50 protein-coding genes (2 of these 50 running past the window's edge) are annotated in these 57,671 nt (G+C 62.1%); 30 read left to right on the forward strand and 20 right to left on the reverse strand.

Going from position 1 to position 57,671, the window contains the following annotated elements:
• Positions 1-489: the 3' portion of a polyprenyl synthetase family protein gene (locus ACL0K2_RS09795; protein WP_413044319.1), read on the forward strand. Its footprint begins 480 nt before the window's first position; the window shows 489 of its 969 coding nt (coding positions 481-969); its start codon lies off the left edge, out of view; its stop codon occupies positions 487-489.
• A gap of 159 nt (positions 490-648) precedes the next feature.
• Positions 649-876: a hypothetical protein gene (locus tag ACL0K2_RS09800; protein ID WP_045160683.1), complete on the forward strand. Its 228-nt coding sequence runs from the start codon at positions 649-651 to the stop codon at positions 874-876.
• 8 nt (positions 877-884) lie between these two features.
• Here the strand turns inward: ACL0K2_RS09800 and ACL0K2_RS09805 are convergent, their stop codons facing one another.
• The 5 genes from ACL0K2_RS09805 to mscL form a co-directional block, all read right to left on the reverse strand.
• Entirely contained in the window at positions 885-1,502 is a 618-nt protein-coding gene (locus tag ACL0K2_RS09805; RefSeq protein WP_045160682.1) for an FKBP-type peptidyl-prolyl cis-trans isomerase, read from the reverse strand.
• Positions 1,503-1,648: 146 nt separating this feature from the next.
• Positions 1,649-2,137 carry a TIGR00645 family protein gene (locus tag ACL0K2_RS09810; protein ID WP_019339708.1) on the reverse strand — a complete coding sequence of 163 codons (489 nt, stop codon included), beginning with the start codon at positions 2,135-2,137 and terminating at the stop codon, positions 1,649-1,651.
• A gap of 163 nt (positions 2,138-2,300) precedes the next feature.
• Entirely contained in the window at positions 2,301-2,636 is a 336-nt protein-coding gene (locus ACL0K2_RS09815) for a hypothetical protein (RefSeq protein WP_239611629.1), read from the reverse strand.
• Positions 2,637-2,809: 173 nt separating this feature from the next.
• A complete protein-coding gene (locus ACL0K2_RS09820) occupies positions 2,810-5,263 on the reverse strand; it encodes a Lon protease family protein (protein ID WP_045160678.1) in 2,454 nt (817 codons plus the stop codon).
• A 245-nt stretch (positions 5,264-5,508) separates the two neighbouring features.
• Positions 5,509-5,919, reverse strand: coding sequence for a large-conductance mechanosensitive channel protein MscL (gene mscL, locus ACL0K2_RS09825; RefSeq protein WP_045160677.1), 411 nt, complete (start codon positions 5,917-5,919; stop codon positions 5,509-5,511).
• Positions 5,920-6,130: 211 nt separating this feature from the next.
• Here mscL and ACL0K2_RS09830 point away from each other — a divergent pair, with 211 nt between their 5' ends.
• Positions 6,131-6,400, forward strand: a complete 270-nt coding sequence (locus ACL0K2_RS09830) for a YdcH family protein (protein ID WP_045160676.1) — start codon at positions 6,131-6,133, stop codon at positions 6,398-6,400.
• A 139-nt stretch (positions 6,401-6,539) separates the two neighbouring features.
• On the opposite strand, the gene ACL0K2_RS09835 is transcribed toward ACL0K2_RS09830, so the two are convergent.
• Positions 6,540-6,974 (reverse strand): CopD family protein, encoded by a 435-nt coding sequence (locus ACL0K2_RS09835; RefSeq protein ID WP_045160675.1) that lies wholly within the window; start codon positions 6,972-6,974, stop codon positions 6,540-6,542.
• Between the two features lie 116 nt (positions 6,975-7,090).
• Between ACL0K2_RS09835 and radA the strand changes: the two genes are divergently transcribed.
• Positions 7,091-8,452: a DNA repair protein RadA gene (gene radA, locus ACL0K2_RS09840; protein ID WP_045160674.1), complete on the forward strand. Its 1,362-nt coding sequence runs from the start codon at positions 7,091-7,093 to the stop codon at positions 8,450-8,452.
• A 10-nt stretch (positions 8,453-8,462) separates the two neighbouring features.
• Here radA and ACL0K2_RS09845 read toward each other — a convergent pair whose 3' ends face one another.
• The 6 genes from ACL0K2_RS09845 to ACL0K2_RS09870 form a co-directional block, all read right to left on the reverse strand.
• The gene (locus ACL0K2_RS09845; protein ID WP_413044320.1) at positions 8,463-8,831 is read right to left on the reverse strand and encodes a PilZ domain-containing protein; all 369 of its coding nucleotides are present in this window, start codon (positions 8,829-8,831) and stop codon (positions 8,463-8,465) included.
• 62 nt (positions 8,832-8,893) lie between these two features.
• Positions 8,894-9,355, reverse strand: a complete 462-nt coding sequence (locus ACL0K2_RS09850; RefSeq protein ID WP_413044321.1) for a methyltransferase family protein — start codon at positions 9,353-9,355, stop codon at positions 8,894-8,896.
• 123 nt (positions 9,356-9,478) lie between these two features.
• The gene (locus ACL0K2_RS09855) at positions 9,479-10,117 is read right to left on the reverse strand and encodes a response regulator (protein WP_045160671.1); all 639 of its coding nucleotides are present in this window, start codon (positions 10,115-10,117) and stop codon (positions 9,479-9,481) included.
• A gap of 35 nt (positions 10,118-10,152) precedes the next feature.
• Positions 10,153-11,505, reverse strand: coding sequence for a cache domain-containing protein (locus ACL0K2_RS09860; protein WP_413044322.1), 1,353 nt, complete (start codon positions 11,503-11,505; stop codon positions 10,153-10,155).
• Between the two features lie 166 nt (positions 11,506-11,671).
• Positions 11,672-12,925, reverse strand: a complete 1,254-nt coding sequence (gene glyA, locus ACL0K2_RS09865) for a serine hydroxymethyltransferase (protein WP_045160669.1) — start codon at positions 12,923-12,925, stop codon at positions 11,672-11,674.
• Positions 12,926-13,009: 84 nt separating this feature from the next.
• Positions 13,010-15,997, reverse strand: a complete 2,988-nt coding sequence (locus tag ACL0K2_RS09870; protein WP_413044323.1) for an EAL domain-containing protein — start codon at positions 15,995-15,997, stop codon at positions 13,010-13,012.
• Between the two features lie 212 nt (positions 15,998-16,209).
• Between ACL0K2_RS09870 and ettA the strand changes: the two genes are divergently transcribed.
• From ettA to siaD, 5 genes are all read left to right on the forward strand, one after another.
• The gene (gene ettA / locus ACL0K2_RS09875) at positions 16,210-17,877 is read left to right on the forward strand and encodes an energy-dependent translational throttle protein EttA (RefSeq protein WP_045160667.1); all 1,668 of its coding nucleotides are present in this window, start codon (positions 16,210-16,212) and stop codon (positions 17,875-17,877) included.
• Positions 17,878-18,035: 158 nt separating this feature from the next.
• Positions 18,036-20,027, forward strand: a complete 1,992-nt coding sequence (siaA, locus tag ACL0K2_RS09880; protein ID WP_413044324.1) for a biofilm regulation protein phosphatase SiaA — start codon at positions 18,036-18,038, stop codon at positions 20,025-20,027.
• A 28-nt stretch (positions 20,028-20,055) separates the two neighbouring features.
• Positions 20,056-20,601 carry a biofilm regulation protein kinase SiaB gene (gene siaB / locus ACL0K2_RS09885; protein WP_045160665.1) on the forward strand — a complete coding sequence of 182 codons (546 nt, stop codon included), beginning with the start codon at positions 20,056-20,058 and terminating at the stop codon, positions 20,599-20,601.
• A gap of 20 nt (positions 20,602-20,621) precedes the next feature.
• Positions 20,622-20,999 (forward strand): biofilm regulation phosphoprotein SiaC, encoded by a 378-nt coding sequence (siaC, locus tag ACL0K2_RS09890; RefSeq protein WP_045160664.1) that lies wholly within the window; start codon positions 20,622-20,624, stop codon positions 20,997-20,999.
• Positions 21,000-21,008: 9 nt separating this feature from the next.
• Complete coding sequence (gene siaD, locus ACL0K2_RS09895) at positions 21,009-21,797, forward strand: biofilm regulation diguanylate cyclase SiaD (protein ID WP_045160663.1); 789 nt, start codon at positions 21,009-21,011, stop codon at positions 21,795-21,797.
• Positions 21,798-21,808: 11 nt separating this feature from the next.
• On the opposite strand, the gene ACL0K2_RS09900 is transcribed toward siaD, so the two are convergent.
• Both ACL0K2_RS09900 and gbcA read right to left on the reverse strand, forming a co-directional pair.
• Complete coding sequence (locus ACL0K2_RS09900) at positions 21,809-22,315, reverse strand: gluconokinase (RefSeq protein WP_413044325.1); 507 nt, start codon at positions 22,313-22,315, stop codon at positions 21,809-21,811.
• A gap of 267 nt (positions 22,316-22,582) precedes the next feature.
• The gene (gbcA, locus tag ACL0K2_RS09905) at positions 22,583-23,872 is read right to left on the reverse strand and encodes a glycine-betaine demethylase subunit GbcA (protein ID WP_045160662.1); all 1,290 of its coding nucleotides are present in this window, start codon (positions 23,870-23,872) and stop codon (positions 22,583-22,585) included.
• Between the two features lie 401 nt (positions 23,873-24,273).
• Here gbcA and gbcB point away from each other — a divergent pair, with 401 nt between their 5' ends.
• From gbcB to fdhA, 8 genes are all read left to right on the forward strand, one after another.
• The gene (gene gbcB / locus ACL0K2_RS09910; RefSeq protein WP_239611620.1) at positions 24,274-25,374 is read left to right on the forward strand and encodes a glycine-betaine demethylase subunit GbcB; all 1,101 of its coding nucleotides are present in this window, start codon (positions 24,274-24,276) and stop codon (positions 25,372-25,374) included.
• Positions 25,375-25,868: 494 nt separating this feature from the next.
• Positions 25,869-27,122, forward strand: coding sequence for a serine hydroxymethyltransferase (glyA, locus tag ACL0K2_RS09915; protein ID WP_045160659.1), 1,254 nt, complete (start codon positions 25,869-25,871; stop codon positions 27,120-27,122).
• A 121-nt stretch (positions 27,123-27,243) separates the two neighbouring features.
• Positions 27,244-28,494 carry a sarcosine oxidase subunit beta family protein gene (locus ACL0K2_RS09920; RefSeq protein WP_045160658.1) on the forward strand — a complete coding sequence of 417 codons (1,251 nt, stop codon included), beginning with the start codon at positions 27,244-27,246 and terminating at the stop codon, positions 28,492-28,494.
• A gap of 56 nt (positions 28,495-28,550) precedes the next feature.
• Positions 28,551-28,877, forward strand: a complete 327-nt coding sequence (locus ACL0K2_RS09925; RefSeq protein WP_045160657.1) for a sarcosine oxidase subunit delta — start codon at positions 28,551-28,553, stop codon at positions 28,875-28,877.
• Positions 28,874-31,906 carry a sarcosine oxidase subunit alpha gene (locus ACL0K2_RS09930; RefSeq protein ID WP_239611619.1) on the forward strand — a complete coding sequence of 1,011 codons (3,033 nt, stop codon included), beginning with the start codon at positions 28,874-28,876 and terminating at the stop codon, positions 31,904-31,906. The genes ACL0K2_RS09925 and ACL0K2_RS09930 overlap by 4 nt, the downstream gene beginning before the upstream one ends.
• 72 nt (positions 31,907-31,978) lie before the next feature.
• The gene (locus tag ACL0K2_RS09935; protein WP_413044326.1) at positions 31,979-32,608 is read left to right on the forward strand and encodes a sarcosine oxidase subunit gamma; all 630 of its coding nucleotides are present in this window, start codon (positions 31,979-31,981) and stop codon (positions 32,606-32,608) included.
• 117 nt (positions 32,609-32,725) lie between these two features.
• On the forward strand, positions 32,726-33,583 hold the full coding sequence (gene purU, locus ACL0K2_RS09940) for a formyltetrahydrofolate deformylase (protein ID WP_413044327.1): 858 nt from the start codon (positions 32,726-32,728) through the stop codon (positions 33,581-33,583).
• A gap of 156 nt (positions 33,584-33,739) precedes the next feature.
• Positions 33,740-34,939 carry a formaldehyde dehydrogenase, glutathione-independent gene (fdhA, locus tag ACL0K2_RS09945; RefSeq protein ID WP_021209821.1) on the forward strand — a complete coding sequence of 400 codons (1,200 nt, stop codon included), beginning with the start codon at positions 33,740-33,742 and terminating at the stop codon, positions 34,937-34,939.
• A gap of 224 nt (positions 34,940-35,163) precedes the next feature.
• Here the strand turns inward: fdhA and ACL0K2_RS09950 are convergent, their stop codons facing one another.
• The 4 genes from ACL0K2_RS09950 to choX form a co-directional block, all read right to left on the reverse strand.
• Positions 35,164-35,631 carry a thioesterase family protein gene (locus ACL0K2_RS09950; RefSeq protein WP_045160653.1) on the reverse strand — a complete coding sequence of 156 codons (468 nt, stop codon included), beginning with the start codon at positions 35,629-35,631 and terminating at the stop codon, positions 35,164-35,166.
• A gap of 152 nt (positions 35,632-35,783) precedes the next feature.
• Complete coding sequence (locus ACL0K2_RS09955; protein ID WP_413044328.1) at positions 35,784-36,749, reverse strand: L-carnitine dehydrogenase; 966 nt, start codon at positions 36,747-36,749, stop codon at positions 35,784-35,786.
• A gap of 109 nt (positions 36,750-36,858) precedes the next feature.
• Complete coding sequence (locus ACL0K2_RS09960; protein ID WP_413044329.1) at positions 36,859-37,746, reverse strand: 3-keto-5-aminohexanoate cleavage protein; 888 nt, start codon at positions 37,744-37,746, stop codon at positions 36,859-36,861.
• Between the two features lie 83 nt (positions 37,747-37,829).
• The gene (choX, locus tag ACL0K2_RS09965) at positions 37,830-38,768 is read right to left on the reverse strand and encodes a choline ABC transporter substrate-binding protein (protein ID WP_413044330.1); all 939 of its coding nucleotides are present in this window, start codon (positions 38,766-38,768) and stop codon (positions 37,830-37,832) included.
• Between the two features lie 290 nt (positions 38,769-39,058).
• On the opposite strand from choX, the gene ACL0K2_RS09970 reads away from it, so the two are divergent.
• The 8 genes from ACL0K2_RS09970 to ACL0K2_RS10005 all read left to right on the forward strand — a co-directional run bounded on the left by ACL0K2_RS09970 (position 39,059) and on the right by ACL0K2_RS10005 (position 48,533).
• On the forward strand, positions 39,059-40,012 hold the full coding sequence (locus ACL0K2_RS09970; protein WP_045160649.1) for a GlxA family transcriptional regulator: 954 nt from the start codon (positions 39,059-39,061) through the stop codon (positions 40,010-40,012).
• A gap of 190 nt (positions 40,013-40,202) precedes the next feature.
• Complete coding sequence (locus ACL0K2_RS09975; RefSeq protein ID WP_045160647.1) at positions 40,203-41,180, forward strand: dipeptidase; 978 nt, start codon at positions 40,203-40,205, stop codon at positions 41,178-41,180.
• A 120-nt stretch (positions 41,181-41,300) separates the two neighbouring features.
• The gene (locus ACL0K2_RS09980) at positions 41,301-41,831 is read left to right on the forward strand and encodes a 4-vinyl reductase (RefSeq protein ID WP_045160646.1); all 531 of its coding nucleotides are present in this window, start codon (positions 41,301-41,303) and stop codon (positions 41,829-41,831) included.
• A gap of 155 nt (positions 41,832-41,986) precedes the next feature.
• On the forward strand, positions 41,987-44,047 hold the full coding sequence (gene dgcA, locus ACL0K2_RS09985; protein ID WP_413044331.1) for a dimethylglycine demethylation protein DgcA: 2,061 nt from the start codon (positions 41,987-41,989) through the stop codon (positions 44,045-44,047).
• A 103-nt stretch (positions 44,048-44,150) separates the two neighbouring features.
• Complete coding sequence (dgcB, locus tag ACL0K2_RS09990; protein ID WP_413044332.1) at positions 44,151-46,130, forward strand: dimethylglycine demethylation protein DgcB; 1,980 nt, start codon at positions 44,151-44,153, stop codon at positions 46,128-46,130.
• A complete protein-coding gene (locus ACL0K2_RS09995) occupies positions 46,130-47,353 on the forward strand; it encodes an electron transfer flavoprotein subunit alpha/FixB family protein (protein WP_413044333.1) in 1,224 nt (407 codons plus the stop codon). The genes dgcB and ACL0K2_RS09995 overlap by 1 nt, the downstream gene beginning before the upstream one ends.
• Before the next feature lie 113 nt (positions 47,354-47,466).
• Positions 47,467-48,240: an electron transfer flavoprotein subunit beta gene (locus ACL0K2_RS10000; protein WP_045160642.1), complete on the forward strand. Its 774-nt coding sequence runs from the start codon at positions 47,467-47,469 to the stop codon at positions 48,238-48,240.
• A 44-nt stretch (positions 48,241-48,284) separates the two neighbouring features.
• Entirely contained in the window at positions 48,285-48,533 is a 249-nt protein-coding gene (locus tag ACL0K2_RS10005) for a hypothetical protein (protein WP_045160641.1), read from the forward strand.
• A 150-nt stretch (positions 48,534-48,683) separates the two neighbouring features.
• Here the strand turns inward: ACL0K2_RS10005 and ACL0K2_RS10010 are convergent, their stop codons facing one another.
• Together ACL0K2_RS10010 and ACL0K2_RS10015 are read right to left on the reverse strand one after the other, a co-directional pair.
• Positions 48,684-49,781, reverse strand: a complete 1,098-nt coding sequence (locus ACL0K2_RS10010; protein ID WP_413044334.1) for a GlxA family transcriptional regulator — start codon at positions 49,779-49,781, stop codon at positions 48,684-48,686.
• Positions 49,782-50,174: 393 nt separating this feature from the next.
• Positions 50,175-51,551 (reverse strand): L-serine ammonia-lyase, encoded by a 1,377-nt coding sequence (locus ACL0K2_RS10015; protein ID WP_413044335.1) that lies wholly within the window; start codon positions 51,549-51,551, stop codon positions 50,175-50,177.
• 1,037 nt (positions 51,552-52,588) lie between these two features.
• Between ACL0K2_RS10015 and ACL0K2_RS10020 the strand changes: the two genes are divergently transcribed.
• The 5 genes from ACL0K2_RS10020 to ACL0K2_RS10040 all read left to right on the forward strand — a co-directional run.
• Complete coding sequence (locus ACL0K2_RS10020; protein WP_045160638.1) at positions 52,589-53,785, forward strand: quaternary amine ABC transporter ATP-binding protein; 1,197 nt, start codon at positions 52,589-52,591, stop codon at positions 53,783-53,785.
• Between the two features lie 2 nt (positions 53,786-53,787).
• Positions 53,788-54,675, forward strand: coding sequence for an ABC transporter permease (locus ACL0K2_RS10025; protein WP_045160637.1), 888 nt, complete (start codon positions 53,788-53,790; stop codon positions 54,673-54,675).
• 30 nt (positions 54,676-54,705) lie between these two features.
• Positions 54,706-55,653: a choline ABC transporter substrate-binding protein gene (locus ACL0K2_RS10030; RefSeq protein ID WP_239611613.1), complete on the forward strand. Its 948-nt coding sequence runs from the start codon at positions 54,706-54,708 to the stop codon at positions 55,651-55,653.
• Positions 55,654-55,915: 262 nt separating this feature from the next.
• Positions 55,916-56,770, forward strand: coding sequence for a glycine betaine ABC transporter substrate-binding protein (locus ACL0K2_RS10035; RefSeq protein ID WP_239611612.1), 855 nt, complete (start codon positions 55,916-55,918; stop codon positions 56,768-56,770).
• Positions 56,771-56,848: 78 nt separating this feature from the next.
• Positions 56,849-57,671 carry the 5' portion of an OprD family porin gene (locus tag ACL0K2_RS10040; protein ID WP_413044336.1) on the forward strand. 488 nt of this gene lie beyond the right edge of the window, so 823 of the gene's 1,311 nt are visible here — the first part of the coding sequence; its start codon is at positions 56,849-56,851; the stop codon falls past the right edge of the window.

Below are 57,671 nucleotides of genomic sequence, written 5' to 3' on the forward strand. Positions count from 1 at the left end.
GAGATTTACATGGAGGTCATCCGCGGCAAGACAGCCATGCTTTTCGAAGCCTCTGCGCATAGCGCCGCCACCCTGGCGGGCGCCAGTGACAAGCAGCGCGAGGCGCTCCGCACCTTCGGCGACTACCTGGGCATCGCCTTTCAGCTCGTCGACGATCTGCTGGATTACCAAGGGGACGCTGAAACCCTGGGCAAGAACGTCGGTGATGACCTGGCCGAAGGCAAACCGACCTTGCCGCTGATCTACACCATGCGCGAGGGCACCACAGAACAGGCCGCACTGGTGCGCAAGGCTATTCAGAAGGGCGGCATCGAAGATCTCGAAAGCATTCGTAACGCGGTGGAAACCTCGGGCGCCCTTGCGTACACCGCCCGCCTGGCGCGTGACTATGCTGATCGGGCCATTGCCTGCCTCGAACTTCTCCCCGCCAGCGACTATCGGGACGCCTTGGTGGAACTCAGCCGCTTCGCTGTCGCCCGCACCCACTGAATCAGCCCATCAGCGAGCGCGTCTGGGCACCCTTTTCAAACGCCCCGCCCCTCGATCTGCACGAATACCAGCCCACCATTGATCGACGCTGAGGATTTTTGCGCTTGCATGTTTGCAAATAGCAATTATTCTCATTAAGGAAATCAACTGGAGGTGAACATGACTTATCTGATCGATGCCTGGCTGGACCGACCACACCCCTACCTGAGGATTCTCGACCGCCACACCGGAGCGATATGCGTTTCACTGGAGGGAGACGCCCTGGAGGAGCTTCGTGACCAGGGCGATCTTGACCTGCAGGAGTTGAGCACCAGCGAACCCTGTGTGCTCAAGGAGCAGGTGCGCAACCTGTTCCTGTTCTCCTACGCCCGGGCGTTGCGCCCGTAGCCTTTGGTCTACAGAACGGCCAGCAACTCGACGTCAAATACCAGCACGCTGTGCGGAGGAATGCTGCCGACACCCTGGGCGCCGTAAGCCAGGTCGCTCGGCACATAGAGACGCCACTTGCTGCCCACGCCCATCAGTTGCAGCGCTTCGGTCCAACCGGCGATCACACCGCCAACCGGAAACTCGGCCGGCTGACCGCGTTGGTAGGAACTGTCGAATACGGTGCCGTCGATCAGGGTGCCATGGTAATGAGTACGCACCTGATCTGCAGCACTGGGTTTGGCGCCTTCGCCTGCAGTCAGCACTTCGTACTGCAGACCCGACGCCAGCGTGGTAACGCCGTCGCGCTTGGCATTCTCGGCCAGAAAAGCCTTTCCTTCACCCGCAGCAGCTTCTGCCTTGCGCTGCGCTTCGGCCTGCATGCGCTCGCGAATCACAGCAAAGCTGGCGTTCAGATCTTCCGGGCTGACCTGACTGGCGGCCCCGCCAAAGGCGTCACGAATGCCAGCGATCACCGCATCCAGACTGATGCCCGGCGGCGGGTTCTCGCGCAACTGGTCGCCCAGCTGACGACCGATGCCGTAGCTCACGCGCGTTTCGTCGGTGGTAAGGTTGAGATCGGTCATGCCTGGGCTCCGCAGAAAAAAGGGCCGACAGCCTAGCACAGCTCGCGGCCGGGCTTTGTCTTGGCAGCATTGGCGCGCTCACGGCGTCTGGCGCTTAAATCCGGGTGCGAAGCCAAAGCGCAGCGCTTCGCGGAGCCACATGGGCGTCAATGTTTGGTGAGCTTGTCCAGATAGCCCATGGCGAACGCCGAGAAGACGAATGTCAGGTGAATGATCACGTACCACATCAACTGCTCGCTCTCGAGCTGCTGGGCGTCCATGAACATACGCAACAGATGGATCGACGAAATCGCTACGATCGAGGCGGCGACTTTCATCTTCAGCGATCCGGAGTCCATCTTGCCCAGCCAATCGAGCTTCTCCTTGCCTTCGTCGACATTCAGCTGCGAGACGAAGTTTTCGTAGCCGGAAAGCATCACCATCACCAGCAAGCCGCCGACCAGTGCCATGTCGATCAACGAGAGCAGTTTGAGAATCAGATCGCCTTCGCTCAGCGATAGCACGGCCGGGAGGATGTGCCAGATTTCCTGAAAGAACTTGATCGCCAGCGCGAGCAGGGCGAACGCCAGGCCAAAGTAGATAGGCGCCAGCAACCAGCGGGCGGCGTACATGGTGTTCTCGATCAATCGTTCCATCTGTTCTCACTGCGGGCAGATACCGGCAAGCGAGTATACGCAGCGCGACAGAGTCTTCAAGAAGGCGCTGTGCCCAGGTATTTCTCTTGTGGATAGAAATCCAACAAAGTGGCGTTCTATCGAAAACGCCGCTTGCCAAGACACGGACTAGCCGGACCGAAAATCAGGTCCTGGATTCCCAACCGCCCAGATAGCGGGCCTGATTGGCGTTGATCTTGCGCAGCTCCGCGTGCATGTGCAGTTGCCAGATGGAGGGCGAAACGGATTCGCTATAACCCTGCCCATGGAGATTGCTCGCAATCGCCTTTAGCACCGATTCAGCCTCGCGAGGGCCATGGAATGGGCCTTGCGCCTTGATCGCGGTAGGTTGACCGGCATCGATGCCGGCCGCACAAAGCAACGTCCACAAGCCGTTGCCTCCAGCCAGTGGGCGGATAATGCATTCGATACGGGTAACCAGGCCCAGGCACTGGCGATTCAGACAGAGCGTGTGAGACATGACGGCGATCCTCGCGCTAGGTTGCGCGCCGCCATCCTGGACGAATGGGCGGCCAACCTGTTTATCCCCAAAAGTTGTGGATAACCATGTGGACAGAGAGTGGGAACTCTCCTCCACTGCAGACCCGTCGCCGCCCGTATCGTTCCGTCCAGTTATTAGCCAAATCGCGAGGCTTACTCGCTCCGCTCAGTTCCCTTCGCCTGTGCCGTCGCCAGAGCCGGCTCCGAGGCGGCCGCGTCGCCCTTGTTGTCGTCTTCCAACTCGATTTCGGCGATATCGCGCAGACGCTCCACCACCCGGGCGTTGACACTGCCTTTTGGAAACTGCCCGTCCTCGTCTGCGGCACCTACCGGCTCGCCCACCAGCAGCGATAGCGCCTCGTCCACATGACGGACCGCATAAATATGGAACCGCTCCTGGCGCACCGCCTCCAGCACGCGCTCATCGAGCATCAACGTGGTGACGTTGGCGAAGGGAATGATCGCGCCCTGCTCACCGGTCAATCCACGCGCCTCGCAAAGACGGAAGAACCCCTCGATCTTTTCGTTGACGCCGCCAACCGCCTGCACCTCGCCGAACTGGTTGATCGATCCGGTGATGGCGAAACACTGCTTGAGCGGCGTACGCGAGATGGCCGAGATCAGCGCGCAGCACTCGCCGAGCGAAGCGCTGTCGCCGTCGACATAGCCGTAGGATTGTTCCAGAGCGATGCTGGCGGAAATCTCCAAAGGGAATTCCTGCGCATAGCGACTGCCGAGAAAACCGGTCAGGATCATCACACCCTTGGAGTGAATCGGCTGGCCGAGATTGACCTCGCGCTCGATGTCGACGATACCCGAGCCACCCGGATAGACGGTGGCGGAAATGCGCGCCGGCATGCCGAACGCCGAATCGCCGACTTCCAGTACGGTCAGGCCGTTGCACTTGCCGATCGCCGCGCCTTCGCTGTCGATCAGAATGACGCCTGCAAGTATGTCTTCGAGGATGCGCGCCGATACGCGGCCAGTGCGGGTGGCCTTAGCCTTCAGAGCACGCTCGATGTGTCCGACATCGGTCACCTCATCTTTGGCCAGCTGGCGGATGAAATCGGCCTCGCTGACCAACTGGAACAAATCGCCGATGCGCGCCGACAAGCGCCCCTGATGTTCAGCCAGCCGCGCACTGTAAGTGGCCAGGCGCGCCACCGCAGCCGCCGTCAGCGGCGCCATGCCCTCTTCCGAAGTCCGCGTCTTCATCAACTGCGCGAACTGCTCGAGGCTGTCCTCGGCCAGGGGAATCTCCTCATCGAAGTCCACCAGCACGCGGAACATTTCCTGAAAGTCCGGATCGAGATCCTGCAGCGTGTAATACAGCTGCCTCGAACCGATGATCACCACCTTGACGTTGAGCGGGATGACCGCTGGATTCAATGTCACCGTAGCCAGACGCCCCAGCTCAGCCAGTGGCGATTCCATCTTCAGCTTGCGCGACTGCAAGGCACGCTTGAGCGCCTCCCAGACGAAGGGCTCGCTGAGCATTTTTTCCGCTTCAAGCATCAGGAACCCGCCATTGGCGCGGTGCAGTGCCCCGGGCCGCAGCTGGCGATAGCTGGTGTAGAGCGCGCCCTGATCAGTGCTGTACTCGATCCGGCCGAACAGATTGTCGTAGGTCGGATGTGGTTCGAATACTACCGGTGCACCGCCGTCCAGCGGATGTCCGACCACTAGGCTCGGACTGTATTGTTCCTCTAGCAACTGACGGGTCTGCGCGTCGGGACGATTCTCGTCGACCAGTTGCTCGACCACGGTCTTCAGCAGGTTGACCTGCACGGCCTGCAAATAGGACTCGATGCCGGCGTTTTCGCTGTACTTCTCCGACAGTGGTGCGAGCAGCGGCTGCAGGGCCTGACTGATAGTCTCGTCGTTGAGCTGACGCAGCTGATTGCTCGATTCACGTTTCCACTGCGGCAGGCTGGCAAGCCCTTCGTTCAGATGGACTTCCAGCGCGGAAATGTCTTCGTGGTAGCGTTCGCGCTCAGCTTCAGGCAGCTGGGCAAATTCCGCCTCGTCCATCGATTTGCCGTCTTTCATCGGCGTGAAGGCGATGTTGCTACTGTCGCGGTAGAGCGCGATTTCCTTTTCCAGCGCGAGCTTCTCGATGACGTCCAGCGCCTTGTCGTAGCGCTGATTGAACGCACGATCGATGGCGCTCTTCTTTTGCTGAAAGCTCGGGTGCTCGAACACCGCCGGAAACGTCGCCATCAGATTGTCGATCAACTGTCCGATGTCGGCGATGAACTCCGCGGCACCGCCCTGCGGCAGCTCCACCACGCGCGGCTCGCGTGGCTCATCGAAATTGTTCACATAGACCCAGTCCGAAGGCGTATCCAGACGCTTGCCCTCAGCCTTGAGATAGCGCCGCACGAATGAGAAGCGCCCCGTGCCCGGCTCGCCCATCACATAGACGTTGTAGCCAGGGCGCGGCATCGCCACCCCGAATTGCAGGGCCTCGACCGCACGCTCCTGGCCGAGCACGCCGAGAAAAGGCTCCAGCTCATCGGTAGTCTTGAAGTCGAATTGGCTGGGTTCGAAGGGACGGGTCAGCGCTTCGGGCGCCAGGCGCAGGCCGGCAGCGACAGTTTCGGGCATTGGGAATCCTTGCTGGAGGTGACCTGATGGCCACGATTGATGCCGCCATTCTGGCGATGCCTCCGGCTGGCCGCAAGGTTCAGCAGCGCTTGTTAGGTGATGTCTGCCTGCCGGCACATGCGCCGTATGTGCGCCTCAGTCCTGGGCAACCTTTTCACTCCGGCACAAGCGACACTCCGACCCTGCCAGCACTATCGGGCCGGCACACCGGAGCCCGGTGAGCGGCCGCGTACTGGCTTCCGTGCTCAGGTGCGGTTCTGCGCACGCAACGCATCGCGAATTTCGGTCAGCAAGATCTCTTCCTTGCTCGGTGCCGGCGGGGCAGAAGGCGCTTCCGCCTCCTTGCGCTTGAGATGATTGATTCCCTTGACCGCCAGGAAGATCGCGAAGGCCACGATCGTGAAGTCGAATACCGTCTGGATGAAACGCCCATAGCTCAGAGTGACCGCCGGCGTATCGCCTACGGCCTGCTTGAGCACGATTGCCAGATCGGAAAAATCCACACCGCCAATCAACATGCCCAATGGGGGTGTCACCACATCGGCGACGAACGACGAGACGATCTTGGTAAACGCCGCGCCGATGATGATGCCCACCGCCATGTCGATGACGTTGCCCCTGACTGCAAACGCTTTGAATTCGCTGATCATGCCCATCTGAATCTGTCCCGTTCGAGTGAGAATATGCCGTCGGTACGACCGCCGTAGCGCTTCGACCCTTTGCAGCATAGGTTGGGTTCAACCGCCGGGCCAGACAGTTTCACGACAAACGGAAACGAGGCATTGACCGCGTCTTGATCGCCGTCAAAAGCGATGCGAAGGGGCACAGCTAATGTACGAGCCCTCAGACACGACCCGGAGCGGCACCATGCACATCGAACATCACCCACTGATCAAGGATTTTCCCGAGAAGCGCGAGCAGCTGCACCAGCTGCGCCAGCAAGACCCTGCGTTCGCTCGCAAAGCAGACACCTACGAAGCTCTGGACAAGCAGATCTGCCGCGTCGAAGGCGGTGCGGAAACCCTGGATGACGAGGTGCTCAACGCACTCAAGCAGGAGCGTGTAGCACTCAAGGACGACATCGTCCGCGACCTGAAGCGTGCCAGCGGCAGCTGCTGTGGCGGCTGCTGCGGTTGATCGATGCGTCTCGCTACCGCACCCGTGCGCTCAGGCCCGCCTGACGCGACGGGTGCGGCCATGAACTACCGCGCCGCACGGCCTTGCCGGCAATCTCGCCCTCACCCTTCCCCCACCAACCGGCCGACCATTCGTTCGACTAGAACAGTCCACCAAATCTGAAGCCTGACCCGACCCACACGAACGCTACGGCTGTGAGCGTGATAAGGACGATATGCACGCCCAGCTGCGGCAGGCGCTGCGCGTCCAGTTTGGGTATCAGCGCCAGTCGCGCATGCACGCCCAGCACGGCAGTGAAGCCCAGTAGCACCAGCTTGGCCTGGACCAGATGAGCGATGGGCGAGTCACCCAGCCATTGGGAGTATGGCAACCATGATCCGGCCAACCAGATGCCGGTGACAATCTGCAACAGTAAGGCCGGAATGCCGACCCGCTCGTAGAGCTGCTCGAATGCGCGCACTGGCTGCACATCGCGACCACGCAGTGCGCCGGGCAATACGCTGCACAACAACACCAGATGGCCACCTACCCAGACGCTGGCACCCAGCAAATGCAGAAATAACAGATGGCGCATGGCGCTGACTCCTGTTCGATTTGTTTACAGTCTGGCGGCTATGACGGCACTTGTGGCTGATGGCGATCAAGTCAGTCGCTATCATGCGACTCCATTCATCCGACGCGGAGTTTCCCATGGCAAAGGCCAAGCGCATGTATGGCTGCACCGAATGTGGCTCGACCTTCCCCAAATGGGCCGGCCAGTGCGGTGACTGTGGCGCCTGGAATACCTTGGTGGAAACCGTCATCGACGGCGCCGCACCACCCTCGGGTCGCGCTGGCTGGGCGGGTGATCAGGCCAATATCAAGACGCTGGCCGAAGTCAGCGTCGAGGAAGTACCGCGCTTCTCCACGGCTTCCGGCGAGCTGGACCGCGTACTCGGCGGCGGCCTGGTCGACGGTTCGGTGGTGCTCATCGGTGGTGACCCCGGCATCGGCAAGTCGACCATCCTGCTGCAGACGCTGTGCAATATCGCCCGACAATTCCCGGCCTTGTATGTCACGGGCGAGGAATCGCAGCAGCAGGTGGCCATGCGCGCGCGTCGCCTGGACCTGCCGCAGGACCGGCTCAAGGTGATGACCGAGACTTGCATCGAATCGATCATCGCCACCGCGCGGCTGGAGAAGCCCAAGGTGATGGTGATCGACTCGATCCAGACGATCTTCACCGAGCAATTGCAGTCGGCCCCCGGCGGGGTCGCCCAGGTGCGTGAGAGCGCGGCGTTGTTGGTGCGTTTCGCCAAGCAAAGCGGCACGGCGATCTTTCTGGTCGGCCACGTCACCAAGGAGGGGGCGTTGGCCGGCCCGCGCGTATTGGAGCACATGGTCGACACCGTACTGTATTTCGAAGGCGAATCGGATGGCCGCCTGCGACTGCTGCGGGCGGTGAAGAACCGCTTCGGCGCGATCAACGAACTGGGTGTGTTCGGCATGACCGACAAGGGCCTCAAGGAAGTCACCAACCCCTCGGCGATCTTCCTTACTCGCGCCCAGGAAGCGGTGCCCGGCAGCGTGGTCATGGCCACCTGGGAAGGCACTCGACCGATGCTGGTGGAAGTCCAGGCGCTGGTTGACACCAGCCATATGGCCAACCCACGCCGCGTCACCCTGGGCCTCGACCAGAATCGTCTGGCCATGCTGCTGGCGGTGCTGCACCGCCACGGCGGCATTCCTACCTACGACCAGGACGTGTTCATCAATGTGGTCGGTGGCGTCAAGGTGCTGGAGACCGCATCGGATCTGGCGCTGATGGCTGCAGTGATCTCCAGCCTGCGCAACCGGCCGCTGGACACTGACCTACTGGTATTCGGTGAGGTGGGGTTATCCGGTGAGATCAGACCGGTGCCGAGCGGCCAGGAACGATTGAAGGAGGCCGCCAAGCACGGGTTCAAGCGTGCCATAGTGCCCAAGGGCAACGCGCCGAAGGAGGCGCCCGCCGGACTGCAGGTCATCGCCGTGACACGGCTCGAACAGGCGCTGGACGCCTTGTTCGAATAAGACCAACGCCTCAAGACTCGCCGAGCGCCGCCAGTTCACGTTCCAGCAGCGCTTCGTCACCCAGATTGAGCTCCACCAGCCGCCGCAGATGGCTGATGGAATCGACGTCGATGTGCCGGCAGACCAGGCCAATCAGCTCACCTTCGTCATGAGTCGCCTCCACCTCCATGCGCACCTCGGCGTCATCGGCGAGCCGTATCCGTGCCTCGAACGGCTGGGCGGGATCGGCATCCCAACCCGCTGGTCGATGCACCAGCAAGCCCTTCAGCGAAAGATCATGCAACTCGACCGACCAGCGGCGCTGTCCCTGCACCAGCTCCGTTTCGGCATCGAAGGCGAAGCGCTGAAAGCGCCGACGGTCGCTGCTTGTTTCATTCATCAGAACCACTCCCGAGAATTCTCGTTTAACTATAGGTCAGCCTCACGGCCTTGAGGTCATGCTCAGAGCCAGCGTCGCACGCGCCGCCGATAGGCCCGATACTCATCGCCGAAGGTTCGCGTCAGCAGATGTTCTTCGTGAACGATCACGGTGCGCTGCATGCAGCGAATCAGCAAGGGCAGCAGCAACCAGGGCCAGAGGCTGTTGAGCAATAGGCCGATCCCACAATAGATCAGCGTATCGGCGAGATAGATGGGATTGCGCGAAAAGCGAAACGGGCCGATCTGCAGCAGGCTGCTGGGTTTACCGTAAGGATTGATGGTGGTGCGCTGACGAAACATCGTCAGCGCCGCCCAGAGCATCAGGACGATGCCGACGGCAATCGAAACCCAACCGGCGTAACGCGACAGCTCATGCTCCGGTAGCGCCAGCGGCATCCATTGCGCCAATCCCCAAGCGCAAGCTACGAAGAACAGATAAATCAGCGGCGGCGGCAACATCACGCCAGAAGGGATGACAGTCATGGGGCGCCCAAAGGTATTCGATGGCGCCATCCTACAGAACAGGGAGGCACAGCGCCCGCGCTGGCCAGGGTATCGGCCGAGCGGCGTTGCGCTCATCGCCTCGGTGGACGCTCGGAGGAAGCGCTAGTGCTGACCCGGTAGCCAGCCATGCACCATGGCGTGCTTCATCAGGTCCGCGGGGCGATCGATATCGAGCTTGCGGCGGATGCTCAGCCGATGGGTTTCCACCGTCCGCACGCTGATCTGCAGCGCACGCGCCATGGTCTTGTTGTTGTGCCCCTGAGCCAGCATCAGCAGTACCTCCCGCTCACGCGGGGTGAGCTCCCGCTCCTCGGCGCCGCTGCTGGCCAGCTTCTCGGCGATGCCTCTGCTGTAGTAAGTGCCACCTGCGGCAATCGCCTCGATGGCGACGATGATTTCCCTCGACGGCGCATCCTTGAGCACATAACCACTGGCACCGACTTTCACCGAGGTGTTCACGTACTCCTGATTGTCGTACATGCTCAGGATTAGCACGCGGATGTCGGGGAACTCGTTGCGTAGCGATTGAGTCAGCTCGAGCCCGTTGATGTCCTTCAGACCGATATCCATCAACACCACATCCGCCGGAACCCGACGCAGCAGCTCGACCGCCTCGGTGCCGGAGCCGGCTTCCCCGACGACATCCAGTTCGGGCACGGCCATCAGCAATGCGCGGATGCCATCCCGAACCAAGACATGGTCGTCGATCAGTACCACCTTGATGCAAGCTTGCGGGTTCATTGAGCGAGCCTCTTATTATTCGAGAAGTCGAGGGTTCAACCGGCCCGAGCCGGCAAGGTCACGTCCAGCTCGGTGCCGCCGGCTGCCGATAGCAGGCTGAAACGCCCACCGAAGTGTTCCACCCGTTCGCGGATGTTACGCAAACCAATACCGCCGCCCTTGATGCTGTCGAGCCGACGTGGATTGAAACCGACACCGTCGTCCCGCACCCGCAGGCGCACCGAGGCGTCATCGCCGTCCAGGCTGATATGCACTGATTGCGCTGCAGCATGACGTTCGATGTTGGTCAGCGCCTCCTGCAGCACTCTGAACAACGCGACCGCTACCGAATCATCCGGATCGCTGTCGCCGAGGCCGTTTTTGTATAGCATTTTCAACCCACTGCGCTGTTCGAACTCTGCCACAAGCTGGCCAATCGCCGCCGGCAAACCCAGGGTATCCAGTAATGATGGGTGTAGATCGTGAGAGATGCGCCGTACTTCACCGATCGCCCCGGCTAGCCGCTCGACGCCGGCATCCAGCGTGCTCAGCGCCTTGGGGCTATTGATGGAGAACTCATGACTGGCCAGCTCGAACTGAAACTTGATCGATACCAGCAACTGGCTGATGCCGTCGTGCAATTCACGAGACACCCGCGAGCGCTCCTCCTCCTGCAGGCTGACTATGCGCTGAGTCAGCGCCTGCAGTTTGCGGTCGGCCAACCGCCGTTCGCTGACGTTTAGCGTCAGCCCGCTGACAAAAACCAGCAGCACCGCCACCAGCGCGACCCCGGCGATCGCCAGCATGGTGGTATGAATACCGGCCGACACCTCGGTACGCACCGTCTGGATGGCTTGCTCGACATCTTCGAGATAGATGCCGGTGCCGAGCATCCAGCCCCAGCGCTCGAGCATTACCACGTAGGCAAGCTTGTCGGCGAACTGGCCGGTGGAGGGCTTCTGCCAGGCATAGCGCTGAAAGCCATTGCCGGTTTCCGCGCTGCGCATCAGCGCCTGGATCACCTTCAGGCCGTTGGGGTCGGTCATCTCCCATAGATCCTGGCCGACCAGCTCGCGTTGGCGAGGATGCATCAGGTTCAGGCCGCTGCGGTCGTAGACGAAGAAGTAACCATCGCTGCCGAAACTGAATCGCCCCAGCGCCGCGAGCACCTTCTGCTTGGTCTCTGCATCATCCAGGCCGCCGCCGTAGAGCGGCGCAATGGTGCTCAGTGCCATCTCTACGTAGTTCTTCAGCTCAGCCTGCTTGCTGGCCAGAATGCTGCTTTCGATGAGCTGCGCCTGCTGCTCGCCGAGACGCTGGTTCTGTACCAGCACTAGCGCGCAGACCACCGCCACGGCCAGCAGCAGCGGCAGGATGCTCAGCGCGGCGATCTTGTGCTTGAGCTGCATCACACCTCTCCGAGGACCCGAATCCGGGCGTTGGGGACTGCACGTTAACCCAGCCGGCGCGTGACGCCCAGGGCCGACTGGCACTTCGCTACCGGTGGCTTGGCGGACGGACGGCCCCGAACAAAAAAGCCCGGCAATAGCCGGGCTTTCGCTGCAACTGTCGTGCTTAGTTACCGTAGACCGGGAACTTGGCGCAGACCGCTTCGACCTTGCCGCGCACGGTCTCGATCACCGATTCGTCGCCCATGTTGTCGAGGATGTCGCAGATCCAGCCGGCCAGATCGCGACATTCGGTCTCGCCGAAGCCACGGGTGGTTACCGCTGGCGTACCGATACGCAGACCAGAGGTAACGAACGGCGAGCGCGGATCGTTCGGCACGCTGTTCTTGTTCACAGTGATATGAGCGCGACCCAAAGCGGCGTCGGCGTCTTTACCGGTGACGTCCTGCTTGATCAGGCTAAGCAGGAACAGGTGATTCTGGGTACCGCCGGAAACCACGTCGAAGCCGCGCTGGATGAACACCTCGGCCATCGCCTGGGCGTTTTTCACCACCTGCTGCTGGTAGGCCTTGAACTCGGGCTGCAGCGCTTCCTTGAAGCACACCGCCTTGGCGGCGATCACGTGCTCCAGCGGGCCACCCTGGGCGCCTGGGAATACGGCGGAGTTGAGCTTCTTCTCGATCTCGGCGTTGGCACGCGCCAGGATCAGGCCACCGCGCGGGCCGCGCAGGGTCTTATGAGTGGTGGTGGTCACCACGTCGGCGAACGGCACCGGGTTCGGATAGACACCCGCGGCGACCAAACCGGCCACGTGAGCCATGTCGACAAACAGGTAGGCACCGACCTTGTCGGCGATTTCGCGGAAACGGGCGAAATCGAGTTGTTGAGAATAGGCGGAGAAGCCTGCGACGACCATCTTCGGCTTGTGTTCGAGGGCCAGACGCTCGACTTCGTCGTAATCGATGAGCCCCTGGTCGTTGATGCCGTACTGCACGGCGTTGTACAGCTTGCCGGAGGAGGAAACGCTGGCGCCGTGAGTCAGGTGGCCGCCGTGGGCCAGGCTCATACCGAGAATGGTGTCACCGGCGTTGAGCAGCGCCAGGTAGACAGCGCTGTTGGCCTGGGAGCCGGCGTGCGGCTGGACGTTGGCGTAGTCGGCGCCGAACAGCTCCTTGGCGCGGTCGATGGCCAGCTGCTCCACCACGTCGACGTACTCGCAGCCACCGTAGTAGCGCTTGCCCGGATAGCCTTCGGCGTACTTGTTGGTGAGCACCGAACCCTGGGCTTCCATCACCGCCGGGCTGGTGTAGTTCTCCGAGGCGATCAGCTCGATGTGGTCTTCCTGACGCTTGGCTTCCTGCTGCATGGCAGCGAAGAGATCGGCGTCGAAACGGGCGAGGGTCAAATCACGGCTGAACATGGCAGTCCTCTGAGAATCAGCTGGCGGTAGTAAAGAGAGGCGCGGATTCTAACCCATCCGCCGGAGCGCGGGTATGAGCCTTGATCATGTGCAACATGAATCGGCCCAGCCTTGATGCTCGGCCAGGACGCTGGCGGAAACAGGTCTGCCGAGGAAGAACCCCTGCACCTCATCGCAGCCGTGCTCACGCAGGAAATCCAGCTGGGCCTGGTTCTCAACGCCTTCGGCAATCACCGACATGCCCAGGCTGTGCGCCATGGCGATGATGGCTCGGGCGATCTGGCCATCCTGCTCGCCCTCTGGCAGACCATCGACGAAGCTGCGGTCGATCTTGAGCACATCAATGGGGAACTGCTTCAGGTAGTTAAGCGAGGAGTACCCCGTACCGAAATCGTCGATGGCAATGGAAGGCCCGAGCTGCTTCAACGAGTCGAGCATGCGCATGGCCTCGCCCACGTCCTGCATCAGGATGCTCTCGGTCAACTCCAGTTCAAGGCAACCCGGGGCGATGCCGCTCGCCTCCAATAGCGTGGCGATCCGCTGCGCGAGCTTGCCGTCGGCGAACTGTCGCGCCGACAGATTGACCGATACCTTCGGTACCGCCCTGCCCTGCGCCTGCCATTGAGAAACCTGTCGGCAGACTTCACCGATTACCCAGTCGCCGACTTCAACCACCAGCCCTAGTTCCTCCAGCGCGGGAATGAAGTCGCAGGGTGACACCAGACCACGCACCGGATGCTGCCAGCGCAACAAGGCTTCGACGCCAGTGAGCGTCCGCCCCTCAGCGAGAAATTGCGGCTGGTAATGCAACACGAACTGTTCCTGCTCGAGCGCATGGCGCAAGTCACTTTCCAGCTCCAGACGCTCTAGCGCACGGGCGTTCATTTCAGCCTGATAGAACTGGAAGTTGTTCTTGCCACGCTCCTTCGCGTGATACATGGCAGTGTCGGCGTTCTTCATCAGTTGGCTGATGTCATCGCCGTCCTGTGGGCTAAGGGCGATGCCGATGCTGGCGGTGACGAAGAATTCGCGCCCGGACAACACGAACGGTTCGGTGAGGCTGGCCAGAATGCGCTCGCCGACATGGATCGCCCGAGTCAGGGCCTCGTCCCGCTCCGGGCATGGACGCAGAAGAAAGGTGAACTCGTCCCCGCCCATGCGTGCGACCGTGTCGTCTTCCTCCACGCAGGAAGCCAGGCGCATGGCTACCTCCTTCAGCATGCGATCCCCGGCGGCATGACCGAGAGAATCGTTGATCGGCTTGAAGCGGTCGAGATCCAAGAACATCAGTGCGACCCAGGCGCCGCGCCGCGAGGACAGCTGCAGACTGCTGTGCAGACGATCCTGAAATAGTGTCCGGTTCGGCAATTGGGTCAAGCTGTCGTAGTAGGCCAGGCGGTGAATACGCTTTTCGCTGGCCTTGCGCTCGCTCATGTCACTGAAAAAACACACGTAGCTGACCAGATCATCCTCGGCGTCGCGCACGGCCGTGATACCGATCCAGCACGGATAGGTGTCGCCGTCCTTGCGTTTGAGCCAGAGCTCGCCTTCCCATTTGCCCACCCTGAGGATCTGATCACGCACAAAGGTCATCTGATTGGCCTGCTGTCGATCCGCGCTCAGTGCAGTCGGCCACAGCCCCATCACTTCCTCGCCGCTGTAGCCGGTTATTCGCTGGAAGGCATCGTTGACCTGCACGATCCTTCCGGCCGGATCGGTCACAACGATGGCGGCCGAGGAGTGCTCGAATACCGTCGCCGCGCGGCGCAGCTCCTTTTCCGCCTGGCGCTGCTTGCTGATGTCGCGGCCCACGCACAGGGCGCCGTCGAAGCGGTTGTTCTCGTTCCAGAGCAGCGTGATGCGCAGTTCGATGGCTACCGGCCGCCCGTCGGCGGAAATGCAGTCGAAATACAGCGTCTGGCGCTGCAGGCTTTGCCCAAGCTCGGCAAGAGTCGTCGGATTGAAAGACGCCTTGCGCACCTTGCGCATCAGCTCATAGAAGCGCGCCGCCTGGCGTGGCTTAGTCACAACTCGATCTAGGCCATGCTTCATCGTCCACTCGGCGCTATAACCAAGCACCGTTTGTACTGACGGACTCACGTAGTCGATCTGGACCGCGCTGTCAGTGGTGAAAATGACGTCCTGCAGACTGCCCGCCAGCATGCGATAACGACGCTCGCTGTCGCGCAGCGAATGACTGTGCTCGATTTTTGCGGTCACATCGCGGGCCACGCCGATCAGGCGCCAGATCCGTCCGTGGTCATCACGCGAGAGCACTTGCTCGCGAATGCTGAACCAGCGCCAGCTGCCATCGTGATGTCGCCAGCGCAGCAGCGCCTCCTGGCCGGCCTCCTCGGTCATCGAGCCGCGCAGAGCCAATAGTCGCCAGATGTATTCCTGATCGTCCGGATGACTAATGCGGCGCCAGAACGCATTGCCATCATCGCCACGATCCTCTTCGCTGTAGCCCAGCCGCGACGCTAGATTATTGTTGCTGAATAGCAATTTGCCGCTCTGAACGTCCTGTACATAGAGCGTGTCGGGCACGGCCCGCAGCACCTCCGACCAGAAGCGTTCGCGCTCTGCCAGCGCCGTCTGCGCCTGCTGCTCGCAGGTGATGTCGCGCATGACCCAAACGAAACCGGAGGGTTGCGCATCGCCCTCCAGGCGCAATGCCCGGCGGGTCATGGAAAAGAGCCGGGACTCCCCACTCTGCAGCAGGCGTACGGGTTTCAGGCAGATATCGGCATGGCCGTTGCTGGCATCGAAGGCCTGCGCATCGAGCATGGGCAGCAGCTTCTGCAGCCGATAACGCGACACGTCTCGATTGCTCAGGCCGAACATGACCGCCGCCTGACCGTTGAGGTACTGCAACCGACCGGAAAAATCGCTGATCAGGATGCGCTCTTCGATGGCATCCAGTGCGGTAATGGAATAGCGCAGCGCCTGCCAGCGAGGCGCGAAACGTCGAGGCACCAGAAAACGGCCGCAGGCCCGGGCCAAGCGTAGGCCAAGCCCAGCAAGCCACTCGGGACGGGACGCCGGCGACTGAGAGAGATCGGTGTCGGTCACACGTATCGAACCTATCTGGTGAAGCAGCAATAGCCATACAACGGGTGCGGAATGCGAAGAATGCCTTGCTATAAGGCAAAACGCCATCACCCAAAAGGATTGACCGCTGGTTTGCCCTGCCTGGAGCATTCCGGTAGCTTTGCCGAACTGTTTTCGCCCGTCCGCCGCGACGGGCTTTTATCCTTCTTTTCCTGTCACGGGCATTCGTCTCCATGGCTCAATACGTCTACACCATGCACCGGCTGAGCAAAGTCGTTCCGCCGAAGCGTGAAATTCTCAAGAATATTTCCCTGTCATTCTTTCCTGGCGCCAAGATCGGCGTGCTCGGCCTCAACGGCGCGGGTAAATCTACGCTGTTGCGGATCATGGCCGGCGTCGACAAGGAGTTCGACGGCGAAGCCCGGGCAATGCCCGACCTGAACGTCGGCTACCTGCCGCAAGAGCCCCTGCTCGACCCGAGCAAGACCGTTCGAGAAATCGTCGAAGAGGCGGTCAGCAGCATCAAGGATGCCCAGGCCCGCCTCGATGAGGTCTATGCCGCCTACGCCGAGCCGGATGCAGACTTTGACAAGCTGGCCGCCGAACAGGCCAAGCTCGAAGCGATCCTGCAGGCTAGCGATGGCCACAACCTCGAGCGTCAGCTGGAAGTTGCCGCCGACGCCCTGCGCCTGCCTCCATGGGATGCCAAAGTCGAACACCTGTCCGGTGGCGAAAAGCGCCGCGTGGCGCTTTGCCGCTTGCTGCTGTCGGCACCCGACATGCTCCTGCTGGACGAACCGACCAACCACCTGGACGCCGACTCGGTGGCCTGGCTGGAACACTTCCTTCACGATTTCCCTGGCACCGTGGTGGCGATCACTCACGATCGCTACTTCCTGGACAACGTGGCCGGCTGGATTCTCGAACTCGACCGCGGCGCGGGCATCCCTTACGAGGGCAACTACTCCGGTTGGCTGGAGGCCAAATCCAACCGTCTGGCACAGGAATCCAAGCAGCAGTCGGCCCATGAAAAGGCCATGAAGGAAGAGCTGGAGTGGGTGCGCAAGGGCGCCAAGGCCCGTCAGGCCAAATCCAAGGCACGCCTGCAGCGCTTCGAGGAGTTGCAGTCGCAGGAATTCCAGAAGCGCAGCGAGACCAACGAAATCTATATCCCGGCCGGTCCGCGTCTGGGCGACAAGGTCATCGACTTCAAGAACGTGACCAAAGGCTACGGCGACCGGGTACTGATCGAAGATCTTTCCTTCAGCATGCCCAAGGGCGCCATCGTCGGCGTGATCGGCGGCAATGGTGCGGGCAAGTCGACCCTGTTCCGCATGATCATGGGCAAGGAGCAGCCAGATTCGGGCAGCATCGAAATCGGCGACACGGTGCAGGTGGCCTGCGTCGACCAGAGCCGCGAGGACCTGGACGGCAGCAAGACGGTATGGGAAGCGGTGTCCGATGGCTCCGACATGATCCGCATCGGCAATTATGAAGTTCCGTCGCGCACTTACGTGGGACGCTTCAACTTCAAGGGCGGCGACCAGCAGAAATTCGTCAAGGACTTGTCCGGCGGTGAGCGTGGCCGCCTGCACCTGGCGCTGACGCTCAAGGAAGGCGCCAATGTGCTGCTGCTCGACGAACCGTCCAACGACCTCGACGTGGAAACCCTGCGCTCGCTGGAAGAAGCGCTGCTGGACTTCCCCGGCGCGGCCATCGTGATCTCTCACGATCGCTGGTTCCTTGACCGGGTCGCCACCCACATCCTCTCCTATGAGGACGACGGCGATATCGTCTTCTTCGAAGGTAACTACACCGAGTACGAAGCCGATCGCAAGAAACGCCTGGGCGACGCTGCGGCGCAGCCGCATCGGGTCAAGTACAAGAAGCTGGCCCAGTAGCACAAAAAATAAAAACGGAGTCGATAGGCTCCGTTTTTACGTGGCGAACCGCCACTGGTGGCAACTGGCCTGATACCTGATAATCACCGCCTTATCGCCGCCTGGCATGCTCTGCGACGCCAGGTTCAGCAGCAATCGCGAAGGAAGACGGGGTCAACATGGCGGCACTGGGATTACGCGGCAAGTCGCTGCTGGCGCTATTGCTGACTTTCCTGCTCGCGATCGGCGTGGCCGCGCTGGTCGGCCGCGAAGCGCTCAAAGGCGTACAGAACCGTTTCGGCGAAGCCTACGCGCGCAACGCGGTACAGCTCAACCGCGAACGCCTGTTCGCCCCGGTCACCCGTGAACTGGCGTTGGCGCAACGCCTGGCCGAATCGCAAATCACCCGTGCCTGGCTGCTCGATGAAGAGGATGGCGACAAACGTGCCCTGTTTTTCAACGAAGCGGCCGGTTATCAACGGGCACTAAGCGACCACGCCTACTTCGCTGCGTCAGCGAGCAGCAACAACTACTATTCCAACAGCGACAAACTGAGCCCCAGCGAAGCCCCTCGCTATCAGATGACGCCCGACGCCGATGATGACGAGTGGTTCTACACCACGCTGCGTTCAGATGCGCCTTATCACCTCAACGTAGACCGCTCCGTCGTCACCCAGGACCTCAAGATCTGGTTCAACATCGTCGTGCGGGACGGCGACAAGCCATTGGGGGTGGTTGGTTCGGGCATCAGCCTGAGCGCCTTCATCAGCGATTTCATCGAGGTCGACAGGACCGGTGTCGAATCCATGGTGCTCGACAGCTATGGCTCGATCCTGATCCACCCCAACCAGACCCTGGTGACACTCAATGCCGACACTTCGCAAGGTCGGTCGTTGGCCACCAACGTGCTGGGGTTGCTGGACAACATCGAGCAAGCCACCGCGCTGCGGGAAGCCATGACCTTCAGCCGGGAACACCCCGGCGATACCGCCACTTTACAAGTCACGCTGGACGGTGAGCCGCGCCTGCTGGCGATGAGCTGGGTACCCGAGCTGAACTGGTTCGTCGCCAGCGCGGTCGATCTGCGTACTGCCCAGGTCATCGAGATCAAACCGCTGTTGCCTGCCATCGGCGCCGTGCTGATGCTCTTCTTGCTGCTGATCGTCAGCGGCGTCTGGTTGGTCGACAAGCGCGTGCTACGTCCCCTGCGGCAACTGCGCAAGAGCGCCCAGGCGATCGCCGCCGGGCACTACGACGCGGCCCTGCCAAGCCATCGCGGCGACGAGATCGGCGAGCTGAGCGCCGCATTCGGCAGCATGGCGCAGAAGGTTCGCAGCCATACCAGCGAGCTGGAAAGCCGCGTCCAGGACCGCACGCGCGAGCTGGAGCAGGCCAACCGCGAAATGGCGGCGGCACACAAGAAAATCGACGATTCCATCGATTACGCCAGCCTCATCCAGCACGCCATCCTACCCAAGCGCCAGTTGATCGCCGACCTCGACGACCGTCACGCGGTGCTCTGGCATCCACGCGACGTGGTCGGCGGCGACTTCTATGTCTATCGCGCGACCGCCCAGGGCTGCCTGCTCGGCGTGGTCGACTGCGCAGGACACGGCGTGCCCGGTGCGCTGATGACCATGCTCGCCCACGCCGCGATCGAGCAGGCCATCGCCGACGCCAGTTTGCACGATCCGGCCGCCATCCTTGCGCGGACAGACGGCATCGTGCGCCGAATGCTGCGCGACGACACCACCCAACACGCCTTGGCCACCAACATGGACGTGGGGCTCGCGTATGTCGACTTCGACCGCCACAAGGTGACCTATGCCGGCGCCAAGATCGCGCTGTACTACAGCGACGGCGAAACCCTCGACGAACTGCCGGCTGGCCGCCGCGCGATCGGTGATCGTCGCCCCGGTGAATACCAGAACGCCGAACTCGAACTGACGCCTGGTCGTACCTTCTACCTCGCCACCGATGGCTTCCTCGATCAGGCAGGCGGTGAGCTAGGCTATGGCTTCGGTAACAGTCGCTTCGCCGAGATGATCCTGCATCACGCGCGCCTGCCCTTGGCCGAACAAGGCGCCGCGTTCATAGCGACCCTGGCCGAGTATCAGGGCGATTATCCGCAGCGTGACGACATCACGATGCTGTGTTTCCGTTTCGATTGAGCGCCATCCACCGGAGTCGAGTTGCCCCATGGAAACCCTTGACCTGTTCGCCATGCGCGAAAGCTACAACCGACAGCAGATCATGCTGTGCTTCAACGGCCCGATCTCACGCAGCCTGATCGAGGAAATCGGCAATGCGTTGCGCAACTACCTGGCTGCCGATCATGCCAACCCGTCATCGGCCATGGACGTGTTCGCCGTGTATATCGAGATGACCCAGAACATTCGACATTACGCCAAAGTGCGCAACTGGGCCGACCAGGAAGCCGGCGCCACGGTGGTGGTAGCGCGCAACGATAGCGACGGCCGCTATGTCGTTTCCGCAGGCAACCTGATCGAGACCGCCGACGGCGAAGCACTGCTCGCCACCATTGAAGAGCTGGCAGGCCTGAACAAGGCCCAGCTCAAAGTCCGCTACAAGGAACAATTGCGCAAACCGCGTGAAGACAACACCGCCAGCGGTGCCGGATTGGGCCTGATCGACATCGCCCGTAAATCCAGCGAGCCGCTGAAAGCATCACTGCAAACCGTTGCCAACGGCCGCTCGTTCATCAGCCTGAGCGCGGTCATCTGACTCATAAGAGCACAATGCACATGAATGATTTCTCCATCGTCGGCAGCCAGTCATCGCCAGCCATTCAGTCCGACTGGGAAAACGGCGTGCTTGCCATGCAAGGCGACTCCTACCCGGAAAACTCCTACGAGCTTTTCCACCAAGTCATCGAGTGGATCGAGCGCTATCTGGCCGAAGCCGGACGACCGTTGCGCCTGGAGTTGCACCTCCTGTACCTGAACACCAGCAGCATCAAGGCGGTGATGGACATATTCGACCTACTCGAAGCGGCTCATCAGGACGGCAAGCCGGTTGCAGTCAATTGGCACTATGATCGACGCAACGAGCGGGTGGTGGAGCTGGCCGAGGAATTCAAGGAAGACTGCACCTTTCCCTTCATGATCCTCAGCGACGAATAGAAGGTCTGTATGCGCGGCCAAAAGCCTCTGGAAAGCCAGGTCCTGGAGTCCTTGTCCGACCCCCGGAATCAGGATCATCCGCTGCATGAAGCGCTGAGCCAGCTGTGGGAAGCGCATCACGCCCTGCTCAACCGGATCGAGCGGATCGCCCGTGTCTCCGACGGCTATCAGAGCATCGTCCGGGACCGCGAAATGACGCTTTCGGCGCGCTTCGAGAAACAGCTGCGGCAGCTGGAAAAGGTCGCGCGCATCTCCGACCGCTACCAGATGATGATGCGCGACCTGAATATCGCGCTGAAAGAGGCCTCCACCCACGACGCGCTGACCGGGATCGCCAATCGCCGCCTGCTCACCGAGCGCCTGCGCGACGAAACCGAGCGGGCCAAGCGTTATTCGCGCCCGCTGTGCATCGTCATGATCGATATCGACCGCTTCAAGGTCATCAACGATGAATATGGCCACGAAGTGGGCGACCATGTGCTGATGGATGTAGTGCGGGTGATGGAAGCGGAAGTCCGCGAGCACGATCTGTGCGGCCGCTGGGGCGGGGAAGAGTTCCTGGTGATGATGCCGGAAACCACAAGCGAACAGGCCGTTCGGGTAATGGAGCGCCTGCGCCAGGCGGTTGCCAAGCTGCGCGTTCGAGTCAACGACGACTCGTTATCGGTCACCGTGAGCCTGGGCCTTGCGCAGTTGCGCGCCGACGAGAACTATTCCAGCACCATCAACCGCGCCGACGTGGCGCTGCTGAGGGCCAAGCGCAATGGCCGCGATCGTTATGAGCTGGCCGACGACTGATTCTGTTCCCCCTAGTCGCTCGCCTCGGTGTGCGACAGGCGCGCGAGAATCGTCTCGACGATCTGTTCGGGCGAATGGGTGATATCCACCCTTATCGCCTCTTCCTCGCTGGGTTTTTCCAGCGCTTGCAGCTGACTGCACAGCAGGCTGGGGTCGAAGAAATGCCCGGAGCGCCGCCGCAGCCGCTCTAACAACAGTGCCTGCGAACCGTCCAGATAAACCCAGACGACCCCCTCGTGGCCTCCGCTGAGCAACTGACGATAACTTCGTTTGAGAGCCGAACAGGCGAACACCCAGTCGTGACCCTGCTCGTGCCGCGTTTCGATCGCATCGCGCATCGCCTGGAGCCAGGGCCGCCGATCCTCGTCATCCAGCGCGATGCCGCTGGCCATCTTGCGCTTGTTAGCCTCGCTGTGGAATTCGTCGGCATCGGAGAAACCACATCCCAGGCGAGCAGCCAGCTTCTCGCCGATGGTCGTTTTCCCGCTACCCGCTACCCCCATGATGATGACAATCACTGGCATCCTCGTCGTTGCGGCAATTGTGGCTTCGGAAAAAAGATGGCGCGCGTGCTCGGCAGCGACGCCATCGGCTCCCATGCGGGAGCACTTCCACTCTTCGGTCACAGGGGCGTACCGAAGTTCCTCGTATCGCAAGGTGCCTGCCGGAGCAAGCGAACCGCCAAGGTCCGCGTCGGCATGAGCGGCTTGTCTGCCGCTGGGGAAAACGCTGGCGGCGCACCCGCTGCATACGGGTACGCCACCGACGTCGAGCGGCCTATCGGATCACTGGTTGATCTGTCGCAGATAGTTCGCTGGCTCCGCGCCAAGGTTGTGCAGCATGCGCTCGCTGTACCAATCGACGAAGTTGACCACACCGAACTCGTAGGTCTTCGAGTAGGGCCCGGGCTGGTAGGCAGTGGAATTGATCCCGCGCTGGTTTTCCTCGGCGAGGCGACGGTCCTGGTCGTTGGTGGCATCCCAGACCTGGCGCAGGCGAGCCACGTCGTAATCGACGCCTTCTACTGCATCCTTGTGGACGATCCACTTGGTAGTGACCATGGTTTCCTGCGCGCTGATCGGCCACACGGTAAAGACGATGATGTGGTCGCCCATGCAATGGTTCCAAGAGTGCGGCAGGTGCAGGATGCGCATCGAGCCGAGCTCGGGGTTCTTGATCCGCCCCATCAGCTTCTGGCATCCCTGTTTACCATCCATGGTCATGGACACGGTGCCCTTGAGTAGCGGCATGCGCACAATACGGTTGCGCAGGCCGAAGCTGGCATGGGCATAGGGAATCTTCTCGGCGTCCCACTTGGCTGCAGATTCGGCAACGTGGTCCTTGAATGCCTGGCTGGCACGTGGATCAGTGACGTCGTCCCATTCCAGCAGCGAATTGAGCAGTTCAGGGTGCGCACCATTGCAGTGGTAGCACTCGCGATTGTTCTCCAGCACCAGCTTCCAGTTGGCCTTTTCCACCAGGGTGCTCTGCACCGCCACCTTGGCGTTCTCCATGTCGTACGGCTCCATGTAGTGCGACAGAGTGGCCAGGAAATCGTCGATCGCTGGCGGGTTCTCTGCCAGAGAAATGAAGATGTAGCCGCCCGCCGTCTTGCACTGCACCGGCTTGAGCCCGTACTGGTTCATGTCGAAGTCGGCGCCCATTTCGGTGCCGGCGAACAGTAGACGGCCGTCCAGCTCGTAGGTCCACTGATGGTAGGGGCACACCAGCTTGGCGACCTTGCCCTTGTCGCTTGTGCACAGCCGCGAACCGCGATGGCGACAGACGTTATGGAAAGCGTGCACAGTGCCTTCGGCGCCGCGGATGACCAGGATCGGGTTATTGCCGATCTGCAACGTCAGGAAGTTGCCCTTCGCGGGAATCTCGCAGGTCATGCCTGCGATCAGCCATTCCTTGTGGAAAATTTCCTGCATGTCGAGCTGGAATAGCCGCTCATCGTTGTAGAACGGCTGCGGCAGCGAAAACGTCCGTTCACGCGTCTGCAGCATTTCGGCAGTAGCCTTACGCGCGGGTTCGAGCGGATCGCCCAGGCTCAGGTTGGAAGTGACATCCATCGGTTGCTCCTCAAGCCGGCCGCGCCTTGCAGGCGTCTGTGGCTGGCGACAAAAGTGGCTATTCGGTTACTACGCAAGGCGGCGAGCCGGACCGCATCCATATAGTCAATAAGGAAAGCGACTCCGGCGAGACCGCCTTCCCTAGCTCGGCTGCGACCGAGTGTGTCGCGGCGCCAGAGGGAAACCTTATCCATGGGCGACAGGCACACATCCGTTTCCGACTCCCGAACCCCCGTGACACCGGGCTGGTCGCGATAAGCATGCCGATGTCGCGGATAGGTAAGTGACGCCGCAGCGCGTTGCGCACAATTCTGCGCCAGAAGGGCCATGCGTCGTGGCAGTCGCAGCCCTGGAAAAGGGCCTGAATAGGCCGTTGTAGCCAGCGCGCAATCGAGGTGAGCATGTCCAGCAATTTCCTCAATCCGGTCAATACCCAGACCTGGACCAACGGCCGCCATCTGGTGCGCTGCGTAAAGGTGATCCAGGAAACCTGGGACGTTCGCACCTTTTGCTTCATGTCCGATCAGCCGATCATGTTCTTCTTCAAGCCCGGCCAGTTCGTTACCCTGGAATTGGAGATCGATGGCGAACAGGTGATGCGCTCGTACACCATCGCCAGCTCACCTTCTGTGCCCTACAGTTTTTCCCTGACGATCAAACGTATCCCGGGCGGTAAGGTTTCCAATTGGCTGCACGACAACCTCAGCGAAGGCGATCTGCTGCCGGTGCACGGTCCGGTCGGGCTGTTCAACTCTATCGATTTCCCCACCGACAAAGCCTTGTTTCTGTCCGGCGGCGTCGGCATCACGCCGGTCATGTCGATGGCGCGCTGGTTCTTCGACACCAACGCCAACGTCGATATGGTGTTCGTCCACAGCGCCCGCTCGCCCAAGGACATTATTTTCCACCGCGAGCTGGAGCACATGGCGTCGCGGGTCAACAACTTCAGCCTGCACATCATTTGCGAGAAGCACGGCATGGGCGAGGCCTGGGCCGGCTATCGCGGCTACCTCGACCAGCGCATGCTGGAGCTGATCGCACCGGACTTCGCCGACCGGGAAATCTTCTGTTGCGGGCCGACCCCGTACATGAACGCCGTCAAGCGCCTGCTGACCGCCAACGGCTTCGACATGCAGCGCTATCACGAGGAGTCGTTCGGCGCGACGCCGGCCGACGTGCGTGAAGACGTCAAGGAGCTGGCCGAGCAGGCCGCCGAAGCGCCCGATGTGCCGCTGGCCGACCTCAATCAGGTGGAATTCACCGCAACCGGCAAGAGCATCCGCGTCGGCCCGCGCGATACGGTCCATTCGGCGGCCGCTCAGCTCGGCCTGCACATCCCCAAGGCGTGCGGCATGGGCATTTGCGGCACCTGCAAGGTCATGAAGACTGCCGGCGAGGTGACCATGGAGCATAACGGCGGGATCACCGACGAAGATATCGCTGAGGGTTATATCCTCTCCTGCTGCAGCGTGCCCCAGGGCGACGTGGTCATCGACTACTGAGCCACCCCTCCTCAGGGCGGCCCGCCCTTCACTGCAGGTCTGGCCGCCCGGCCGGGCCTGCTTAGCACGCCTCACGCAGTCAACGATTCACGCACGAGGCGAGCGGCAGCGAGACAGCCCGCAGATTGACCAAGCAGCCAAGCCAGACACGCGAGCCTGATACGGCAGCGCCAAATCGTCGCGTGACTGCCGCCACCCACTGAAGCATTACCCTGCCCACTCGCTCAGCCCCCTGCATTCTTCTCGACGCCGCCTGGTTCATGACTCGACCGTTATCACGAGGGCGATGCCCTGCGTCTGCGTGACCGGCAATTTGACGCAGGCAGGCGGGGGCCTGCGCGAGGTTTCCGAGAACGACGGAGCATGTCGCAAACGAACTCCCACAAGACGCAGGCAGGCATCTTCGCGCCAAGGCCCAGCCCTACCATCGCATCCAGACAGACAAAAGCCTTCACCGAGGCGAATGGCGCCGTTGCGCCTTTAGGAGATCCGCGATGTTCAGCAAGCAAGACAAAATTCAAGGCTATGACGACGAACTTCTGGCGGCGATGGATGCCGAGGAACTGCGTCAGGAACATCACATCGAGCTGATCGCCTCGGAGAATTACACCAGTAAGCGGGTGATGCAGGCACAGGGCAGCGGCCTGACCAACAAGTACGCCGAAGGCTATCCGGGCAAGCGCTACTACGGTGGCTGTGAGCATGTCGATAAGGTCGAGCAACTGGCGATTGACCGTGCCAAGCAGCTGTTCGGTGCCGACTACGCCAACGTCCAGCCGCATTCTGGTTCCTCGGCCAACAGCGCCGTCTACCTTGCCCTGCTCAACGCCGGCGACACCATCCTCGGCATGAGCCTGGCCCACGGCGGCCACCTGACCCACGGCGCCAAGGTCAGCAGCTCCGGCAAGCTCTATAACGCCGTTCAGTACGGGATCGACACCGACACCGGTCTGATCGATTACGACGAGGTCGAGCGCCTGGCCGTCGAAAGCAAGCCGAAGATGATCGTCGCCGGCTTCTCCGCCTACTCGAAGACGCTGGACTTCCCACGCTTCCGCGCCATCGCCGACAAGGTCGGTGCACTGCTCTTCGTCGACATGGCCCACGTAGCAGGCCTGGTCGCCGCCGGCCTGTATCCCAACCCGATCCCGTTTGCCGACGTGGTCACCACGACCACGCACAAGACCCTGCGCGGTCCGCGTGGCGGCCTGATCCTGGCCAAGGCCAATCCCGAAATCGAGAAGAAGCTCAACGCAGCGGTATTCCCCGGTGCCCAGGGCGGTCCGTTGATGCACGTAATCGCGGGCAAGGCGGTGTGCTTCAAGGAAGCCATGGAGCCGGATTTCAAGGAATACCAAGCCCAGGTCATCAAGAACGCCCAGGCCATGGCCAAGGTATTCGTCGATCGCGGTTTCGACGTGGTCTCTGGCGGCACCGACAACCATCTGTTCCTGGTCAGCCTGATCAAGCAGGGCCTGACCGGTAAAGACGCCGATGCCGCTTTGGGTCGTGCAGGCATCACCGTCAACAAGAACGCCGTACCCAACGATCCGCAGTCGCCTTTCGTGACGTCCGGTCTGCGTATCGGTACACCGGCCATTACTACACGCGGGCTCAAGGAAGATCAGAGTGTCGAGCTCGCGGGCTGGATCTGCGACATCCTCGATCACCTCGGTGATGACGATGTCGAGGCACAAGTTGCCCGACAAGTCGCTGGGCTGTGCGCCGACTATCCGGTGTACCGCTGATTCGTAGGGTGGGAGGCGCTGTTGCCTTCCACCGCAACTCGGTGGATCGATAACCGGCGATCCACTTTGCGAATCGCATTGCGTCACCGCTTCGAGGCGGTCGTTTTTCAGGAGCATCGACATGCAACGTTATTCCGGCTTCGGCCTGCTCAAGCACTCCTTCAGCCATCATGAAAACTGGCAGCGCATGTGGCGCAACCCCAAGCCCAAGCCGGTCTACGACGTGGTCATCGTCGGCGGCGGCGGCCACGGCCTCGCCACCGCTTATTACCTGGCGAAAGAGTTCGGCGTTAAGAACGTCGCGGTGATCGAGAAGGGCTGGCTGGGCGGCGGTAACACCGCGCGCAACACCACCATCGTGCGTTCCAACTATCTCTGGGACGAATCGGCGCAGCTCTACGAGCACGCGATGAAGCTGTGGGAAGGCCTGTCCCAGGACATCAATTACAACGTCATGTTCTCCCAACGCGGCGTGTTCAACCTCGGCCACACCCTGCAGGACATGCGCGACATCGAGCGCCGCGTCAGTGCCAACCGCCTCAACGGTATCGACGGCGAAGTGGTGGATGCCAAGCAGGTGGCGGAGATGATTCCTTACCTGGATTGCTCGAAGAACACCCGTTACCCGATTCTCGGTGCCTCGCTACAGCGCCGCGGCGGCGTCGCCCGTCACGATGCGGTGGCCTGGGGCTATGCCCGCGCCGCCGACGCCTTGGGCGTCGACCTGATCCAGCAGACCGAGGTGACCGGCTTCCGCAAGGAAAACGGCGTGTGCATCGGCGTGGAAACCACCAAGGGCTTCATCGGCGGCAAGCGTGTCGGTGTAGTCACCGCCGGTAACTCCGGGCATATGGCCAAGCTCGCCGGCTTCCGCCTGCCGCTCGAGTCCCATCCGCTGCAGGCACTGGTATCCGAGCCGATCAAGCCGATCATCGACACCGTGATCATGTCCAACGCCGTGCATGGCTATATCAGCCAGTCGGACAAGGGCGACCTGGTCATCGGCGCCGGCATCGACAGCTATGTCGGTTACGGTCAGCGTGGCTCCTACCCCACCATCGAACACACGCTGCAGGCGATCGTCGAGATGTTCCCGATCCTCTCGCGGGTGCGCATGAATCGCCAATGGGGCGGCATCGTCGATACCACCCCGGACGCCTGCCCGATCATCGCCAAGACCCCGGTGAAGAACCTGTTCTTCAACTGCGGTTGGGGCACCGGTGGCTTCAAGGCCACACCGGGTTCGGGCCACGTGTTCGCCGCCAGCCTGGCCAAGGGCGAGATGCACCCGCTGGCCAAGGCGTTTTCGATCGAACGTTTCCACAACGGCGCCTTGATCGACGAACACGGCGCGGCTGGGGTCGCACACTGATTTAGTGCCCCCTCCGCCGACGGCGGAGGGAGGAAGGTTTTCTGGAGGTACCGACCATGCTGCACATCTTCTGCCCTCACTGTGGCGAACTGCGCTCCGAAGAAGAGTTCCACGCGGGTGGCCAGGCGCACATTCCCCGTCCGCTGGACCCGAACGCCTGCACCGACGAGGAATGGGGCGAGTACCTGTTCTTCCGTGATAACCCGCGCGGCATCCACCACGAACTGTGGATTCACGCGGCGGGCTGCCGTCAGTACTTCAACGTCACCCGTCATACGGTGAGCTACGAAATTCTCGAGACCTACAAGATCGGCGAACGGCCCAGCGTGACTGAGGCTGCGCTCGCTGCGAAGAAGGCTGTCGACCAAGGAGTAACGGCATGAGCCAGGTCAATCGTCTTTCCCAAGGTGGCCGCATCGACCGCAGCCAGCCCCTGACCTTCAGCTTCAACGGCGAAACCTATCAGGGTTACGCCGGCGACACCCTGGCCGCAGCACTGCTGGCCAACGGTGTCGATGTGGTCGGTCGCAGCTTCAAGTACTCGCGCCCACGCGGCATCGTCGCCGCCGGGGCCGAAGAGCCCAATGCCGTGCTGCAGATCGGTGGTACCGAAGCAGCGCAGATCCCCAACGTGCGTGCCACTCAGCAAGCGCTGTACGCCGGCCTGACCGCCAACAGCGTGAACGGCTGGCCGAGTGTCAACACCGACCTCATGGGGATTCTCGGCAAGGTTGGCGGCGGAATGATGCCGCCCGGTTTCTACTACAAGACCTTCATGTATCCGCAGAACCTCTGGCTGACCTACGAAAAGTACATTCGTAAGGCCGCAGGCCTTGGCCGCGCGCCCACGGAGAATGACCCGGACAGCTACGACCACGTGAACCAACATTGCGACGTCTTGGTAGTCGGTGCTGGCCCTGCTGGTCTGGCAGCGGCCCTGGCCGCCGGCCGCAGTGGTGCCCGGGTGATCCTGGCCGATGAGCAGGAAGAGTTCGGCGGCAGCCTGCTCAGTACACGCGAGAAGCTCGATGGCAAACCCGCCGCCGACTGGGCCGCGAGCGCCATCGCAGAGCTGGAGAAAATGCCGGAAGTGACATTGCTACCGCGGGCTACCGTGAACGGCTACCACGACCACAACTTTCTCACTATTCATCAACGCCTGGCCGACCACCTCGGTGAGGTAGCACCCATGGGTGCGTTCAACCAGCGAATCGTGCGTCAACGCATGCACCGCGTGAGAGCCAAGCGTGTGGTGCTGGCGACCGGCGCTCACGAGCGCCCACTGGTCTATTCGAACAACGATGTGCCCGGCAACATGCTGGCCGATGCGGTTTCCACTTATGTACGCCGCTACGGCGTGGCACCGGGCCGTCAGTTGGTACTGTCGACAAACAACGACTATGCCTACCGCGCGGTGCTCGACTGGCTGGACGCCGGCCATCAGGTGGTGGCGGTTGCCGATGCCCGTAGTAATCCACGTGGCGCCTGGGTCGAGGAAGCGCGCAAGCGCGGCGTACGTGTCCTCACCGGCAGTGCAGTGGTCGAGGCACGCGGCAGCAAGCGAGTCACCGGCGCACGGATCTGCTCCATCGACATCGCCAACCATAAAGTCACCAGCTCTGGCGAGGTGATTGACTGCGACCTGATCGCCAGCTCCGGCGGCTACAGTCCGGTGGTCCACCTGGCCTCACACCTCGGTGGCCGTCCGATCTGGCGCGAAGATATTCTCGCCTTCGTCCCCGGCGAGGGCTTCCAGCAGCGCAGCTGCGCTGGTGCGGTGAACGGCGTGTTCGCCCTCGGCGACGCCCTCGCCGACGGCTTCGAGGCTGGTGCCAAAGCGGCCGTCGAGACTGGTTTCAAGGTAGTCACCGGCAGCGTGCCGAGGGTCGAACAGCGCGCCGAGGAAGCCAGCGTCGCTCTGTTCCATGTGCCGCATGACAAGCCCACCGAGCGTGCGCCCAAGCAATTCGTCGACTTGCAAAACGACGTCACTGCGGCCGGCATCAAACTCGCCACTCGCGAAGGGTTCGAGTCGGTCGAGCACGTCAAGCGCTACACCGCACTGGGCTTCGGCACCGACCAGGGCAAGCTCGGCAACATCAACGGCCTGGCCATCGCTGCGCATTCGATGGGCATCGGCATCGCCGAAATGGGCACCACGATGTTCCGCCCGAACTACACGCCGGTGACTTTCGGCGCCGTAGCCGGTGCTCACTGCGGCGAGCTGTTCGAGCCCAAGCGCTATACCGCCATGCAGAAGTGGCACCTGCAGAACGGCGCCGAATTCGAGGACGTCGGCCAGTGGAAGCGTCCCTGGTACTTCCCCAAGAAGGGCGAAGATCTGCACGCCGCCGTGGCCCGCGAGTGTCTGGCCGTGCGTAATGCGGTGGGCATCCTCGACGCATCGACCCTCGGCAAGATCGATATCCAAGGCCCGGATGCACGCGAGTTCCTCAACCGCGTCTACACCAATGCCTGGACCAAGCTGGACGTGGGCAAGGCCCGCTACGGCCTGATGTGCAAGGAAGACGGCATGGTTTTCGACGACGGCGTGACCGCCTGTCTGGCCGACAACCACTTCCTGATGACCACCACCACTGGCGGCGCGGCACGGGTAATGGAATGGCTGGAGATCTATCACCAGACCGAATGGCCGGAACTGAAGGTGTACTTCACCTCGGTCACCGACCACTGGGCGACCATGACCCTGTCCGGTCCCAACAGCCGCAAGCTGCTGGCCGAGGTCACCGACATCGACCTGGACAAGGACGCCTTCCCGTTCATGACCTGGAAGGAAGGCAAGGTCGGCGGCGTACCTGCGCGGGTGTTCCGCATCTCCTTCACCGGTGAGCTGAGCTACGAAGTCAACGTCCAGGCCGACTACGCTCTGGGGGTATGGGAGCAGATCATCGAGGCGGGCAAGAAGCACGGCCTGACGCCTTACGGCACCGAGACCATGCACGTACTGCGTGCCGAGAAAGGCTTCATCATCGTAGGCCAGGACACCGATGGATCCGTGACCCCGGACGATCTGAACATGGGCTGGTGCGTAGGCCGTACCAAACCCTTCTCCTGGATCGGCTGGCGCGGTATGAACCGCGAGGATTGCCTCAAGGAAAACCGAAAGCAGCTGGTTGGCCTCAAGCCGGTGGACCCGAAAAAGGTACTGCCCGAGGGCGCGCAGCTGGTATTCGACCCGAAACAGCCCGTACCCATGACCATGGTGGGTCACGTCACCTCCAGCTACATGAGCGCGGCCATGGGTTACAGCTTCGCCATGGCACTGGTCAAGGGCGGCCTCAAGCGCATCGGCGAGCGAGTCTTCGCACCGCTGGTCGATGGCAGCGTGATCGAGGCCGAGATTGTCAGCTCGGTGTTCTACGACCCGAAAGGCGAGCGGCAGAACGTGTGAGGTGAGCGTGAGGCTGGCTCGCCACCTCACCCCGGAATTCAACGGCGCCTAGCGGCGCCAGGCAGGTAAACCATGACCGCAGTGAACGTTTACAAACAACGCCCGGACAATCTCGAGGGGCAATCGCCGCTGCACCATGCCGGCCTCGCCGAGTTGGTCGGCAAGGGCCGCACCGGGGCCGGCATCCGCCTGCGTGAAAAGAAGCTGCGCGGTCACCTGACCCTGCGCGGCGACGCCCACGACCCAGCCTTTGCCAACGGCGTGCAGCAGGCCCTCGGACTCCCGTTGCCGGTCGCGCTGACGCTGGTGGCCGAAGGCGAGACCTCGCTGCAGTGGATGGGCCCGGACGAATGGCTGCTGATCGTGCCGCAGGGCGAGGAATTCGCCGCCGAACAGCGGCTGCGCGACGCGCTGTCCGGGCAGCACATCCAGGTGGTCAATGTCAGCGGCGGACAAACCCTGCTCGAACTCTCCGGAGAAAAGGTGCGTGAGTTGCTGATGAAATCGACGCCCTATGACGTGCATCCGGGCAACTTCCCGGTGGGCAAGGCGGTAGGGACCCATTTCGCCAAGAGCCAGCTAGTGATTCGCCACACCGCCGAGCATGTATGGGAATTGGTGGTGCGGCGCAGCTTCGCCGACTACATCTGGCTCTGGCTGCAGGATGCCAGCGCCGAGTACGGGCTGGCGATCGAGGCGTGAGCGCAGGGTGGGCGATGCCTTTTTCGTCCACCGTGGTACAGCAAAGGTAAATGGGTGGAGGGACAGCTGCACGCCCCATCCACCCTACGCCTGGCAACGATTACCGGGAGCCTGACAATGAGCCGCACGCCCGATACCTGGATTCTCACCGCACACAGCCCGAGCCTGCTCGGCACCGTCGATGTGGTGACCCGCTACCTGTTCGAACAGGGCTGCTACGTCACCGAGCACCACAGCTTCGATGATCGCCTGGTCAACCGCTTCTTCATCCGGGTCGAGTTTCGCGCGCCGGACGGCTTCGACGAGGCCGACTTCCGCACCGGCCTGATCGACCGCGTCACGCCCTTCGAAATGCATACCGAGCTGACACCACCGGGTTACCGGGCCAGGGTGGTGATCATGGTGTCCAAGTCCGATCACTGCCTGAACGATCTGCTGTACCGCCAGCGCATCGGCCAGCTGCCGATGGACATCGCCGCCGTGGTTTCCAACCACCCGGATCTGGAACCCCTGGCACGCTGGCACGGCATTCCCTATCACCATTTCCCGCTCGATCCGCGCGACAAACCGGCCCAAGAGCGCCGGGTGCTGCAAGTGATCGAGGACAGCGGCGCGGAGCTGGTGGTGCTCGCACGCTATATGCAGGTGCTCTCGCCCGAGCTGTGCCGGACGCTCGACGGACGCGCCATCAACATTCACCACTCGTTGCTGCCCGGCTTCAAGGGTGCCAAGCCCTACCACCAGGCCTACCAGAAAGGCGTCAAGCTGGTCGGCGCCACCGCGCACTTCATCAACAACGACCTCGACGAAGGGCCGATCATCGCCCAGGGCGTCGAGCCGGTGGACCACACTCACTATCCGGAAGACCTGATCGCCAAGGGCCGCGACATCGAATGTCTGACGCTGGCCAAGGCGGTCGGCTATTTCCTCGAACGACGCGTGTTCCTGCATGCCAACCGCACAGTAGTGCTGTAAGGCTCGGACACCATGGAACTGCGATCCGCGAAGCGGCGAGCAGATCCGCAATAGACAACTGCCGGCTGACCCAGGCGGCAACTGAAAGCTCCACTACAAGCCCGCGCGGCCTCCCGTCGCGCCTTGTATTCACAAAAACACAAAGGAGAAAGGCAGATGGCTGACAATCGTGGCGTCGTTTACCTCGGCGCAGGCAAGGTCGAAGTCCAGAAAATCGACTATCCCAAGATGCAGGACCCCCGCGGGCGCAAGATCGAACACGGTGTGATCCTGCGTGTCGTTTCCACCAACATCTGCGGCTCTGACCAGCACATGGTGCGCGGCCGCACCACCGCCCAGGTCGGCTTGGTGCTCGGTCACGAGATCACCGGGGAAGTCATCGAGAAAGGCAGCGATGTCGAGAACCTGCAGATCGGCGACCTGGTCTCGGTACCGTTCAACGTCGCCTGCGGCCGTTGCCGTTCCTGTAAGGAACAGCACACAGGCGTCTGCCTGACCGTCAACCCGGCGCGTGCCGGCGGCGCTTACGGCTACGTCGACATGGGCGACTGGACCGGCGGTCAGGCCGAATACGTGCTGGTGCCCTACGCCGACTTCAACCTGCTCAAGCTGCCCAACCGCGACAAGGCGATGGAGAAGATCCGCGACCTGACCTGCCTGTCGGATATCCTGCCCACCGGCTACCACGGCGCGGTCACCGCCGGTGTCGGCCCAGGCAGCTCGGTGTACATCGCCGGCGCCGGCCCGGTCGGTCTGGCGGCTGCCGCCTCGGCACGCCTGCTGGGCGCCGCGGTGGTGATCGTCGGGGACCTCAACCCCGCCCGCCTGGCCCACGCCAAGGCCCAGGGTTTCGAGATCGCCGACCTGTCGTTGGACACCCCGTTGCACGAACAGATCGCCGCCCTGCTGGGCGAGCCGGAAGTCGACTGTGCGGTCGATTGCGTGGGCTTCGAGGCTCGCGGCCATGGTCATGAAGGCGCCAAGCACGAGGCGCCAGCCACCGTGCTCAACTCGCTGATGGGCGTGGTTCGAGTCGCCGGCAAGATCGGTATTCCCGGTCTGTACGTGACCGAGGATCCGGGTGCGGTGGACGCCGCAGCGAAAATGGGCAGCCTAAGCATCCGCTTCGGTCTGGGCTGGGCCAAGTCGCACAGTTTCCATACTGGCCAGACGCCGGTGATGAAGTACAACCGCGCGCTGATGCAGGCGATCATGTGGGACCGCATCAATATCGCCGAGGTTGTCGGCGTGCAAGTGATCAGCCTGGACCAGGCACCCCAGGGCTACGGCGAGTTCGATGCCGGCGTGCCGAAGAAATTCGTCATCGACCCGCACAAGATGTTCAGCGCAGCCTGATTCGCCGCCTGCTCGGTCGCCGGCAGGTAACTCTCCCTGCGGATCGCTTCCGCAGGCCCCTGACATGAAGCACTTTGGGGAGCCTTACGGCTCCTCTTTTTTTGGCGAGCGCCTATCGACTCGCTGTTCGGGCGCTGCCCGCTAGATACAGTCGGAACGCCACGCCTGGTTGCGGGAGCGCCGGCTTAGAGCATGCACACCCGGCGACCCGATGCGAACACCACTTAGCCTGGCAGACCGATGACCCGTCCGATATGGATGGGCCTGGGCAGGTCCCGCTGCGCCTCGTGCAGCGCCTGCACCAGCGCCAGCACCTCCTCGTCGAACGGCGCCGAACGCGCAACGCCGCGATCGACATTCATCAACATCTGCTCGCTGGCCGCCAGCAACTGCTCGTCACCGGGACGATAGAGACCCAGATGAACGTGTAACCGCTTGTGATCGTATGCCAGCAGGTGGGTACGTACCTCGACTTCGCTGCCGAGCTTCACCTCGTTCAGGTAGTTGAGATGACATTCCAGGGTGTACAGCGTATGCCCCGTGCGCTCACGCCCGGCTGCATCCAGGCCGATGCGATCCATGAGCGCATCCGTGGCGTAGCTGAAGATCAGCAGGTAGAAGGCATCACGCAGGTGGTCGTTGTAGTCCACCCATTCGGCCGGGATGACGGTGCGGTAGCTGGTCAGAAGCATGGTGATCCTCGGAGACGGAAGTCGAGTGGCAAGAGCCCGTTGCGGCGGACTCGAAGACCGAACGGGCAATCTAGCAGCGAACGGCGTATGGCTTCATCCTCTACGCCATTGCGGCTAGGCACGCGGCATGAAGCACTGCCCATATGGCGTAGTCAGTCTGCAAAATCGAAACCGTGGCGTGCCTTGGTTTGCTTGATCGCGGCCATTACGGCCAATAGACAATCGTCACGATAGCGCTCCAGCTCGGCGATGCCGCGGGCGCCCTGCTGTTCGGTCGTGCCTTGGACCACCTTGTCGATCAACGCGCCGGACAATTCCGGCGCCTCCAGATAGGTCCATGGCAACTGCAAGGCCGGCCCGAACTGAGCCATGAAATGGCGCATACCGGCGTCACCGCCCGCCAGGGTATAGGTGAGAAATGTCCCCATGAACGACCATCGCAGGCCGGCACCGAAGCGAATCGCATCATCGATTTCTCCGGTGGTGGCGACACCATCGTTGACCAGATGCAAGGCTTCGCGCCACAGCGCTTCGAGCAAGCGGTCGGCAATGAAGCCAGGCACTTCCTTGCGCACATGCAGCGGGCGCATTCCCAATGCTTCATAGATGTCGACAGCGGCTTGTACGGCCTCCGGTGCGGTCCGCCCGCCTCCAACCACTTCTACCAGGGGCAGCAGGTACACCGGATTGAACGGGTGCCCGACCAGGCAGCGCTCGGGCTGTACGGCGTCGGCGTAGAACGCGCTGGGTAACAAGCCCGACGTGCTGGACGCGATCAGTACGTTTGGACGGGCCGCGGCGCTGATCTTCGCGTGCAGCTCACATTTGAGTGCGAGACGCTCCGGAGCGCTTTCCTGGATGAAGTCGGCATCCGCCACACAGGCCTCGATGGTTTCGACCAAGCGCAGCCGGGCCTGGTTGGCTCCCGGCGCCAAGCCTTGCGCTTCGAGCGCCGGCCAGGCATTGGCAATGCGCGTACGCAAAGCCGCTTCGGCACCCGGTGCCGGATCCCAGGCGAGCACATCCAGGCCATGGGCCAGCGCTCGGGCAATCCATCCTGCGCCGATCACGCCGGTTCCGATGGCGGCGAAGGTCTTTATTTCGGTGACAAAGGCCATAGCGGCTCCTGCTTGTGTGTCCCGGCAATCCCGGGGCTTCGATTGGCAGCCGAGGCGCCAGGCGCGACGGCGTAATGCCGGCACGTCGGGCTCGGTGCCTACGGGCGTTTCAACCGCGCTTCTTGAGGTTCATCCGGTCGCGGCCTTCGGCGGGAGTCAAGGCTCGTCCACCCATGCGCTCGATGATCTCGATGGCTCGCTCGACCAGCTGGCCGTTACTGGCATGCACACCACGGTCGAGCCATAGATTGTCCTCCAGGCCGACCCGCACGTTGCCGCCCAGCAGCACGGCCTGGGCAACCATCGGCATCTGCGAGCGGCCGATGCCGAAACCGGCCCAGGTCGCGCCTGCCGGCAGGTTGTCGGCCATGGCTTTCATGGTGGTGGTGTCCGCGGGTGCGCCCCAGGGAATGCCCAGACAGATCTGGAACAGGGGATCATCGAGCAGGCCTTCCTTGAGCATCTGTTTGGCGAACCACAGGTGACCGGTGTCGAAGATCTCCAGCTCAGCCTTCACGCCCAGCTCGGTGATGCGTTTGGCGCCCGCGCGCAGCTGGGACGGTGTGGAGACGTAAATGAAGTCACCATCACCGAAATTCAGCGTGCCGCAATCCAGCGTGCAGATCTCCGGCAGCAGCTCTTGCACATGCTTGAGACGCTCCAGCGGACCGACCAGATCGGTACCGCTACCGAATTCCAGCGGCTGCTCGCCCCGCCCGATCTCCAGATCGCCGCCCATGCCGGCGGTCAGATTGATGATCACATCGGTATCGCTTTCGCGGATGCGCTCGACCAGCTCCCGGTACAACGCCACATCACGGCTCGGCTTGCCGGTCTGCGGGTCGCGGACATGGCAATGCGCGACCGTGGCGCCAGCCCTGGCCGCCTCGATGGCGGCGGCGGCGATCTCTTTGGGCGTGACAGGGATGGCCGGATGCTTGCCGACGGTATCGCCAGCACCGGTCACCGCACAGGTGACGATGACTTCGTAGTTCACGGTTAGGTCCTTGTTTCAGGCGATGGGAGGCCGTACGCGGTGGGCCGCGCACGGGTGTATCAGTTTGCGTTCGGGACGGTCGTCTATTGGAGCGAGGCGATCACCGCATCGGCACCGCTCTTGCCATCGAAACTGGTGACACCGGCCAGCCAGGCCTTGACCACCTCGGGGTTGGCCTTGAGCCAGGCGCGGGCCACCTGATCGGGCGCCTGGCGGTCCATGATCGGCGCCATCAGTTCGGCCTCCTGGGCACTGGTGAAGCGCAAGCCAGTCAGCAGCCGATCGGCATTCGGGCAACGCTGGGCGAAGTCCGGCGCCGTGACCGTGGAAACCGTTGCGGCGCCGTCGTTGGGGCCAAACACATTTTCGCTGCCGGTCAGGTAGGTGATCGGCAGCTGAATGTTCATCGGATGCGGTTTCCAACCGAAGAACAGCACCGGCTTCTCCGCCCTCACCGCTCGCTTGACCGCTGTCAGCATGGCGCCCTCGCTGGACTCGACCAAGGTGAACCCGCCCAGGCCGAACTGATCTTCGTCGATCATTTTCTGGATGGCAGTGTTGGCGCCGGAGCCGGACTCGATGCCGTAGATCTTGCCATCGAGCTGATCCTTGAACCGGGCGATATCGGCGAAGGTCTTCAGGCCCGCCTCGGCGGTGTAGGTCGGCACGGCGAGTATCGCGATGGCGTCATCGAGCGATGGCTCGGGCGCGACCTTGACCGCGTCACGGTCCAGGAACGGCTTTATGTTGTCGTCCATGATCGGCTTCCAATAGCCGAGAAATGCATCGATCTGGTTTTTCTGGATGCCGGCGAAAATGATCTGTTGCGATGCCTGGGTCTGGATGGTTTCGTAGCCAAGGCGGCCCAACAGCTCGCTGGCGACCGCCGTGGTGGCGACCACGTCGGTCCAGCCGACCGCACCCAGGCGGATCTCCTGGCAACTGGCGTCGTCTGCGGCCAGCAGGGGTGAACTGAACAGGCTGAGTAAACAGCAGCCGGCGATTGTGCTAAGACCTTTCATTGGCGCTCCCCTGAAGGGTTCGATTTATCAGGACGCTCGCGCCCTGTTTGTTGTCGTGCAGAGGCCTCTGTTCCCTGTCGGAGCAGATAATCCGCTCATGCGGGGTGCAATGGCGCCCCGTGAACGGTATCTACTGCGCCCGATATGGCCACAGTACGCAGCGGCGCGCGCTGAAAAACGAACTAAAGCGACTGTCTGTTGAACTGAAGCGACCACTTGCTGTGAACTGCAGCGAACACTTGCCAGCAACGCCAACCGCTGCTTTTAGCGTCATCAGAACGGGATTTCCGATGCCTCAAACCCTATGGTTTCTCCTGCTTCCGGGCTTTTCCATGATGGGCCTTATGTCGGCCATAGAGCCGCTGCGTGTGGCCAATCGGTTTCGCGGCGAGCTGTATCGCTGGCGTCTGCTAAGCCAGGATGGCGCAGCAGTCGCCAGCAGCAATGGGATGTCGCTCAACGTCGATGGTGCGCTGGAAGCACCGAACGCATGCCACACGCTATTCGTGGTGGCCGGCTTCGACCCGCTGGCGACCTTCGATACGCGCCTCGCTCATTGGCTGCATCGAATCGAACGCGAGGGGGCGATGCTCGGTGGCATCGACACCGGCAGCTTCGTTCTGGCACAAGCCGAACTGTTCGGCACGCAACGCCTGACGCTGCATTGGGAAGCCATCGGCGCCTTTCAGGAGCGCTACCCCCACCTGAACGTGACCCAGGAACTGTTCGAAGTCGACGGCAGGCGCATCACCAGTGCAGGCGGAACGGCCAGCCTGGACCTGATGTTGACGCTGATCGGCCGCGACCATGGCGAAACCCTGGCGGTGGCCGTCTCGGAACAGTTCGTGGTTGGCCGCATCCGCTCGCGCCAGGACCACCAACGGATGCAGATCGCCAGCCGCTACGGCATACATAACAAGAAGCTGGTGCAGGTGATCAGCGAGATGGAGCGCCATAGCGAACAGCCGCTCTGCTCCCAGGAACTCGCCGAACTAGTCAATGTGACGCCACGGCAACTGGAACGCCTGTTTCGCCAGCACCTCAGCGAAACGCCGTCGGCCTTCTATCTGGCCCTGCGCCTGGACAAAGCCCGGCAGTTGCTGCGCCAGACCGACATGAGCGTACTGGAGATCGGGGTGGCCTGCGGTTTCGAATCGCCCTCCTATTTCTCCCGCTGCTACCGTTCGCGCTTTGCTGCCAGCCCCAGCCAGGATCGCCACGAGCTGCTCGCGACGGCGCGCTGAGCAAGCCTGGCCAGAATGCTCCGGCTCCCAGCCTGAGGTCCACGGTCGGACCTGTCCATTCGCGACCGTCCTTTGACGTTTTCGGCAATACCCCAGTCGCTTTTGCACCGGGTCGCCCCGCCCCCCAGGGATATGCTCCCCCCAAAGCGCCGACAAAAGATTCGCTGCGCCACACCGGGGAAGTGACCTGATGAACCCAACCGAACTGCACGCCGACAGCATCGTCATCGATGGCCTGATTATCGCCAAATGGAACCGCGAGCTCTTCGAGGATATGCGCAAGGGTGGCCTGACCGCCGCAAACTGCACCGTCTCGGTATGGGAAGGGTTCCAGGCCACGGTAAACAACATCGCTGCCAGCCAGAAGCTGATCCGCGAGAACAGCGACCTGGTGATGCCGGTGCGGACCACTGCTGACATCCGCAAAGCCAAGGAACTGGGCAAGACCGGCATCCTGTTCGGCTTCCAGAACGCTCATGCCTTCGAGGACCAGATCGGCTACGTCGAGGTGTTCAAGCAGCTCGGCGTGGGCATCGTACAGATGTGCTACAACACCCAGAATCTGGTCGGCACCGGCTGCTACGAGCGCGACGGCGGCCTGTCCGGCTTCGGTCGCGAGATCGTCGCCGAGATGAACCGCGTCGGCATCATGTGCGACCTGTCCCATGTCGGTTCCAAGACCAGCGAGGAAGTCATCCTCGAGTCGAAGAAGCCGGTCTGCTACTCCCACTGCCTGCCATCGGGCCTGAAAGAGCATCCGCGCAACAAGTCCGATGAGGAACTGAAGTTCATCGCCGACCACGGCGGCTTCGTCGGCGTGACCATGTTCGCGCCTTTCCTGGCCAAGGGCATCGACTCGACCATCGACGACTACGCCGAGGCCATCGAGTACGTCATGAACCTGGTCGGCGAAGACGCCATCGGCATCGGTACCGACTTCACCCAGGGCCATGGCCAGGACTTCTTCGAGTACCTGACCCATGACAAGGGCTACGCCCGTCGCCTGACCAGCTTCGGCAAGATCGTCAACCCGCTGGGCATCCGCACTGTGGGCGAGTTCCCCAACCTCACCGAGACCCTGCTCAAGCGCGGCATGTCCGAACGCACCGTGCGCAAGGTGATGGGCGAGAACTGGGTGCGCGTGCTCAAAGACGTCTGGGGCGAGTAAACGAACGTAGGGTGGATGACGCTTTTTTCATCCACCAATCATCTTTGCGGTGGAGACAAGGCGCCAACTGCGCGTCCCGATCCACCCTACACCTGACTTTTGAATTCGGAGTTGATCCACATGTCCACACATGCCCCCGAGATGCCCATCCAGGTCGACGACGAAACCGGCGTCTGGACCACCGATGCCCTGCCCATGCTCTATGTGCCCCGGCACTTCTTCGTCAATAACCACATGGGTATCGAAGAAGTCCTGGGCGCCGACAAGTACGCTGAGATTCTCTACAAGGCCGGCTACAAATCGGCCTGGCACTGGTGCGAAAAGGAAGCCGAGTGCCACGGCCTGGTCGGCGTTGAAGTCTTCGAACACTACATGAAGCGCTTGTCGCAGCGCGGTTGGGGGCTGTTCAAGATCCAGGCGATCGACCTGGACGCTGGTACCTGCGAGGTGCGCCTGGACCACTCGGCCTTCGTGTACGTCTACGGCAAATGCGGTCGCCCGGTGGACTACATGTTCACCGGCTGGTTCGCCGGCGCCATGGACCAGATTCTACAGGCGCAGGGCAGCAGCATCCGCACCGTCGCCGAACAGGTCTATGGCGCCTCGCAGGAAGGCCACGACCACGGGCTGTTCCGCGTCAAACCACTCTAAAAACAACTTTCAACCGTGATCGAAAACGTAGCGAGCGAAGGGTAGGCAAGGCGGAGGCAGAAGCGAAGAGCGGAGTTTACTGTTGTAAATGAGCACTTTCGCTTCTGCCTCCAACGCCGCATAACCGAGCGCAGTAGTTTTCAGAGGATGCCGCCATGGCTTTCGAAGCAATGTTCCAACCCATCCAGATCGGCAAACTGACCATCCGCAACCGTGTGATCAGCACCGCCCACGCAGAGGTCTATGCCACCGACGGCGGCATGACCACCGAGCGCTACGTGAAGTATTACGAAGAGAAGGCCAAGGGCGGCATCGGCCTGGCCATCTGCGGCGGTTCCTCGGTGGTCGCCATCGACAGCCCGCAGGAATGGTGGAGCTCGGTCAACCTGGCCACCGACCGGATCATTCCGCATTTTCAGAACCTTGCCGACGCCATGCACAAGCATGGTGCCAAGATCATGATTCAGATTACCCACATGGGTCGTCGCTCGCGCTGGGACGGCTTCAACTGGCCGACCCTGATGTCGCCGTCGGGTATTCGTGAACCCGTACACCGCGCCACCTGCAAGACCATCGAGCCGGAAGAGATCTGGCGCATCATCGGCAACTATGCCCAGGCCGCACGCCGCGCCAAGGAAGGCGGCCTGGACGGCGTCGAGCTGTCCGCCGTGCACCAGCACTTGATCGACCAGTTCTGGTCGCCGCGCGTGAACAAGCGTACCGACGAATGGGGTGGCACCTTCGAGGGGCGCATGAAATTCGGCCTGGAAGTCCTCAAGGCCGTGCGAGCCGAGGTGGGCGACGATTTCTGCGTCGGCATGCGCATCACCGGCGACGAGTTCCACCCGGACGGCCTCACCCATGAGGACATGAAAGAGATCGCCAAGTACTACGATGCCACCGGCATGGTCGACTTCTTCGGCGTGATCGGCTCGGGTTGTGATACTCACAACACTCTGGCCAACGTTATCCCGAACATGAGCTATCCGCCGGAGCCGTTCCTGCACTTGGCCGCCGGTATCAAGGAAGTGGTCAATGTCCCCGTGCTGCATGCGCAGAACATCAAGGACCCGAACCAGGCCCAGCGCATCCTCGAAGGCGGTTACGTGGACATGGTTGGCATGACCCGCGCGCACATCGCCGACCCGCACCTGATCGCCAAGATCAAGATGGGCCAGGTAGACCAGATCAAGCAGTGTGTCGGCGCCAACTACTGCATCGACCGCCAGTACCAGGGCCTGGACGTGCTCTGCATCCAGAACGCCGCCACCAGCCGCGAGTATATGGGCCTGCCGCACATCATCGAGAAATCCACCGGGCCCAAGCGCAAGGTGGTGATCGTCGGCGGCGGCCCAGCAGGCATGGAGGCGGCACGCGTGGCGGCGGAACGCGGCCATGACGTCACCCTGTTCGAGAAGAAGGACAGCCTCGGAGGACAGATCAGCCTGGCCGCCAAGGCGCCGCAACGTGATCAGATGGCCGGCATCACCCGCTGGTACCAGCTGGAGATCGCTCGCCTCGGCGTCGACCTTCGCCTGGGCACCGGTGCGGATGTCGAAACCATTCTCGATCTGCGTCCGGACATCGTGGTGCTGGCCAACGGCGGCCATCCGTTCATCGAGCAGAACGAGCACTGGGGCGCGGAAGAAGGCCTGGTGGTCAGCAGCTGGGACATCCTCGACGGCAAGGTGGCGCCCGACAACAACGTGCTGGTCTACGACACCATCTGCGAGTTCACCGGCATGTCGGTGGCTGACTTCATGGCCGAGAAAGGTGCCAAGGTGGAGATCGTCACCGACGACATCAAACCCGGCGTGGCCGTCGGCGGCACCAGCTTCCCCACCTACTACCGCAGCCTGTACCCGAAGGAAGTGATCATGACCGGCGACCTGATGCTGGAAAAGGTCTACCGCGAGGGCGACAAGGTGGTGGCGGTCCTGGAAAACGAATACACCGGCGCGCAAGAAGAGCGGGTGGTCGACCAAGTGGTGGTGGAAAACGGCGTGCGCCCGGACGAAACCTTGTATTACGCGCTCAAGGAAGGTTCGCGCAACAAGGGCCAGATCGACGTCGAGGCGCTGTTCGCCATCCAACCGCAACCTTGTCTTTCGCAGAGCGGCGACGGCTATCTGCTGTTCCGCATCGGTGACTGCGTAGCCCAGCGCAATACCCACGCAGCGATCTATGACGCGCTGCGGCTGTGCAAAGACTTCTAAGAAAAGCTTGAAGCTGGAAGCCAGAAGCTAGAAGTAAAAAAGCGGCCCGAACCGCTTCCAGCTTCTTGCTTGCTGCTTCCAGCTCCCCACAGGGTGAGCTGCAATGCTGAATACAATTCTTCCCATCCTGCTGTTCGCCGCCCTCGGGCTTGCCGTACTCGGCGCAGGCAGGCGCTTCGCCATGTGGCGCCGTGGTCGCCCTTCGAAGGTCAACTGGTTCGGCGGCCTCATGGCCATGCCGCGGCGCTACCTGGTCGATCTGCACCATGTGGTTGAGCGCGACAAATACATGTCCAAGACTCACGTTGCCACGGCTGGCGGCTTTGTCCTGGCAGCTTTGCTGGCGATCGTCGTGCATGGCTTCGGTCTGCAGAGCCGGATTCTCGGCTTCGCCCTACTCGCCGCGTGCGTGCTGATGTTCGTCGGCGCGCTGTTCGTCGCCAAACGCCGCCGGAACCCGCCGGCACGGCTGTCGAAAGGCCCCTGGATGCGCCTTCCGAAGAGCTTGCTGATGTTCTCGTTCAGCTTCTTCATCGCCACCCTGCCGGTGGCTGGCATCCTGCCGGAAGATTTCGGCGGCTGGATCCTGGCTGCCGTGCTGGCGCTGGGCGTGGCCTGGGGCGTGTCCGAGATGTTCTTCGGCATGACCTGGGGCGGGCCGATGAAGCATGCCTTCGCCGGTGCTCTGCACCTGGCCTGGCATCGCCGTCCTGAGCGTTTCCGCACCCCGCACAATGCCAGTGCGGCTCGCTCCAGCGGCCTGAAGGCCCTTGATCTGACTGATCCGAACGCACCGTTGGGCGTGGAAAAACCCAAGGATTTCACCTGGAACCAGTTGCTCGGCTTTGATGCCTGCGTGCAGTGCGGTCGCTGCGAGGCAGCTTGCCCGGCCTTCGCCGCAGGCCAGCCGCTGAACCCGAAGAAGCTGATCCAGGACATGGTCGTCGGCCTCGCCGGTGGCAGTGACAAGGGTTACTTCGGCAGCCCTTATCCGGGCATTCCGGTCGGTGAACACGGCGGCAATCCACATCAGCCCATCGTGTTCGCCGAGGGCAAGGGCCTGGTCGAGGCGGAAACGCTGTGGTCCTGCACCACCTGCCGCGCCTGCGTCGAGGAGTGCCCGATGATGATCGAGCACGTCGATGCCATCGTCGACATGCGCCGCCACCTTACCCTGGAAAAAGGTGCCACGCCGAACAAGGGCGCCGAGGTGCTGGACAACCTCATCGCCACCGACAACCCGGGCGGCTTCGCCCCAGGTGGTCGCCTCAACTGGGCTGCCGACCTGAACCTGCCGTTGATGAGCGAGAAGAAACAGGCCGACGTGCTGTTCTGGGTGGGCGACGGTGCCTTCGACATGCGCAACCAGCGCACCCTGCGCGCCTTCGTCAAGGTACTCAAAGCCGCCGAAGTCGACTTCGCCGTGCTCGGCCTGGAAGAGCGTGACAGCGGTGACGTGGCACGCCGTCTCGGTGATGAGGCGACCTTCCAGACATTGGCCAAACGCAACATCGAGACCCTGGCCAAGTACCGCTTCAACAAGATCGTCAGCTGCGATCCGCACAGCTTCCACGTGCTGAAGAACGAATACGGCGCACTGGGCGGCGAATATCTGGTGTTGCACCACAGCACCTACATGGAAGAGCTGATCAGCGGACAGAAACTCAACCTGGGTCAGCACAAAGGTGGCAGCGTGACCTATCACGACCCCTGCTACCTGGGCCGCTACAACGGCGAGTACGAAGCACCGCGCAGCGTCCTCAAAGCCATCGGCATCGAGGTCAAGGAAATGGAGCGTTCCGGCTTCCGTTCACGCTGCTGCGGCGGTGGTGGCGGTGCCCCGATCACTGACATTCCCGGCAAGCAGCGGATTCCCGATATGCGCATGGTCGACATCAAGGAAACCGGCGCCGAACTGGTGGCCGTGGGCTGCCCCCAATGCACCGCGATGCTCGAAGGCGTGGTCGAACCGCGGCCGCAGATCAAGGACATCGCCGAGCTGGTCGCGGACGTATTGCTGGAGACACCCGCCCCGGCAAAAAAGGTCGCGACAGCCAAGCCTGAAGCCCTGGAGGTGCACTGATGAGCGACATCATCCGCCGCGACCCTCGCGCCGAGTGGATCGCCCGCAACCGCTTGCATCCGTTGCACGCAGCCATGCAGAAGGCCGAAACCAGCTGGATGGGGCCCAACGGCATCATCCGCAAGAACCCGCACGCGGTCGGCTTCATCGGCCCCAACGGGCTCAAGCGCATCGACCGCAGCGGTGCCCAGCAAGGCGGCACCGCCAAGCGCAGCGCCGCCAGCGTTGAGGTTCAACTGCCGTTGCATGTGGTCGAGCAACCGGCCTTCTACATTGCCGTGGTGCCGGACATGGTCGGTGGCCGCCTGAGCAGCCACGACAAGGACCTGCTCGGCCTGGCCAACAAGCTGGCCGGTGACGCGGGCGCCGTGGTTGCCGTGGTCTTTGGCGAATACAAGGAAACCGCCTTCGACACCGCGGGTGTCGACCGCCTGGTGCATATCGAGGGCGAGGCCTTCGATGGCTACGCGCCGGAAGCGCGGGTACTGGCCCTCAGCGCGGTGGAAAGCCAACTGGCGCCACGTTACTGGTTGCTACCGGACAGCCGCACCGGTGGTGGCGAGCTCGGCAGACGCCTCGGTGCCAAACTCGGCGAGCGCCCTGCCACCCGCGTCTGGCAGGTCGCCGACGGACAGTGCATCGGCCGCGCCGGTGCCGGCCAGCAGGATCTGGTACGCAAGGCGCCGCGTCTGATTCTGGCCGCCGTCGAGTGCGCCGATCCGGTCAGCGATACCCGCCATGAAGTGCGCGCATTGCCGCTGGAAACCAATATCACCCGCTGCCTGCCACGCATCGAAGACCTCGGCGCGGTGGCCGTAGATCCGGCCCTGATCCCAATGGCCGAAGCCGAGTTCATTCTCTCCGGCGGCAACGGGGTCAAGGACTGGGCCCAGTTCCATCAGGCCGCCGAAGCACTCGGCGCCACCGAGGGCGCCTCGCGGGTGGCGGTGGATGACGGCTTCATGCCGCGCGACCGCCAGGTCGGTGCCACCGGCACCTGGGTCACCGCGCGGGTCTATATGGCCGTGGGGATCTCCGGTGCCATCCAGCATCTGCAGGGTATCGGCGCCTGCGACAAGGTGGTGGCGGTGAACATGGATCCTGGCTGCGACATGATCAAACGCGCCGACTTGGCGGTCATCGGTGACTCCACCGAGATCCTCGCCGCGCTGATCGAGCTGGTCACGCAATATCGCCAAGGAGGCGCACGCGATGCGGCATAAACGGCTGGCCGGTAAAAGCCTCGCAAGTTGGATGGCGCTTCACCCATTCACCGCGGAAGGCCGCACATTGATGGCGGAAGAGAAAAGCGTCTTCCACCCTACGGAGTCGCGCCATGACTGACTTGAACATCATCACCCTGGTCTCGGTCGGCGCTCACCCGACCTCGGGCCGCGCCCGCCGCGCCGAGCAGGACGCCCGCGCCGTCGAGCTCGGCCTGCGGCTGGCCGGCGATCGGCTGCAGCTGCTGCACGCCGGCAACCCACAGGAGCAGGCGTTGCGCGCCTATCTGGGCATGGGCCTGAGCGAGATGACCGTGCTCGAGCAGCCCAGCCACTGCGATGCACTGCCGCTGTTGAACAACTATTTGCGGGATGCTGGCGCCCACTTGGTGCTGACTGGCAGCCAGGCGGAAACCGGTGAAGGTTCAGGGCTCTTGCCCTATCTGCTGGCCGAACGTCTGGGCTGGCCCCTGGTGGTCGGTCTGGCAGAGGTAGAGAAGGTCGACAACGGCGTAGCCCAGGTGCTGCAGGCCCTGCCCCGCGGCCAGCGACGCCGGCTAAAGGTGCGGCTACCGTTTGTCGCCAGCGTCGACAACGCTGCGCCGACGGCGCGCCAGAACGCCTTCGGTCCGGCCCGCCGTGGCCAGCTGCTCGCCGAGGATGTCGCCGTGATCGAAGACAGCCTGCTGGACGAATCGCAACTGCAACCGGCACGACCACGTCCCAAACGGCTGAAGGTTATCAAGGCCAAGACCGGCGCCGAACGGATGAAGGCGGCCACCGCCAAGGCCTCAGGGGGCGGCGGACAGGTTCTCCAAGACGTGTCGCCGCAAGCAGGTGCCGAGGCTATCTTCAAGTTACTACTGGACGAGGGTGTGCTGCGCTGAGCGCAGCGCCACCTCAAATATCGAAGCCAAAGGAGCAAAACACGATGATGCATGCCGATCTGATTGACCAAGAAGATTTCCGTGATCGCCTCGTGGCACTGGGCTTTGAAATTCCCAGCGGCGCAACGGCCGAACAGGCCTGTGAACGTGCTGTCGTTGGCCTATCCAAGGAGCGCGCGCAGGCGCTACGCCGCTTGGTAGAGGAACTGTTGGGCGGCTCCGCGACCCTGCTGCCTGCGGTGCGTGAGGCCATCAGCCGGAATTTGCTTCCAGCACTGGTACGGGCCAATTAGACCTTGCTGGCCACCTGTGGAGTCGCGCGGCGGAGTCACTGCTGCCATAGCCACAGTGTCGAAGCACAGCGGAGCGCAGCTGCCGCCAAAAGCTAAGAAAAAGGTGGATGACGCCGTCATCCACCGTTATGGGACAGGACGTGGGCTACGTCAGACGCGCACGCTGGCGAAGGTCGACTCGCCTTGGGCTCGTTGCAACGCAGCCATGGTGGCGGGATTTCGGCTGCCATCATCGGGACGAGGTATCAGAGCGACTACCTGCGCCGATTGCTGACCAGAACGCTCGTCGCGCGGCGGAATGCCGAAGAACTCGCGATAGCACTTGGAAAAATGCGGCGTGGAGACGAAGCCGCAGACCGAGGCCACCTCGATGATCGACATCGGCGTCTGCTTGAGCAGCTGACGGGCACGTATCAGCCGCAACTTGAGGTAATAGCGCGACGGTGAGCAATGCAGGTATTTCTGGAACAATCGCTCGAGCTGACGTCGCGACACGTTGACATAGCAGGCCAGCTCGTCAAGATCGATCAACTCCTCCAGGTTGGCCTCCATCAGCGCCACGATTTCCAGCAACTTCGGCTGGTTGGTGCCGAGCATGTGCTTGAGCGGCACACGCTGCAGATCTTGTTCACTGCGAATGCGCTCATACATGAACATATCGGAGATTGCCGCAGCCAGTTCACGCCCATGCTGGGCGCCGATCAGTTGCAGCATCAGATCCATGGGCGCGGTACCACCTGAGGCGGTATGGCGATTGCGATCGATGGAGAACAGCCGGGGGGTGACCGAGGTGCGAGGGAAAGCTTCCTGCATCGCGGCCAGACACTCCCAATGCACGCTGCAATCATAACCATCGAGCAAGCCAGCCCTGGCCAGCGCCCAACTGCCCGTGCAAACCGCACCGAGCTGACGCCCGTGACGAGCTTGAACCTGCAACCAGTGCAGATGCTCGCGAGTCACGCTGTGCTGGATGTCCACGCCGCCGCATACGATCACGCTATCCAGGCTGGGTGCAGTATCAAAGCCGGCATCCGGCGTGATCTGCAGCCCGTCGCTGGCGGTCACCGGCTGTCCCGTCTGGGTCAGGGTAAACCAACGGTAGAGCTCCTTGCCCGATAGCTGATTGGCCATCCGCAAAGGCTCCACGGCCGAGGCCAGGGAGATGAGAGTGAAGTTATCCAACAGCAGGAAGCCGATGGTCTGTGGGAGCCGATTCGGGGGCTGCAACCCGGGGTTGATCTGTGACAATGACGGATCCTCACGCTAGGCATTTCTCGTGAGCCTTCGACGAGACTCTTTTTTGTGTTCCGACGCTCGACGGCGCCGGCTCTTGCAATTATCAAGGCAAACTGTATGCCTAATTTGAATGCGCGTTCAATAAAACTGCGGAAACTGCTGAAAGGCCCGTACTACAAGGCTCGACGGAAGCGGAGCGAACATCGGGAAGGCGGGGGCGTTACCCGCTGTGAGCACTTTCGTAGCAGTGTCGGCGATACCCATCGGCATAATCCGCGCACTGTCACAGCCTGGTAACAGGACCGGGTAACGGCCAGCGCGAGAGATGGCCAAATACCATCTCGCGCACTCGGCGAAAACGCACCACAGAAGGACATCGCGGTGCTCCCGGTGCTCGCCTTCGGCTCAGCACTCGATCGCACTGACCGCCAGGCCGCCACGAGAGGTTTCCTTGTATTTGTCGTGCATATCGGCGCCCGTATCGCGCATCGTGCGGATAACGCGATCCAGCGAGATGAAATGCTCACCGTCGCCACGCAGCGCCATCTGCGCCGCATTGATTGCCTTCATGGCGGCAATGGCGTTGCGTTCGATGCAGGGCACCTGCACCAGGCCGCCGACGGGGTCGCAGGTCAGCCCCAGGTTATGCTCGAGGCCTATTTCCGCGGCATTTTCCAACTGCTCCGGCGTCGCGCCGAGCAGTTCGGCCAGGCCGGCTGCCGCCATCGCGCAGGCGGAACCCACCTCGCCCTGGCAGCCCACCTCAGCGCCAGAGATCGATGCGTTCTTCTTGCACAGGATGCCGATCGATGCAGCGGCGAGCAGGTAGTTGACCACGTCGTCGTCGGACGCTTCGGGATGGAACTTCATGTAGTAATGCAGCACCGCGGGGATGATGCCCGCCGCGCCGTTGGTGGGCGCCGTAACCATGCGCCCTCCCGCCGCGTTTTCCTCATTGACCGCCAGGGCGAACAGGTTCACCCACTCCATCGCGCTCATGGTCGAACCGATGACGTTCGGCTTACCCAGCTCCAACAGACTCTGGTGCAGTTTGGCGGCACGCCGCCGCACCTTCAGCCCGCCGGGCAGTATGCCTTCGTGACGCAAGCCATTGGCGACACATAGCTTCATCGCCTCCCACAGGCGCAACAGCCCCTGGCGAATCTCAGCCTCGCTGCGCCAAGCCATCTCGTTGGCCATCATCAGCTGACTGACGCGCAGGCCGTGGCGCTTGCACAGCTGCAGCAGTTCGACGGCATTGGAGAAATCGTATGGCAGCACGGTGTGGTCCTGGTCCAGCTGCCCGGCCGCAGCCTGCTCGGCGTTGACCACAAAGCCGCCGCCGACGGAATAGTAGGTGTCCTCGTGCAGCACACCGGAATGCCCGTGCGCGATAAAGGTGACGGCATTGGGGTGATAAGGCAGGTTTTCCTCGAGCAGCAGCAGGTCCTTCGACCAGTCGAATGCGACCGGCCAATGTCCGTCCAGCCGTAGCTGCCCGCAGGACCGCAGCGCCGCGATGCGCGGTGCGATCTGCTCCGGATCGATGAGGTCAGGCCGCTCGCCCATCAACCCCATTATCACGGCGTTGTCGGTGCCATGCCCGACCCCGGTGGCCGACAGCGAGCCATAAAGGCGCACCTCGATACGCCAGACCTGCTCCAGCAGCTTACGCTCGCGCAGGGAGCCGACGAATAACGCACCGGCGAGCATGGGGCCAACGGTATGCGAGCTGGACGGCCCGATGCCGATTTTGAAAAGGTCGAATACGCTGATCGCCACGCTGCACGCTCCACGGGATGCCTCAAAGACAGGCGCCATCATGGTGGTTTTGCGGGCGAATAGACGTCTGGCACCGACGTAGTCATGTCCAAATCCGCCAGATTGCCTCCTAAATGACCCGCGAGTCTTGTCACCCGCTCCGCTCGAACAGTAGTAGCGCAGTCGTCACCCAGCCATCGAGATGGCGCCATCGGTGGGCCTTATTGGCGAGTCGCGCGAGCGCATTTTTGGAAGGAATGGGCCGGGCCGTCGCGGCCAGCCGACGCCTACCACGAAACCGTAACGGTTTAATGAATGAAGCGGCTGAAGAACGCGCTTCGCACCTCGTGCCGCAGGCGCAACAAGGCTGGCGTTATGACGTCAAGAGCACTTGAAAATGCGGCGAAAAACCGCCAAGGGACGGCCCCAGACGGATAAAACCAACCGGGGCAGTGAATTTTTTTCATAATGATAAGGGCCGCTACAAGCCACGCCATTGCAGACCATCAGCAAAATCGAGGCTTAACCCATGGAACGGCTTGAAAGCCCAGCGATGCCATGATGAATTTTTTTCTGTTATGGTTTTTAAGGCAGTGCATGTCGCCGTTCAGTATGCAAGCGTCGTAACTCGACAATTGCCGCCGCCAGAGGGGGATATCGTTAAGCCATATCCCTCAGCCGCCAGCCATAGCGTTGGCCACTGGATGCCTTGCGCGACTATAGCTACAGCCGTCCCAAACGGGTGTGCACATAACAATAATGGGTACCGGTTCCGCTCCGTACGGAGCGTACGAACCACGATGAGCTTACTAGCACTGCCAAAGGATGGAAGCGGTTACGACACCACGGTGAATGCACAACGATACCGAGCCAGCCGATGCTCGAGATGACCACTCATCTCGCCTGCACAGCTGCGGCCCGTCGAGCCACCGCGACACCGCTTCCGTCCAAGAACATGTCAACCCAAAAGCCATAGCAGTTGGCACTAGCCGACGGCGTCGCAAGGCGCTTTCGACTCCGTTTAGCTGATCTGGATGTCTACTGAGGGGAACCATCCCATGCAGTCTGGAAAAATCGTCGTCGAGAACCTGTACAAGGTATTCGGCCCACAAGAACAAGAAGCCATCGCCTTGCTCAAGCAAGGCTGGAGCAAGGACAAGATTCTCGCCGAGCGCGGCGCCGTCATCGGCGTAAGTGATGTTTCGTTCAGTGTCGAGGAAGGGGAGATTTTCGTGCTGATGGGCCTGTCCGGCTCCGGCAAATCCACGCTGATACGACTGATCAACCGCCTGATCGAACCCAGCGCCGGTGACGTCTTCATCGACGGGCAGAACGTGGCGAAACTGCCCCACGCCCAACTCATCGACTTGCGCCGCCGCGACATGAGCATGGTCTTCCAGTCCTTCGCGTTGATGCCGTCGCGCACGGTGCTGGACAATGCGGCTTTCGGGCTGGAGGTCGCCGGCATCGGGCGCAAGGAGCGTGAGGAGCGCGCCATGGCGGTGCTCACACAGGTCGGTCTCGACACCTTCGCGCAGAAGTATCCCCACGAACTGTCCGGTGGCATGCAACAACGGGTCGGCCTCGCCCGAGCGCTGGCGGTCAACCCTTCGATGATCATCATGGACGAAGCCTTTTCCGCCCTCGATCCGCTCAAGCGCCGGGAAATGCAGGACGTACTGCTGGAACTGCAGAAGACTCACCGACGCACCATCATCTTCGTCTCCCATGACATCGAAGAGGCCATGCGCATCGGCAACCGCATCGGCATCATGGAAGGCGGCAAGCTGATTCAAGTCGGTACGCCGCAGGAACTGATCGATAACCCCGCCAACAACTACGTGCGCAATTTCTTCGACACCGTCAACACCAGCCGCTACCTCACCGCCGGCCAGCTCAAGTCCGATAGCGTTCCGCTCTATGTGCACAACGGTAAAGCGCCGGATGCCCTGCAGGTCTGCCAGGAACTGCAGGCGATGGACAAGCATTACGCCTTCATCGTCGACGAAGACAAACGATTCCGCGGCTCCATCAGCCTGGAGCGGATCGCCCTGCTGGTCGAGAACGGCCAGACCTGCGCCCTCGAGGCGGACGTGTTGAAACAGATCGATCCTCTTACCGAAGACCAGCCACTCGATCAGGTGATCGAACGCTTAGTGGACAACGAGGGACCGATGCCCGTGGTGGACAGCCAAGGGTTCTACGCGGGCGCCATCAGCAAAGGCCGCCTTCTGACTCGCCTGCAGGAGGACTGAACATGAGCAAAGATCTGGATCTGGGGAGTTGGGTCAACGACGTCGTCCAGCATCTGTTGGAAAACTACAGCGGCGCCTTCGACAGCCTCGGTGGCGTGGTCAGCGGGTTTTCCGAGGGCGTCGAAGCGCTGCTGATGCTGCCGCCGGCCTGGCTGCTCATCGCCATTTTCGTCGGCCTCGGTTTGTGGCGCATCGGTGCCCGGTTCGCCGTCTTCACCGCTGTGTCCTTCATTCTCATCGTGCTCACCGGTTTCTGGGAACAGACCGTAGTGACCCTCGGCCTGACCTTCTCCGCCACGCTGATCAGCCTGCTGCTGGGGATTCCGCTGGGCATCTGGTCGGCGCGCAGTGAGCGGGTCGCCATGATCATCCGTCCGATTCTGGACTTCATGCAGACCATGCCGGCATTTGTCTACCTGATCCCGGCCGCGATGCTATTCGGCCTCGGCCGTGTGCCCGGCATCATCGCCACGGTGATCTTCGCCATGCCGCCAGCGGTACGCCTGACCAACCTCGGCATCCGCCAGGTCAACAAAGAGATCGTCGAGGCTGGGCAATCCTTCGGCTGCAACGGCAGGCAGCTGTTGTTCAAGGTGCAGCTGCCCAACGCCATGCCCTCGATCATGGCGGGGGTCAACCAGACCATCATGATGGCGCTGTCGATGGTGATCATCGCCTCGATGGTAGGTGCTGGAGGCCTGGGCAACGACGTGTTGGCCAGTATTCAGCGACTGGACATCGGTCTCGGCTTCGAAAGCGGCATGGCCGTGGTACTGCTGGCAATCATCCTCGATCGCATCACCGAGAGCTTCGGCAGCACCAAGCGAGCCACGCAAAAGGCCACCTGGTACACCTGGGTGAGCACCAAGCTCAAGTTGCAGCGCCAATAGCACCACGAACCGCAGACACGGGAAATCAGGATGAATACTTTCAAGACGATAACGACTGCCGTCGGCCTGCTCACCTGCGCAGCGATGCAGGGAGCTTGGGCACAGGAGCCAGCGAGCTGCGAAAAGGTGCGTTTCGCCGAAATCGGCTGGGCCGACATCGCCGCGACCACGGGCGTGGCAATGGTTCTGACCGAGGGTCTGGGCTACCAGCCGAGCAAGGTAATGGCTTCGGTGCCGATCGCCTTCACCGGCGTGAAGAACAAGCAGATCGATGCCTTTCTCGGTTATTGGTCGCCGTCCATGGATGCGGTCATCGAACCGTTTACCAAGGACGGCGGCGTCAAGGTGCTCGAGTCGCCCAATTTGGTGGGCGCCAAGTACACCCTGGCGGTACCGACCTATGCGGCTGAGGCGGGACTGAAAAGCTTCCAGGACATCGCCAAGTTCAAGGACGAGCTGGGCGGCCGAATCTACGCGATCGAACCGGGTAACGACGGCAACCTGCTGATCGAGAAGATGATCAAGAACGATCAGTTCGGCCTCGGCGACTTCCGCATGATCGAGTCCAGCGAAGCCGGCATGCTGGTTCAGGTGCAACGTGCGATTCGCAAGAAAGAACCGGTGGTCTTCCTCGGCTGGGCTCCGCACCCGATGAATACGCAGTACGACCTGACCTACCTGGCAGGCGGTGACGAAGTGTTTGGCCCCGACTTCGGTGCGGCCAAGGTGTTTACCGTCGTGCCGCCGGACTATGTGGAGCGCTGCGCAAACGTAGGAAAGCTGCTACAGAACCTGCAGTTCACCGTCCCCATCGAAAGCGAGCTGATGGAAATGGCGCTCGAACGAGACGATCCGCAAACCGTGGCGAAGAAGTGGATCAAAGCCAACCCGGGCGCGCTCGATCAGTGGCTGGCCGGAGTGACCACCTACGACGGCCAGGACGCGGTCGCTGCGGTGAAAAAGTTCGTCGGCCTCTGACTGCCTGAACGCCATCGCGCAGAACAGGGCCAGGCAACAGTAGCCAGCAGGCCCGTCCCGGCTCAGGTGCCGAGACGAGCCTGCTCCGCAGCCACAACACAACCGATCACCTTTCATTTCGCCGGTGCGCAAGCAGAACCAGCGCGCCGAACCGTGCACGGGACCTCGCTCAATCGCTGAGATCCCTGCAACAAAACCGCAGTCCCTCGCAGAACGGGACCACGGTGGCATCACTGCCATATTCCTACATGGAGCTAAACGCATGAATCTAATCAAGCACCTTCTTTGTGGTCTCGGCGCCGCCAGCATGGCGCTCGGCATGGCCACCAGCATGGCGGCGGACAAGCCCGAGCTGAAGATCGGCTACGTCAACGGCTGGGACGACAGCGTCGCCGCCACGCACGTGGCGGGTGAAATCCTCGGGAGCAACCTGGGTTACCCGGTCAAGCTGCAGCCGGTCGAGCCGGCCATCATGTGGCAGGGCGTCGCACGCGGTGATCTCGACGCCACCCTCTCCGCCTGGCTGCCCGCCACACACGGTGAGTACTTCGAGAAATTGAAGGACAAGGTCGTGGTCCTCGGCACCAACTATGAAGGCGCGAAGATCGGCTTGATCGTGCCGGACTATGTCGAGGCCAAGAGCATCGAGGATCTCAACAAGTACAGCGACGCATTCGACGGCAAGATCACTGGCATCGATGCCGGCGCCGGTGTCATGCGCCGCACCGAAGACGCCATAAAACAATACGACCTGAACATCCGACTGATGCCCAGCTCCGGGCCAGCGATGACCACCGCCCTGACCCGCGCGGAAAAAGCGCAGAAGCCGATCGTCGTTACCGGCTGGATCCCGCACTGGATGTTCGCCAAGTGGAAACTGCGCTTCCTGGAAGATCCGAAGAAGGTCTTCGGTGACGACGAGCACGTCGATACGGTCGCCAACCCAGCGCTCGCCAGCAAGGCTCCCGAGGCCGAAGCCTTCCTGAAGAAGTTCAACTGGGGTCCTGAAGAAGTCGGTGAAGTGATGCTGGCGATACGTGATGGCGCCAAGCCGGACGCTGCCGCCCGTGAGTGGGTGAAGAACCACCCGGAACGCGTCGCCAGCTGGCTCGAATAATCGGATCTCGCAATCCCCTATACCCAACCCCGACCGGCGCCCTGAACGAGCGCCGCTCGAAGCAATGGAGTCGTGTGCATGCACGCAATCAAATGGACCACCCTGGCGCTGGCCGTCACCACCGCGGTCAGCCAGCTGGCCGTAGCCAGCGAACAGTCGGAAGCCACCGGCTTCGTCGAAGGCAGTGACCTGACGCTGCTGAACAAGAACTACTACTTCGCCCGCGACAACCACGCGCCTGGCGCCGCCCAGAGCCGCCGGGAAGAATGGGCCCACGGCCTGCTGCTCGCCTATCAATCCGGCTTCACCCAGGGCACCGTCGGCTTCGGCGTCGACCTTCATGCCGGTGGTGCGATCAAGCTCGACAGCGGTCGAGGCACCAGCGGCACTGGCCTGCTGCCAGTGGACAGCGACGGCCGTGCCGCCGACGACTTCGGCTTCGCTGGCGGCGCGGTCAAGGTACGTGTTTCCAACACGACCCTGAAGTATGGCGACCTGACGCCCACCGCCCCGGTCTTCTCCCCAGGCACCGGGCGCATCTTCGCCAGCACCGCCACTGGCTTCCAGCTGACGTCCAACGAGCTCGATCAGTTGACCGTCGACGCGGGCTATTTCACCTCGATTCGCGATCGCAACCGCTCGCTCAACCACGACGGCGAGATCACCCTGGTCTATGCCGGCGCCATCGACTCGGAAACCGTCAGTTATCTGGGCGGCACGTACCAGCTGACCGACAGCCTCAGCGCGACCCTCTACGGTTCCAAGTACGAGGACGTCTGGAGCCAGTACTACGGCAACCTGAACTACGCGCTGCCGCTCTCCGAAGGTCAGGCACTGTCGTTCGACTTCAACGTCTATGACACCCGTGACGAAGGGTCCGCCCTGGCGGGGGACATCAACA

This window comes from Pseudomonas sp. YJ42 (assembly GCF_047225135.1).
In the GTDB taxonomy this organism is placed as follows: domain Bacteria; phylum Pseudomonadota; class Gammaproteobacteria; order Pseudomonadales; family Pseudomonadaceae; genus Stutzerimonas; species Stutzerimonas stutzeri_E.

What these genes read in the sequence shown, in the direction of transcription:
- ACL0K2_RS09800 (WP_045160683.1), top strand. Translation starts at nt 649, where the DNA reads ATGACTTATCTGATCGATGCCTGGCTGGACCGACCACACCCCTACCTG.
- ACL0K2_RS09805 (WP_045160682.1), bottom strand. Translation starts at nt 1,502, where the DNA reads ATGACCGATCTCAACCTTACCACCGACGAAACGCGCGTGAGCTACGGC.
- ACL0K2_RS09810 (WP_019339708.1), bottom strand. Translation starts at nt 2,137, where the DNA reads ATGGAACGATTGATCGAGAACACCATGTACGCCGCCCGCTGGTTGCTG.
- ACL0K2_RS09815 (WP_239611629.1), bottom strand. Translation starts at nt 2,636, where the DNA reads ATGTCTCACACGCTCTGTCTGAATCGCCAGTGCCTGGGCCTGGTTACC.
- ACL0K2_RS09820 (WP_045160678.1), bottom strand. Translation starts at nt 5,263, where the DNA reads ATGCCCGAAACTGTCGCTGCCGGCCTGCGCCTGGCGCCCGAAGCGCTG.
- mscL (WP_045160677.1), bottom strand. Translation starts at nt 5,919, where the DNA reads ATGGGCATGATCAGCGAATTCAAAGCGTTTGCAGTCAGGGGCAACGTC.
- ACL0K2_RS09830 (WP_045160676.1), top strand. Translation starts at nt 6,131, where the DNA reads ATGCACATCGAACATCACCCACTGATCAAGGATTTTCCCGAGAAGCGC.
- ACL0K2_RS09835 (WP_045160675.1), bottom strand. Translation starts at nt 6,974, where the DNA reads ATGCGCCATCTGTTATTTCTGCATTTGCTGGGTGCCAGCGTCTGGGTA.
- radA (WP_045160674.1), top strand. Translation starts at nt 7,091, where the DNA reads ATGGCAAAGGCCAAGCGCATGTATGGCTGCACCGAATGTGGCTCGACC.
- ACL0K2_RS09845 (WP_413044320.1), bottom strand. Translation starts at nt 8,831, where the DNA reads ATGAATGAAACAAGCAGCGACCGTCGGCGCTTTCAGCGCTTCGCCTTC.
- ACL0K2_RS09850 (WP_413044321.1), bottom strand. Translation starts at nt 9,355, where the DNA reads ATGACTGTCATCCCTTCTGGCGTGATGTTGCCGCCGCCGCTGATTTAT.
- ACL0K2_RS09855 (WP_045160671.1), bottom strand. Translation starts at nt 10,117, where the DNA reads ATGAACCCGCAAGCTTGCATCAAGGTGGTACTGATCGACGACCATGTC.
- ACL0K2_RS09860 (WP_413044322.1), bottom strand. Translation starts at nt 11,505, where the DNA reads ATGCAGCTCAAGCACAAGATCGCCGCGCTGAGCATCCTGCCGCTGCTG.
- glyA (WP_045160669.1), bottom strand. Translation starts at nt 12,925, where the DNA reads ATGTTCAGCCGTGATTTGACCCTCGCCCGTTTCGACGCCGATCTCTTC.
- ettA (WP_045160667.1), top strand. Translation starts at nt 16,210, where the DNA reads ATGGCTCAATACGTCTACACCATGCACCGGCTGAGCAAAGTCGTTCCG.
- siaA (WP_413044324.1), top strand. Translation starts at nt 18,036, where the DNA reads ATGGCGGCACTGGGATTACGCGGCAAGTCGCTGCTGGCGCTATTGCTG.
- siaB (WP_045160665.1), top strand. Translation starts at nt 20,056, where the DNA reads ATGGAAACCCTTGACCTGTTCGCCATGCGCGAAAGCTACAACCGACAG.
- siaC (WP_045160664.1), top strand. Translation starts at nt 20,622, where the DNA reads ATGAATGATTTCTCCATCGTCGGCAGCCAGTCATCGCCAGCCATTCAG.
- siaD (WP_045160663.1), top strand. Translation starts at nt 21,009, where the DNA reads ATGCGCGGCCAAAAGCCTCTGGAAAGCCAGGTCCTGGAGTCCTTGTCC.
- gbcA (WP_045160662.1), bottom strand. Translation starts at nt 23,872, where the DNA reads ATGGATGTCACTTCCAACCTGAGCCTGGGCGATCCGCTCGAACCCGCG.
- gbcB (WP_239611620.1), top strand. Translation starts at nt 24,274, where the DNA reads ATGTCCAGCAATTTCCTCAATCCGGTCAATACCCAGACCTGGACCAAC.
- glyA (WP_045160659.1), top strand. Translation starts at nt 25,869, where the DNA reads ATGTTCAGCAAGCAAGACAAAATTCAAGGCTATGACGACGAACTTCTG.
- ACL0K2_RS09920 (WP_045160658.1), top strand. Translation starts at nt 27,244, where the DNA reads ATGCAACGTTATTCCGGCTTCGGCCTGCTCAAGCACTCCTTCAGCCAT.
- ACL0K2_RS09925 (WP_045160657.1), top strand. Translation starts at nt 28,551, where the DNA reads ATGCTGCACATCTTCTGCCCTCACTGTGGCGAACTGCGCTCCGAAGAA.
- ACL0K2_RS09930 (WP_239611619.1), top strand. Translation starts at nt 28,874, where the DNA reads ATGAGCCAGGTCAATCGTCTTTCCCAAGGTGGCCGCATCGACCGCAGC.
- ACL0K2_RS09935 (WP_413044326.1), top strand. Translation starts at nt 31,979, where the DNA reads ATGACCGCAGTGAACGTTTACAAACAACGCCCGGACAATCTCGAGGGG.
- purU (WP_413044327.1), top strand. Translation starts at nt 32,726, where the DNA reads ATGAGCCGCACGCCCGATACCTGGATTCTCACCGCACACAGCCCGAGC.
- fdhA (WP_021209821.1), top strand. Translation starts at nt 33,740, where the DNA reads ATGGCTGACAATCGTGGCGTCGTTTACCTCGGCGCAGGCAAGGTCGAA.
- ACL0K2_RS09950 (WP_045160653.1), bottom strand. Translation starts at nt 35,631, where the DNA reads ATGCTTCTGACCAGCTACCGCACCGTCATCCCGGCCGAATGGGTGGAC.
- ACL0K2_RS09955 (WP_413044328.1), bottom strand. Translation starts at nt 36,749, where the DNA reads ATGGCCTTTGTCACCGAAATAAAGACCTTCGCCGCCATCGGAACCGGC.
- choX (WP_413044330.1), bottom strand. Translation starts at nt 38,768, where the DNA reads ATGAAAGGTCTTAGCACAATCGCCGGCTGCTGTTTACTCAGCCTGTTC.
- ACL0K2_RS09970 (WP_045160649.1), top strand. Translation starts at nt 39,059, where the DNA reads ATGCCTCAAACCCTATGGTTTCTCCTGCTTCCGGGCTTTTCCATGATG.
- ACL0K2_RS09975 (WP_045160647.1), top strand. Translation starts at nt 40,203, where the DNA reads ATGAACCCAACCGAACTGCACGCCGACAGCATCGTCATCGATGGCCTG.
- ACL0K2_RS09980 (WP_045160646.1), top strand. Translation starts at nt 41,301, where the DNA reads ATGTCCACACATGCCCCCGAGATGCCCATCCAGGTCGACGACGAAACC.
- dgcA (WP_413044331.1), top strand. Translation starts at nt 41,987, where the DNA reads ATGGCTTTCGAAGCAATGTTCCAACCCATCCAGATCGGCAAACTGACC.
- dgcB (WP_413044332.1), top strand. Translation starts at nt 44,151, where the DNA reads ATGCTGAATACAATTCTTCCCATCCTGCTGTTCGCCGCCCTCGGGCTT.
- ACL0K2_RS09995 (WP_413044333.1), top strand. Translation starts at nt 46,130, where the DNA reads ATGAGCGACATCATCCGCCGCGACCCTCGCGCCGAGTGGATCGCCCGC.
- ACL0K2_RS10000 (WP_045160642.1), top strand. Translation starts at nt 47,467, where the DNA reads ATGACTGACTTGAACATCATCACCCTGGTCTCGGTCGGCGCTCACCCG.
- ACL0K2_RS10005 (WP_045160641.1), top strand. Translation starts at nt 48,285, where the DNA reads ATGATGCATGCCGATCTGATTGACCAAGAAGATTTCCGTGATCGCCTC.
- ACL0K2_RS10020 (WP_045160638.1), top strand. Translation starts at nt 52,589, where the DNA reads ATGCAGTCTGGAAAAATCGTCGTCGAGAACCTGTACAAGGTATTCGGC.
- ACL0K2_RS10025 (WP_045160637.1), top strand. Translation starts at nt 53,788, where the DNA reads ATGAGCAAAGATCTGGATCTGGGGAGTTGGGTCAACGACGTCGTCCAG.
- ACL0K2_RS10030 (WP_239611613.1), top strand. Translation starts at nt 54,706, where the DNA reads ATGAATACTTTCAAGACGATAACGACTGCCGTCGGCCTGCTCACCTGC.
- ACL0K2_RS10035 (WP_239611612.1), top strand. Translation starts at nt 55,916, where the DNA reads ATGAATCTAATCAAGCACCTTCTTTGTGGTCTCGGCGCCGCCAGCATG.